General features: G+C 65.4%; 55 protein-coding genes, 1 pseudogene and 1 riboswitch (2 of these 57 cut by a window edge). Of the genes and pseudogenes, 30 read left to right on the forward strand and 26 right to left on the reverse strand.

The window, feature by feature from the left end; translation table 11 throughout:
* On the reverse strand, window positions 1-434 hold the 5' portion of the coding sequence (locus tag ACK4FK_RS06045) for an RluA family pseudouridine synthase (protein WP_409742541.1). 586 nt of this gene lie to the left of the window's left edge; the window shows 434 of its 1,020 coding nt (coding positions 1-434); the start codon lies at window positions 432-434; the stop codon falls past the left edge of the window.
* 20 nt (window positions 435-454) lie between these two features.
* On the opposite strand from ACK4FK_RS06045, the gene ACK4FK_RS06050 reads away from it, so the two are divergent.
* From ACK4FK_RS06050 to ACK4FK_RS06060, 3 genes are read left to right on the forward strand one after another with little or no spacing between them, the layout of a single operon-like run.
* Window positions 455-799 carry a hypothetical protein gene (locus tag ACK4FK_RS06050; protein WP_409742544.1) on the forward strand — a complete coding sequence of 115 codons (345 nt, stop codon included), beginning with the start codon at window positions 455-457 and terminating at the stop codon, window positions 797-799.
* A complete protein-coding gene (locus ACK4FK_RS06055) occupies window positions 799-1,230 on the forward strand; it encodes a M67 family metallopeptidase (RefSeq protein ID WP_409742546.1) in 432 nt (143 codons plus the stop codon). Before ACK4FK_RS06050 ends, ACK4FK_RS06055 begins: the two co-directional genes overlap by 1 nt.
* A gap of 13 nt (window positions 1,231-1,243) precedes the next feature.
* Window positions 1,244-2,275, forward strand: coding sequence for a threonine aldolase family protein (locus ACK4FK_RS06060; protein ID WP_409742549.1), 1,032 nt, complete (start codon window positions 1,244-1,246; stop codon window positions 2,273-2,275).
* On the opposite strand, the gene ACK4FK_RS06065 is transcribed toward ACK4FK_RS06060, so the two are convergent.
* Complete coding sequence (locus ACK4FK_RS06065; protein ID WP_409742552.1) at window positions 2,206-3,198, reverse strand: LysR family transcriptional regulator; 993 nt, start codon at window positions 3,196-3,198, stop codon at window positions 2,206-2,208. The two genes, ACK4FK_RS06060 and ACK4FK_RS06065, sit on opposite strands and share 70 nt — an antisense overlap.
* 111 nt (window positions 3,199-3,309) lie before the next feature.
* On the opposite strand from ACK4FK_RS06065, the gene ACK4FK_RS06070 reads away from it, so the two are divergent.
* The gene (locus ACK4FK_RS06070; RefSeq protein WP_409742555.1) at window positions 3,310-3,483 is read left to right on the forward strand and encodes a hypothetical protein; all 174 of its coding nucleotides are present in this window, start codon (window positions 3,310-3,312) and stop codon (window positions 3,481-3,483) included.
* Window positions 3,484-3,562: 79 nt separating this feature from the next.
* Window positions 3,563-4,345 carry a DODA-type extradiol aromatic ring-opening family dioxygenase gene (locus ACK4FK_RS06075; protein ID WP_409742557.1) on the forward strand — a complete coding sequence of 261 codons (783 nt, stop codon included), beginning with the start codon at window positions 3,563-3,565 and terminating at the stop codon, window positions 4,343-4,345.
* A gap of 10 nt (window positions 4,346-4,355) precedes the next feature.
* On the opposite strand, the gene ACK4FK_RS06080 is transcribed toward ACK4FK_RS06075, so the two are convergent.
* Entirely contained in the window at window positions 4,356-4,919 is a 564-nt protein-coding gene (locus ACK4FK_RS06080; protein WP_409742560.1) for a hypothetical protein, read from the reverse strand.
* A 70-nt stretch (window positions 4,920-4,989) separates the two neighbouring features.
* Window positions 4,990-6,714: a tetratricopeptide repeat protein gene (locus ACK4FK_RS06085; RefSeq protein WP_409742563.1), complete on the reverse strand. Its 1,725-nt coding sequence runs from the start codon at window positions 6,712-6,714 to the stop codon at window positions 4,990-4,992.
* 225 nt (window positions 6,715-6,939) lie between these two features.
* Between ACK4FK_RS06085 and ACK4FK_RS06090 the strand changes: the two genes are divergently transcribed.
* From ACK4FK_RS06090 to ACK4FK_RS06150, 13 genes are all read left to right on the forward strand, one after another.
* Complete coding sequence (locus ACK4FK_RS06090; protein WP_409742565.1) at window positions 6,940-8,868, forward strand: flagellar hook-length control protein FliK; 1,929 nt, start codon at window positions 6,940-6,942, stop codon at window positions 8,866-8,868.
* Window positions 8,869-8,892: 24 nt separating this feature from the next.
* Window positions 8,893-9,633: a flagellar hook assembly protein FlgD gene (locus ACK4FK_RS06095; RefSeq protein ID WP_409742568.1), complete on the forward strand. Its 741-nt coding sequence runs from the start codon at window positions 8,893-8,895 to the stop codon at window positions 9,631-9,633.
* Between the two features lie 112 nt (window positions 9,634-9,745).
* Window positions 9,746-10,063: a DUF1153 domain-containing protein gene (locus ACK4FK_RS06100; protein ID WP_409743086.1), complete on the forward strand. Its 318-nt coding sequence runs from the start codon at window positions 9,746-9,748 to the stop codon at window positions 10,061-10,063.
* Between the two features lie 174 nt (window positions 10,064-10,237).
* Window positions 10,238-11,890, forward strand: coding sequence for a flagellar basal-body MS-ring/collar protein FliF (fliF, locus tag ACK4FK_RS06105; RefSeq protein ID WP_409742571.1), 1,653 nt, complete (start codon window positions 10,238-10,240; stop codon window positions 11,888-11,890).
* A 15-nt stretch (window positions 11,891-11,905) separates the two neighbouring features.
* On the forward strand, window positions 11,906-12,922 hold the full coding sequence (fliG, locus tag ACK4FK_RS06110; RefSeq protein WP_374301019.1) for a flagellar motor switch protein FliG: 1,017 nt from the start codon (window positions 11,906-11,908) through the stop codon (window positions 12,920-12,922).
* A gap of 20 nt (window positions 12,923-12,942) precedes the next feature.
* Window positions 12,943-13,599: a hypothetical protein gene (locus tag ACK4FK_RS06115; RefSeq protein WP_409742573.1), complete on the forward strand. Its 657-nt coding sequence runs from the start codon at window positions 12,943-12,945 to the stop codon at window positions 13,597-13,599.
* A 23-nt stretch (window positions 13,600-13,622) separates the two neighbouring features.
* A complete protein-coding gene (gene fliN, locus ACK4FK_RS06120) occupies window positions 13,623-13,958 on the forward strand; it encodes a flagellar motor switch protein FliN (RefSeq protein ID WP_409742576.1) in 336 nt (111 codons plus the stop codon).
* 52 nt (window positions 13,959-14,010) lie between these two features.
* Complete coding sequence (locus tag ACK4FK_RS06125; protein WP_409742579.1) at window positions 14,011-15,381, forward strand: sigma-54 interaction domain-containing protein; 1,371 nt, start codon at window positions 14,011-14,013, stop codon at window positions 15,379-15,381.
* A gap of 31 nt (window positions 15,382-15,412) precedes the next feature.
* A complete protein-coding gene (flhA, locus tag ACK4FK_RS06130) occupies window positions 15,413-17,545 on the forward strand; it encodes a flagellar biosynthesis protein FlhA (RefSeq protein WP_409742581.1) in 2,133 nt (710 codons plus the stop codon).
* A 29-nt stretch (window positions 17,546-17,574) separates the two neighbouring features.
* A complete protein-coding gene (locus ACK4FK_RS06135) occupies window positions 17,575-18,645 on the forward strand; it encodes a hypothetical protein (protein WP_409742584.1) in 1,071 nt (356 codons plus the stop codon).
* Entirely contained in the window at window positions 18,642-19,478 is an 837-nt protein-coding gene (locus ACK4FK_RS06140; RefSeq protein WP_409742587.1) for a MinD/ParA family protein, read from the forward strand. Before ACK4FK_RS06135 ends, ACK4FK_RS06140 begins: the two co-directional genes overlap by 4 nt.
* A gap of 28 nt (window positions 19,479-19,506) precedes the next feature.
* Window positions 19,507-21,579 carry a hypothetical protein gene (locus ACK4FK_RS06145; RefSeq protein ID WP_409742590.1) on the forward strand — a complete coding sequence of 691 codons (2,073 nt, stop codon included), beginning with the start codon at window positions 19,507-19,509 and terminating at the stop codon, window positions 21,577-21,579.
* Window positions 21,580-21,689: 110 nt separating this feature from the next.
* Window positions 21,690-22,586: a DMT family transporter gene (locus ACK4FK_RS06150; protein ID WP_409742593.1), complete on the forward strand. Its 897-nt coding sequence runs from the start codon at window positions 21,690-21,692 to the stop codon at window positions 22,584-22,586.
* On the opposite strand, the gene ACK4FK_RS06155 is transcribed toward ACK4FK_RS06150, so the two are convergent.
* Both ACK4FK_RS06155 and fliI read right to left on the reverse strand, forming a co-directional pair.
* A complete protein-coding gene (locus ACK4FK_RS06155; RefSeq protein WP_409742596.1) occupies window positions 22,583-23,020 on the reverse strand; it encodes a hypothetical protein in 438 nt (145 codons plus the stop codon). The two genes, ACK4FK_RS06150 and ACK4FK_RS06155, sit on opposite strands and share 4 nt — an antisense overlap.
* Window positions 23,021-23,037: 17 nt before the next feature.
* The gene (gene fliI, locus ACK4FK_RS06160) at window positions 23,038-24,375 is read right to left on the reverse strand and encodes a flagellar protein export ATPase FliI (RefSeq protein ID WP_409742599.1); all 1,338 of its coding nucleotides are present in this window, start codon (window positions 24,373-24,375) and stop codon (window positions 23,038-23,040) included.
* Between the two features lie 273 nt (window positions 24,376-24,648).
* Here fliI and ctrA point away from each other — a divergent pair, with 273 nt between their 5' ends.
* Window positions 24,649-25,368 (forward strand): response regulator transcription factor CtrA, encoded by a 720-nt coding sequence (gene ctrA / locus ACK4FK_RS06165; RefSeq protein ID WP_409742602.1) that lies wholly within the window; start codon window positions 24,649-24,651, stop codon window positions 25,366-25,368.
* An 86-nt stretch (window positions 25,369-25,454) separates the two neighbouring features.
* On the opposite strand, the gene ACK4FK_RS06170 is transcribed toward ctrA, so the two are convergent.
* The 3 genes from ACK4FK_RS06170 to ACK4FK_RS06180 form a co-directional block, all read right to left on the reverse strand.
* The gene (locus ACK4FK_RS06170; protein ID WP_409742605.1) at window positions 25,455-26,180 is read right to left on the reverse strand and encodes a DUF4198 domain-containing protein; all 726 of its coding nucleotides are present in this window, start codon (window positions 26,178-26,180) and stop codon (window positions 25,455-25,457) included.
* 31 nt (window positions 26,181-26,211) lie between these two features.
* A complete protein-coding gene (locus tag ACK4FK_RS06175; RefSeq protein ID WP_409742608.1) occupies window positions 26,212-28,341 on the reverse strand; it encodes a TonB-dependent siderophore receptor in 2,130 nt (709 codons plus the stop codon).
* A gap of 236 nt (window positions 28,342-28,577) precedes the next feature.
* A riboswitch (cobalamin riboswitch) is annotated at window positions 28,578-28,780 on the reverse strand.
* Between the two features lie 50 nt (window positions 28,781-28,830).
* The gene (locus ACK4FK_RS06180; protein ID WP_409742611.1) at window positions 28,831-29,448 is read right to left on the reverse strand and encodes a histidine phosphotransferase family protein; all 618 of its coding nucleotides are present in this window, start codon (window positions 29,446-29,448) and stop codon (window positions 28,831-28,833) included.
* An 89-nt stretch (window positions 29,449-29,537) separates the two neighbouring features.
* Here ACK4FK_RS06180 and ACK4FK_RS06185 point away from each other — a divergent pair, with 89 nt between their 5' ends.
* Together ACK4FK_RS06185 and cysQ are read left to right on the forward strand one after the other, a co-directional pair.
* A complete protein-coding gene (locus ACK4FK_RS06185) occupies window positions 29,538-29,717 on the forward strand; it encodes a DUF3553 domain-containing protein (RefSeq protein WP_409742614.1) in 180 nt (59 codons plus the stop codon).
* Between the two features lie 9 nt (window positions 29,718-29,726).
* Window positions 29,727-30,491 (forward strand): 3'(2'),5'-bisphosphate nucleotidase CysQ, encoded by a 765-nt coding sequence (gene cysQ, locus ACK4FK_RS06190; RefSeq protein ID WP_409742616.1) that lies wholly within the window; start codon window positions 29,727-29,729, stop codon window positions 30,489-30,491.
* Here the strand turns inward: cysQ and trhA are convergent.
* The 5 genes from trhA to ACK4FK_RS06215 form a co-directional block, all read right to left on the reverse strand.
* On the reverse strand, window positions 30,488-31,126 hold the full coding sequence (gene trhA / locus ACK4FK_RS06195) for a PAQR family membrane homeostasis protein TrhA (protein WP_409742618.1): 639 nt from the start codon (window positions 31,124-31,126) through the stop codon (window positions 30,488-30,490). The two genes, cysQ and trhA, sit on opposite strands and share 4 nt — an antisense overlap.
* Window positions 31,127-31,191: 65 nt before the next feature.
* A complete protein-coding gene (locus ACK4FK_RS06200) occupies window positions 31,192-31,755 on the reverse strand; it encodes a periplasmic heavy metal sensor (protein ID WP_409742621.1) in 564 nt (187 codons plus the stop codon).
* A gap of 94 nt (window positions 31,756-31,849) precedes the next feature.
* Entirely contained in the window at window positions 31,850-33,658 is a 1,809-nt protein-coding gene (locus ACK4FK_RS06205) for a feruloyl-CoA synthase (protein ID WP_409742624.1), read from the reverse strand.
* Between the two features lie 156 nt (window positions 33,659-33,814).
* Complete coding sequence (locus tag ACK4FK_RS06210) at window positions 33,815-34,804, reverse strand: MDR family oxidoreductase (protein WP_409742627.1); 990 nt, start codon at window positions 34,802-34,804, stop codon at window positions 33,815-33,817.
* A gap of 75 nt (window positions 34,805-34,879) precedes the next feature.
* Window positions 34,880-36,046 (reverse strand): acetyl-CoA acetyltransferase, encoded by a 1,167-nt coding sequence (locus ACK4FK_RS06215; RefSeq protein WP_409742630.1) that lies wholly within the window; start codon window positions 36,044-36,046, stop codon window positions 34,880-34,882.
* 291 nt (window positions 36,047-36,337) lie between these two features.
* Between ACK4FK_RS06215 and ACK4FK_RS06220 the strand changes: the two genes are divergently transcribed.
* The 4 genes from ACK4FK_RS06220 to ACK4FK_RS06235 all read left to right on the forward strand — a co-directional run bounded on the left by ACK4FK_RS06220 (window position 36,338) and on the right by ACK4FK_RS06235 (window position 38,918).
* Window positions 36,338-37,504 carry a peptidoglycan-binding protein gene (locus tag ACK4FK_RS06220; protein ID WP_409742633.1) on the forward strand — a complete coding sequence of 389 codons (1,167 nt, stop codon included), beginning with the start codon at window positions 36,338-36,340 and terminating at the stop codon, window positions 37,502-37,504.
* The gene (locus ACK4FK_RS06225) at window positions 37,492-37,806 is read left to right on the forward strand and encodes a hypothetical protein (protein WP_409742635.1); all 315 of its coding nucleotides are present in this window, start codon (window positions 37,492-37,494) and stop codon (window positions 37,804-37,806) included. The genes ACK4FK_RS06220 and ACK4FK_RS06225 overlap by 13 nt, the downstream gene beginning before the upstream one ends.
* Window positions 37,807-37,964: 158 nt before the next feature.
* Entirely contained in the window at window positions 37,965-38,261 is a 297-nt protein-coding gene (locus tag ACK4FK_RS06230) for an usg protein (RefSeq protein WP_409742638.1), read from the forward strand.
* Between the two features lie 90 nt (window positions 38,262-38,351).
* Window positions 38,352-38,918, forward strand: a complete 567-nt coding sequence (locus tag ACK4FK_RS06235) for an SIS domain-containing protein (protein WP_409742641.1) — start codon at window positions 38,352-38,354, stop codon at window positions 38,916-38,918.
* On the opposite strand, the gene ACK4FK_RS06240 is transcribed toward ACK4FK_RS06235, so the two are convergent.
* From ACK4FK_RS06240 to ACK4FK_RS06250, 3 genes are read right to left on the reverse strand one after another with little or no spacing between them, the layout of a single operon-like run.
* A complete protein-coding gene (locus ACK4FK_RS06240; protein ID WP_409742644.1) occupies window positions 38,919-40,256 on the reverse strand; it encodes a dihydroorotase in 1,338 nt (445 codons plus the stop codon). It lies immediately after the preceding gene.
* A 4-nt stretch (window positions 40,257-40,260) separates the two neighbouring features.
* Window positions 40,261-41,028: a glycosyltransferase family 2 protein gene (locus tag ACK4FK_RS06245; RefSeq protein ID WP_409742647.1), complete on the reverse strand. Its 768-nt coding sequence runs from the start codon at window positions 41,026-41,028 to the stop codon at window positions 40,261-40,263.
* A gap of 1 nt (window position 41,029) precedes the next feature.
* Complete coding sequence (locus ACK4FK_RS06250) at window positions 41,030-41,986, reverse strand: glycosyltransferase family 9 protein (protein ID WP_409742649.1); 957 nt, start codon at window positions 41,984-41,986, stop codon at window positions 41,030-41,032.
* A gap of 103 nt (window positions 41,987-42,089) precedes the next feature.
* Between ACK4FK_RS06250 and ACK4FK_RS06255 the strand changes: the two genes are divergently transcribed.
* Entirely contained in the window at window positions 42,090-42,962 is an 873-nt protein-coding gene (locus ACK4FK_RS06255; protein ID WP_409742652.1) for a YgfZ/GcvT domain-containing protein, read from the forward strand.
* A 28-nt stretch (window positions 42,963-42,990) separates the two neighbouring features.
* On the forward strand, window positions 42,991-43,599 hold the full coding sequence (locus ACK4FK_RS06260; RefSeq protein WP_409742655.1) for a DNA-3-methyladenine glycosylase I: 609 nt from the start codon (window positions 42,991-42,993) through the stop codon (window positions 43,597-43,599).
* 20 nt (window positions 43,600-43,619) lie between these two features.
* Here ACK4FK_RS06260 and ACK4FK_RS06265 read toward each other — a convergent pair whose 3' ends face one another.
* Window positions 43,620-45,740, reverse strand: a complete 2,121-nt coding sequence (locus ACK4FK_RS06265) for an alpha/beta fold hydrolase (protein WP_409742658.1) — start codon at window positions 45,738-45,740, stop codon at window positions 43,620-43,622.
* 103 nt (window positions 45,741-45,843) lie between these two features.
* On the opposite strand from ACK4FK_RS06265, the pseudogene ACK4FK_RS06270 reads away from it, so the two are divergent.
* A pseudogene (locus ACK4FK_RS06270) lies at window positions 45,844-46,137 on the forward strand (winged helix-turn-helix transcriptional regulator); the annotation flags it as partial.
* A 426-nt stretch (window positions 46,138-46,563) separates the two neighbouring features.
* Here the strand turns inward: ACK4FK_RS06270 and ACK4FK_RS06275 are convergent.
* On the reverse strand, window positions 46,564-47,163 hold the full coding sequence (locus ACK4FK_RS06275) for a DUF924 family protein (RefSeq protein ID WP_409742661.1): 600 nt from the start codon (window positions 47,161-47,163) through the stop codon (window positions 46,564-46,566).
* Window positions 47,135-47,650 carry a PAS domain-containing protein gene (locus ACK4FK_RS06280; RefSeq protein WP_409742664.1) on the reverse strand — a complete coding sequence of 172 codons (516 nt, stop codon included), beginning with the start codon at window positions 47,648-47,650 and terminating at the stop codon, window positions 47,135-47,137. Before ACK4FK_RS06280 ends, ACK4FK_RS06275 begins: the two co-directional genes overlap by 29 nt.
* A 103-nt stretch (window positions 47,651-47,753) precedes the next feature.
* Here ACK4FK_RS06280 and ACK4FK_RS06285 point away from each other — a divergent pair, with 103 nt between their 5' ends.
* Together ACK4FK_RS06285 and hspQ are read left to right on the forward strand one after the other, a co-directional pair.
* Window positions 47,754-48,506 carry an SDR family NAD(P)-dependent oxidoreductase gene (locus ACK4FK_RS06285; RefSeq protein ID WP_409742666.1) on the forward strand — a complete coding sequence of 251 codons (753 nt, stop codon included), beginning with the start codon at window positions 47,754-47,756 and terminating at the stop codon, window positions 48,504-48,506.
* 41 nt (window positions 48,507-48,547) lie between these two features.
* Window positions 48,548-48,880: a heat shock protein HspQ gene (gene hspQ, locus ACK4FK_RS06290; RefSeq protein WP_409742669.1), complete on the forward strand. Its 333-nt coding sequence runs from the start codon at window positions 48,548-48,550 to the stop codon at window positions 48,878-48,880.
* A 27-nt stretch (window positions 48,881-48,907) separates the two neighbouring features.
* Here hspQ and ACK4FK_RS06295 read toward each other — a convergent pair whose 3' ends face one another.
* The 6 genes in view from ACK4FK_RS06295 to ACK4FK_RS06320 are tightly spaced (at most 41 nt apart) and all read right to left on the reverse strand, a layout consistent with a single transcriptional unit that may run on beyond the window.
* Entirely contained in the window at window positions 48,908-49,678 is a 771-nt protein-coding gene (locus ACK4FK_RS06295; RefSeq protein WP_409742672.1) for a sulfite exporter TauE/SafE family protein, read from the reverse strand.
* Window positions 49,679-49,719: 41 nt separating this feature from the next.
* Window positions 49,720-51,606, reverse strand: coding sequence for an adenylyl-sulfate kinase (cysC, locus tag ACK4FK_RS06300; protein ID WP_409742674.1), 1,887 nt, complete (start codon window positions 51,604-51,606; stop codon window positions 49,720-49,722).
* Between the two features lie 10 nt (window positions 51,607-51,616).
* Window positions 51,617-52,417: a sulfate adenylyltransferase subunit CysD gene (cysD, locus tag ACK4FK_RS06305; protein WP_409742677.1), complete on the reverse strand. Its 801-nt coding sequence runs from the start codon at window positions 52,415-52,417 to the stop codon at window positions 51,617-51,619.
* Window positions 52,418-52,422: 5 nt separating this feature from the next.
* A complete protein-coding gene (locus ACK4FK_RS06310) occupies window positions 52,423-53,151 on the reverse strand; it encodes a phosphoadenylyl-sulfate reductase (RefSeq protein ID WP_409742678.1) in 729 nt (242 codons plus the stop codon).
* Complete coding sequence (locus ACK4FK_RS06315; RefSeq protein ID WP_409742681.1) at window positions 53,148-53,666, reverse strand: DUF934 domain-containing protein; 519 nt, start codon at window positions 53,664-53,666, stop codon at window positions 53,148-53,150. The genes ACK4FK_RS06310 and ACK4FK_RS06315 overlap by 4 nt, the downstream gene beginning before the upstream one ends.
* Window positions 53,653-55,014, reverse strand: the 3' portion of a protein-coding gene (locus ACK4FK_RS06320; RefSeq protein WP_409742684.1) for a nitrite/sulfite reductase. 300 nt of this gene lie beyond the right edge of the window; 1,362 of the gene's 1,662 nt are visible here — the last part of the coding sequence; its start codon lies off the right edge, out of view; the stop codon is at window positions 53,653-53,655. Before ACK4FK_RS06320 ends, ACK4FK_RS06315 begins: the two co-directional genes overlap by 14 nt.

Consider the following 55,014-nt stretch of genomic DNA (forward strand, 5'->3'; position numbering starts at 1 on the left):
ACGATGCCGGGCCGCTTCACGCCGCCGATGCCCGACAGGCTGTCGCCGCAATGATGCAGCAGGGCGTTCACCAGCGTGCGTTCGGGATTGCCGGGCGCGGGATGCACCACCAGGCCGGCGGGTTTGTCCACCACGATCAGCTGGTCGTCCTCGTAGACGATGGTGAGCGGAATAGCCTGGGCCTGCGGTTCGGCGGCCACCGCCGCCGGCTGCGTCACGGCATAAACCTCGCCCGGTTTGATCTTGCGCGAGGGGTCGGTTATCGTCACGCCGCCCTCGCGGACATGGCCGTCGAGGATCAGGTTTTTCAGGCGCGAGCGGGAAAAATCCTCCGCGCCGCCGGCCAGCGCCGTGGCCAGGTAACGGTCCAGCCGTTCGCCGGCGGCCTCGGGCGGCACCGGCGGCAGAATCTGCGGGCTGGATGGATCGGGCATCGAAGTCAGGACCAGACGGAATGACGGACAGGACGGCGGAAGAGGCGACAAGGATACGGTGGCTGAAGGCCGTCGTCATCGGTCTGGGCATCATCTTCGTCGGGCTGGCGGTGCTGCTGCTGGTACTGATCATGACCGGCGGACCCAAGCGGACGACACCTGCGGCGGCATCCCCGCCACGCGCCGTCGCCGTCGAAGACCTGACCATGACTCTGCCGAAAAACAGCCGCATTGCCGATGTACTGGCCACCGGCAACCGCATCGTGCTGCGCGTGCGGCTGATGGATGGCACCGAGCGGTTTTATGCGCTGGATGGCGAAACGCTGAAACCGCTGGGCAGCGTGACCGTGCTAGTCGAGAAGTGATGTCACTGCGGCTGACCATTGCGCAACAGGCCGAGTTTGCCGCGCTGGCGGTGGAAGCCTTCCCGCGCGAGGCCTGCGCGTTGCTGGTCGGCCGCGAAGAGGGTGGCGCGCTGGTCGTCGAGCGTATCGTGCCGGCCGCCAACCTGGCTGTCTCGCCCGAGCGCGAATTCGAACTCGATCCCGCCGTGCATGTGGCCGAACTGCGCCGCCTGCGCGATGTCGGCGGGTCGCAGACAATCCTTGGCCACTGGCACAGCCATCCCAATGGCCGTGCCGAACCCTCGGCGCAGGATGTCGCGATGATCTTCGATCCGGCCATGCTGTGGCTGATCAGCGCGGTGGATGCCGCCGGTGCCGCGCCGCCGCGTGCTTTCCGCCCGCGAAGCGACGCCTCCGGGTTCGATCCCTTTCCCCTCCAGACCGAAGCATAAAAAAGGATTCCCCATGGCCGCTCCCAGCCTGGATTTCAGAAGCGACAACGTGGCCGGCGCCGCGCCCGAGATCATGGCCGCGCTCAACGAGGCCAATCGCGGCGATGCCACGGCCTATGGCGGCGATATCCACAGCAGCGAGCTGGATGCCGCCTTCTCGCGCGTCTTCGACACCGATTGCCGCGTGTTTCCCGTCGCCACCGGTACGGCCGCCAACGTGCTGTCGCTGGCCTGCATCGCGCCGCCCTATGGCGCGGTCTACTGCCACCAGGACAGCCACATCATGGTGGATGAATGCAACGCGCCGGAATTCTATACCGGCGGTGCCAAGCTGGTCGGCCTGCCGGGCGAGCAGGGCAAGATCGCGGCCACGGCGCTGGAACAGGCGCTTGGCCAGGGCTGGAGCGGCGTGCAGCATCATCCCCAGCCCGCCGCCGTCAGCCTGACCCAGGCCACCGAATCCGGCACGGTCTATTCACCCGACGAAGTGGCGGCCATCGCGCATCTGTGTCGCGCCCATGGCCTGCGCTTGCATATGGATGGCGCGCGCTTTGCCAATGCCGTGGCGGGTCTGAACTGCTCGGCGGCGGATCTGACCTGGCGTGCCGGCGTCGAGGTGTTGAGTTTCGGCGCCACCAAGAACGGTGCCATGGCGGCGGAAGCCGTGGTGTTCTTCAAGCCCGAACTGGCGGAAAGCTTCCTGTATCGCCGCAAGCGCGGCGGCCATCTGTTTTCCAAGTCGCGTTTCCTGTCGGTGCAGCTGCTCGCCATGCTGCAGGATGGCCTGTGGCTGAAGCTGGCCCGGCAGGCCAATGCGCGGGCGCGCGAGCTGGCAGACGGTTTCGGCCGCATGGGCGCGGAGGTGGTCTGGCTGGTGCAGGCCAACGAGGTTTTCGTCAAGCTGCCGGCCGACAGGGTGGCGGCGATGCGCGCCAAGGGCGCGCTGTTCCATACCTGGAGCGAGGCCGACGGGCTCTACCGTTTCGTCTGCGCCTTCGACAAGACACCCGATGACGTCGCCGCCCTGCTGCGCGCCGCCGGCTGATCTGTTGCGGGCGGTACCGTCATCCATGGCGGTTGCGGCGTGAAGCGCTCGACCAGGAAGTCGACGAAGGCACGCACCTTCGCGGCCAGATGCTTGCGCGCCGGATAGACGGCATAGATCGGCCAGGATGAATCGACCAGGTAATCGTCCAGCACGGTGCGGATGCGGCCGGCGGCGATATCCTTGTGGCAAAGGAAATCGGCGGTGAAGCCCAGGCCCATGCCATCCAGCAACAGGCGATAGAGCGCATCGCCAGAATTGGACGCGGCTATGCCACGCATTGCCACGCGCTCCACGCGGCCATCGGGGAAGCGCATCGGCCAGTGGTTCAGCAAGGCCACGTTGGTGCTGAGCACGGCACGGTGATGCTCAAGATCAGCCGGCGTCTGCGGTACGCCGAAGCGTTCGAAGTAGCTGACCGCGCCGCAGATCATGCGGCGATAATCGCCCAGCTTGCGGGCGATCAGGGTGTCGTCGCCGGGTAGGCCCAACCGGATGCCGACATCTTCGCCGGCCGAGACAAGGTCGACGATATGGTCGTCGAAGCTGATCTGCATCTGCACCTGCGGATATCGTGCGATGAAATCGGGCACCAGTGGCACGATCTGGCTCATGCCGAATCCATGCGCCACGTTCACGCGCAGCAGGCCGCGCGGCTCGGCCTCGGCGCCGCCGATACTGGCCTCCACGGCGTCGATCTCGGCCAGAATGCCGCGCAGTTCGTCGAAATAGGCGCGGCCCTCGGCGGTCAGGCTCACCCGCCGCGTGGTCCGGTGCAGCAGCCGTGCCCCCAGGCGGTCCTCCAGCCGGGAGATCAGCTTGCTCACCGCAGACGGGCTCAGGCGCAGCTTGCGGGCCGCTTCGGTGAAGCCGCCGGCCTCCACCACCTGCACGAAGGCCTCCATTTCGCCATACCGGTTCATGGGCTGCTCATTAATGAATTTCAGTCAATAAATACTGCCATAAATCGGTATTAATGAATATGCCTTGGAACCCTATCCTCCCATCAGCCACCCAGCAGAGGAGGGCCTCCCATGACGAATTTCCAGATCCGCTATGTTTCCGCCGAAGAGATGGCGTTCCATGCCGCCCGTGCCCGCGAGTTGCGGGCCGAGGCCATGCAGGCCTTTTTTGCCGGCCTGTTCAGATTCTTCCGGCCCGTGCCGGCGGCGCGCATACGCGCTACTGCGTTGGTGACCGCCAAGTAACGTCTTGCGGCGCTGCCGCATGCGTCATAGGTGATGCTTCATTGGCGCCGCTGAGGCGCCGCGCCGAAGGAGCATCCCGATGACCCGTCTGCCATCCGTGTTCGTCAGCCATGGTTCGCCCATGCTGACGCTGGAGCCCGAGCGGCCGGCGCATCAGTTCCTGCGTCAGGCCTCGCAGCATTGGCCGCGGCCCAAAGCGATCCTGGCCGTCTCGGCCCATTGGGAAACCGAGACGCCGGAAGTCGGCGCCACGGTGCGGCCCGAGACCATCCACGATTTTTACGGCTTCCCGCCGGCGTTGTATCGCCAGCTATATCCCGCACCCGGGGCGCCCGCGCTGGCCACCCGCATTAAGGCATTGCTGGATGCAGCCGGCATTCCGGCAAAACTCGATTCCGAACGCGGCCTCGATCACGGCGCCTGGTCGCCGCTGAAGCTGATCTATCCGGAAGCCGGGATTCCGGTGTTGCAGCTTTCGATCCAGCCGCAGCGCGATCCGGCCTATCATTTTGCGCTGGGCCGCGCGCTAGCGCCGCTGCGCGACGAAGGCGTGCTGATCTTCGCCACCGGCTCGCTGACCCACAATCTGCGTCTGCTCGACCGGGCCGATAGCGGGCCTATTGCGCCATGGGCTCAGGCTTTCGCCGGATGGATGGCCGAGAAGCTGCAAGCGCGCGACGATGCGGCCCTTCTGGATTATCGCCGCCAGGCGCCGCATGCGGCGATCAATCACCCCACTGACGAGCATCTGCTGCCGCTCTACGTCGCGCTGGGCGCGGCCACGCCCGATACGCCAGCCGAACGCCTGCATGCCAGCTTCACGCTGGGCGCATTGGCGATGGACAGCTATAGATTCGCTTGAAGAGCCGTCGTCAGCGGCCGATATCGCCGAGCAGGCGGAAGATCACCACATCCAGTACGACGATGTAGAGCAGCATCACCGCGAGGATGAAATAGCGGTGCAGATCGCTCGCCAGCTTCGGTTTGCGACGCAGCGCACTGCGCGCCAGGTTGGAGAAATCGCCAACCAGGTAGGCCATCTTGGCATGCTCGTTGCCCTGCCAGGATTGCAGCATCAGGATGACGGCGACGCTGACGGCACCGACGAAAACCAGAAAGCCGGAAATGAAGCGCGCCACATCCGGGGCAAACGGAATCGTCGCGCCGATCGCCACCAGCGCCAGGCCCAGCAGGGTGAAATATTCCACCACACGCCATTGCTGGCGTTTGGCGAACAGCACGTTCTGGGCGGCGATATCGTAAAGCATGCGGAATTCCGCATGGGTGGCGTCGTCCAGTTCGCTCGGGATCAGCTTTTCCTGCTCCGGCGCATCGTCATCGGCCGGTGCGGCCTTGGGAGCCAGCGGGCGCGGCGGCGCGCCGGCCGGCGGCCGGGCCGAGGCTTGTCCGGGAGTCTGTTTCGGTGGCAAAGCCATGCCGCCACCCTAGCCCGGCTGCGTTAAGGAAGCCTTGCTCTATATCAAGCCGGCGCGCTTTCGGACGGCCTCAGGCCGGTACGAATTCGAAATAGCTGTCGGCCTGTATCACGCGGAAATCCAGCGTCTGTCCGGCCTTAACCGGCTGGTCCTCCGGCAGCCAGCACACCGCCTGGCCCCAGTGGCGCATGGCCCCGTCCGGCCCGGTCGATAGCATGATCTGGTCGTCCAGCCACAGTTCGAACCAGAAAACCAGGGCCTGCGCCGGGCCATCGTGCAGGATTGGCGCCGACCAGGCGATGGTCTGCGGCTGTACCCAGTCGGGCGGGTTGGCGAAATCGATGCGGCAGACCGGCAGAACGGCGCTTAAGGCTTCGTGCGGTTCATGATCCAGCCGCACCACGCCATGGGCCGACTGGTTGCGGAATCGGTCGAAGGGCGAAAGGTCGAAACCGCAGATTTCACGCAACGGGTTCACGGCGCGCAGGGCCGGCAGGCGCATCACCTGGGCCACGACCTGGGCCGCTGCCGGAATCACCGTAGCGCCTGGCCTGGCCAGGCGGCGCAAGGCATCGCGGATGGTTGGCAGCATGCCTTCGCCGGTCAGGCCGGCATCCAGCACCTCCGCCACCACAAGGTCGGCCGGGTGAGGCAGGTCGCGGGTGGGATCGAGTTCGGTGGAGCGCTTGGCGATCACGGTGATGCGTTCGGCAAAGCCGTTTTTGGCCACGATCTCCCGGGCCGTTTCGGCGATCAGTCCATGCGCCTCGCAGGCGACCACATGTCGTGCCCCCGCCCGCGCAGCCAGCATCGCCAGCAGGCCCGAGCCGGTGCCGATATCCAGAACGGTCATGTCGGATCGTATGGCCTTTTGCAGCGCGGCCGCGAAAGCCTCGTTGCGTGCCGCATCGGCCAGCATGGGGAAATGCCAGCCGGGAATCTGCGCGCTCAGCAGGCCGGACAATGCCGCCCTGATCTGCGCATCCTCCGGCGCCAGTTCGGCCGCCCGACGAAAGGCGGCCAGCGCCATCGCGCTGTCATTCAGCTCGCGGGCGCACTGGCCGATGGCGAAATGCGCTGACACCAGCGTGTCGTCATGCTTCAGCGTCTCGCGCAGAACGCCAATCGCTTCGCGGAAGCGATGCAGCTTCTGCAATGCCAGTCCGGCATTCAGGCGTGCCACGACAAGCCCGGGCTGCAGGCGAAATGCGGCACGATAAGCCTCCAGCGCAGCCTCCAGGTCGCCGGCCAGTTCGCAGGCGACGCCAAGGTTGACATGGGCGGCGACGTAATCGGGATGTTGCAGCAGCAGGGCGCGGTATTCCGCCTGGCTGGCGGCGAGATCGCCCTGCTCGCGCAGCAGGTTCGCCAGGTTGAACCTGGCCTCGGGAAAGTCCGCTCTCAGGGCCAGGGCCTTGCGGCAGGCCGCTTCCGCCTCGGCCGTGCGGCCCAGCATGCCCAGCGCAAGGGCCAGGTTGTTGGCGGCTTCGGGATAATCGGGCTGCAGCCGCAAGGCCTGCTCGGCCGCCTGCGCAGCCTCGCAGGCCTCGCCAAGGGCGATATGCATCAGCGCCGCGTTGCAGAAACAGCCGGCATCGGGCTGCAGGGCCAGGGCCCGTTTCAGATATTTGAGGCCCTCGGCCGGATGGCCGGCACGGTAATGCAGCAGGCCGTAATCATGCAGCAGGTCCGGCCGCTGCGGCTCGACCCGCAGAAGGCTCTGATAGATCGCGGCGGCCTCGGCCAGGCGGCCGTCCCGCTGGTGCTGCCGGGCGGTCTGAAGCGAATCGGACATGGGGGCGGACCATAGCCGCAGCGGCGGCGAAAGGCGACCGCCGATGGCTCCGGCGGCATCGTCCCGCCGCCAGACCAGGTATCGGCAGAATTTGCCGGCCGGCAAGACCGGCGCAGGCCGCTGGCCGGCTGGGCCGATATATAATCCATATAAAACAATATCTTATTTGAATTTTCGCAATTGGCCCGCCGCTTGCTTCTACTCCGGCGAAGAATGAGGCATTCCATGCAGGTCGCACCGGTTAACAATTCTGCCGCTTCCGCTTCCGGGTCCGCTGCCGTCGAGGAAACCGACAGCCGCGCCCGTGAATTTTCGCGGCTGCTCCAGACCGCGTTCTTCACCCAGGGCGCCAAGGCGGTGACGCGCGGGTCCGAGCCCGCCGCCCCCGAAGGCGCCGTCCGCAGCGAAGTCCGTCCCGATACCCGCAACGATGATCGCGGCGAGACCCGTGTTCAGATCCGTTCGGAGCGTGCGCCCAGCGAGTCGCGCCCGGCATCCCCCGCAGTTTCGTCTTCCTCCTCCTCTTCTTCTGCTTCTCCGCCCTCCTCCGATCCGTCGCCCAAGCCGGCATCCGACAGGCCGGTGCCGGCGTGCGATGATGGCGCAACAGCCAAGGACGGCAAACCTGTTGCCGACAACGAGGGCAAGCCAGCGGCGTCCGATGCCGGCCAGCAGCCGGGCGATGCCGAAACCAAGCAGGCGGTGGAACAGGCGGCCGGTGGTGATGAAACCGCCGATGGCGAGATACCCGGGATCGAAGAGGGCGCCGATCAGGTGCAGCCGGCCCTGGTGGCCGATGCCGCGCTGATCCTCGGTCTGCTGCAAATGCAGGCGCAGCCGCAGGTGCAGCCGCAGACACAAGTTCAGCAGCCGCCCGCCGCCGTTGTCGTGCCGGTGGCCGATGCGGCAGCCGAGGCTCAGCTCCACGCGCAACTGCTGGCGGCCTCGGCGGCCGAGGCTTCCGTCGCCAATCCGCTCGCGGCGGATGACGCTGTTCCGCCGCCGCCCGCCTTGCCGGCTGCAGCGAATGCTGCGGCCGACCCGGCGCCGCTGCCTCAGGCCGCGCCGACGCTGCCGCAGATGGCCAAGCCGGCTGAAACGTCGCTTCTGCCGCAGGCTGCGGCCTTGCCGGCCGAACTGATGGCGATGTCCAAGAATGGCACTGAAACCAGCGCTGCCGCCCTGATGGCCCAGCAGCCGGCGACCGTGACGGCAGAACAACTGGCCGCCCTGCAGCAGGCGTTGCAGGCAGAGGGTGAAATGCCGGTTGCGCCGCAGGATCAGACGCGCAGCCAGATACAGGATGGCGTTCAGCCGTCCGCTGCCAAGGTGCCGAAATCGACCGAGCGGAGCCTGCTGCTCGATATCCAGCCCGCGATGGTGTCGGCGTCGAAACCGGCCGTCGATCAGGCCGTGATCCTCGCCGCGCAGGGCGACGCGGCGGCCGCTGCCGAGCAGGCCACATTGCAGCAGCAACTCACCACCGCCCAACACCATCAGTCCGTTGCGGATGCGAAACTGGTCGCCAACCTGCATGCGCAGATGACGGCGGAAATCCCGGCCCAGGCCGCTACTGCAACGGCCGCATCAGGCACCGGTTCCGCCGCACAACACACCCTGCATTCTGCACCGGTGAGCAATCCGGGCGCCAGCCTGCCCCAGGCGGTGCAGCATGCCGCCACGCATACGCTGGCGCGTCAGCTTGGCGCCTATATTCCGGCCGGGGAACAGGTCGCCGTGCAGATCAAGAAGGGCGCGGCAGAGGGCCTGGACAAGATCTCGATCAAGCTCGATCCCGGCAATCTCGGCAAGGTCGAGGTCAAGCTCGAGGTCGGCCATGATGGCAAGCTGATGGCGGTGATTGCCGCCGACAAGCCGGAAACCCTGGCCATGCTTCAGCGCGAGGCCCAGCAACTCGAACAGTCGCTGCGCGATGCCGGTCTCAAGACCGATGCGAATTCGCTGAGCTTCAGCCTGCGCGAGCAGGGCCAGAATGCCGAAGGTCGCGACGGCCGCGACGGTGGTGATCGCCAGCGTGGCCGCGGCCATATGGAATATGCCGAAACCGGCCACGTCGTCGACGCGGCGGCGGTGGCCGCCAGCAACGCCCAGCGCGCCGCCGCCGCGCGCGGCGGTCTCGATATCCGAATCTAAGCCGCGCCGCGCAGGAGCATCATCATGGTCAGCAGTGTCACCGATACCTCCAGCACTTCGAGCAGCGTCGCCAATAACGCGGCCAGCAAGCTGGCCAGCGATTTCGACACCTTCCTCAAGCTGCTGACCACGCAGCTCAAGAACCAGGATCCCACTTCGCCGATGGATCCGAACGAGTTCACCCAGCAGCTGGTGCAGTTCAGCCAGGTGGAACAGCAGATCAACATGAACAAGAATCTCGAGAAGATGATTGCCATGCTGCAGGCCGGCCAGAACAGCAACAACCTGAACTTCATCGGCAAGATCGTCGACGTGAATGACAACCAGCTCAAGCTGGCTCAGGGCGGCAGCGCCTTCTGGGCTTACGAGCTGCCGGCGAACGTGATGAATGTTCAATACAAGATATTGAACTCCAAGGGCGAGACCGTGCGTACGGTCACTGTCGGTTCCGATCAGTCCAGCGGCTTCAAGCCGGGCCGCGTCGAGGTGGCGTGGGACGGCAAGGACAGCTTGGGCAATGCCGTGCCTGCGGGCACCTACAAGCTCGAAGTGGTTGCCAAGGATGCCAGCGGCAAGTCCGTCGACGGCGTCAAGGTCTATGCGCGTGGCTATGTCGAAGCGCTCGAGACCGTCGATGGCCAGCAGTATCTGGTCGTGTCGGGCAGCAAGTACCTGCCCGAGAAGGTGGTCTCGGTCTTTGCGCCACCGCAGGACACGGGTGACGACAATAACGGCGAAGACGAGCAAGAGCAGGACGCCGCCTGATCGGGCGGCGGCGCGGCATCGGGTATTCAGCCATCAAGACTCATTCAGCACAGTGTTCCAATAACGGGTGATTGACATGGAAAACCTTCACAGCCTCGAACAGACAGCCCGCATGCTGCCGCTTCCTGCCAAGCCGCTCAGCGTGATTGGCCCGGAAGGCCAGCGCATCACCCGCGATACGCTGCCGCCGGCCAACACCAAGCGCTGGGTGATTCGCCGCAAGGCGGAAGTCGTGGCGGCCGTGCGTGGCGGCCTGCTCAGCCTGGAGGAAGCCTGCGACCGCTATGCCCTGACGGCTGAGGAATTTCAGTCCTGGCAGCGCGCCATAGAGCAGCACGGCCTGCCCGGCCTGCGCACCACCCGGCTGCAGGATTACCGTCCCGGCACCCTCCGGGCGCCGGCGGGCCGGCTGTCCGGTGTGGCGGGCTGAGAGCCCGCCGCTAACACACTGATTTTCCTGATTCTGTAGGGTTAACAAACCGCTAGGCAAATTTTGCCGGGGTGTTAACCTCTTCTTCATCCCGCGTTCCTACCTTGCAAGCGTGGCAGGAGGTGCCTGCCGTAACGCGTGCCTGGTGCATGGGGTGAAGCCGTGAACGGAATCATGAACATGATGCGGAACATCGGTCCCGCGCGGTTGGCGATGCTGGCGGCGACGGCGGCGGTTCTGCTCGGCTTTTTTGTCTTCCTCGGGATGAAGGTCACGCAGCCCAAGATGGCGCTGCTGTATGGCAATCTCGACCTGGAAACCTCGGCCGATATCGTCACCCGGCTGGAGGCGCAGAAGATTCCCTATCAGATCGCCGCCAACGGTGCGCAGATCCTTGTGCCGGAAGACCGCGTGCTGCGCGTGCGCATGCAGTTGGCCGAAGGCGGCTTCACTGGCGGCGGGGGCGGCGGCTACGAGATCTTCGACAAGGCCAACGCCCTGTCGGCCACCAACTTCATGCAGAACATCAACCATCTGCGTGCATTGGAAGGCGAACTGGCGCGCACCATCCGCTCGATCGACCAGGTGCAGCAGGCACGCGTGCATCTGGTGTTGCCGCGCCGCGAGGTGTTCAGCCGCGAGCAGCGCGAACCCTCGGCCTCCATCGTCATCAAGACGCGCGGCAGCCGGCTCGATCAGCCGCAGGTGCGCGCGATCCAGAACCTGGTCGCCTCCGCCGTTCCCGACCTGAAGCCTACCCGCATCTCGGTGGTGGATGATCGCGGCAACCTGCTGGCCGGCACCCAGGAAGAGACAGATCCGGCCACCGCCACGGTCAACCGGCTCTCCGACATGCGGCGGCAGATCGAGGATCGTCTGCGCAAGAATGTCGAGGCGCTGATCGAGCGTTCAGTCGGCGTGGGCAATGTGCGCGCCGAGATTTCAGTCGACATGGATTTCGACCGCGTCACCACGAACCAGGAATTGTTCAATCCCGACCAGCAGGTGGTGCGCTCGACCCAGACCATTACCGAAAACAGCCAGAGCCAGGAAGGTCAGCAGAACGTCACGGTGGCCAATAACCTGCCGGAAGCCCAGGGCCAGGGCGGCAGTCAGGCCACCTCGACGGCGAACCGCACCGAGGAACTGATCAACTACGAGATTTCCAAGACGATCCGCACCCAGGTGCGCGAGGCCGGTGTGGTGCGTCGCGTCTCGGCCGCTGTGCTGGTCAACAACATCATCCAGGTGGATGGACAGGGCCAGCGCTCGTATCTGGCGCGCTCGCCGGAAGAGCTGCAGCAGCTCGGCACACTGGTGCGCAACGCCATCGGCTTCGACCAGGCCCGCGGCGACACCGTGGAAGTCGTGTCGATGCGGTTCGCCGAGCCGGGCGACATCCCCGAGGAGGTCGATCCCGCCACGCTGCCGGTCTTTCTCGGCCTGACCAAGGCCGAACTGTTCCGCATTGGCGAGATCGCCGGCTATGTCCTGCTCGGCCTGCTGGCCATGCTGCTGGTCGTGCGGCCGCTGATCCGCCGCGTGCTGGAGGCCTCGCGCGAAAGCGAGGACATTCCGCCCGGCATGCTGACTCCGGCCGCGCCCGGCCTGCCCATGGTGGTGGGCGGCGCGCCGGTGGCCGAATTGCCGGCCGCGCCCGATGCCGGCATGGCGCCGCCCACGCCCGGCATCGAATCGATGATCGACATCGCCCGCATCGAAGGACAGGTGAAGGCGTCGTCGCTGAAGAAGATCGGCGAGATCGTCGACAAGCATCCGGAAGAAGCGGTCTCGATTATCCGCAACTGGCTCTACCAGGCGGCCTGAGGCTAGGAGTGCGTCATGGCAGGTGAAAAGGACTTCCGCCAGCTCAAAGGCCCCGACAAGGCCGCCATTCTGATGCTGGCGCTGGGCGAGGAACACTCGTCCAAGATCTGGCCGCTGCTTGACGACGAGGAGATCAAGGAAATCTCCCAGAACATGGCCAATCTCGGTGCGGTCAATTCCGAGGTGGTCGAAAAGCTGTTCCTCGAGTTCGTCAACAACTTCTCCTCCACCGGCTCTCTCACCGGCACCTTCGACAGCACGGAACGCCTGCTGATGAAGGCGCTGCCCAGTGAGCGCGTCAACCAGATCATGGAGGAAATCCGCGGTCCGGCCGGCCGTACCATGTGGGACAAGCTCGCCAACGTGAACGAAAACGTGCTGGCGAACTACCTGAAGAACGAGTATCCGCAGACCGTGGCGGTGGTGCTTTCCAAGATCCGTCCGGAACATGCCGCCCGCGTGCTGGCCGCGCTGCCCGAGGAATTCTCGATGGAAGTCGTCATGCGCATGCTGCGCATGGAGGCGGTGCAGAAGGAAGTGCTGGACAAGGTCGAGCAGACCCTGCGCACGGAATTCATGTCGAACCTCGCGCGCACCAACCGCCGCGACGCCCACGAGATGATGGCGGAAATCTTCAACAGCCTCGATCGCAATACCGAGGCCCGCTTCCTGGCCGCGCTGGAAGAGCGCAGCCGCGACGCCGCCGAGCGCATCAAGGCCCTGATGTTCACCTTCGAGGATCTGATCAAGCTGGATCCGTCCGGCGTGCAGACCCTGCTGAAGAGCGTGGAGAAGGAAAAGCTCAGCCTGGCGCTCAAGGGCGCCTCGGAAACCCTGCGCGACCTGTTCTTCTCCAACATGTCCGAACGCGCCTCCAAACTGCTGCGCGAGGAAATGGAATCGCTCGGTCCGGTTCGCCTGAAGGATGTCGACGAAGCGCAGATGATGATGGTCAACACGGCCAAGGAACTGGCGGCCAAGGGCGAGATCATGCTGGCCGACAACAAGGGCGAAGACGAGCTTATTTACTGATGCGGAAAGCGGCGTAGGCGATGGTCAGCAAGGCCAAATTTCTGTTCGATCTGCCCTTCGACGGCTCCAAGCCGAAGGTCGAACGTTCCTACGCGCCCAAACCCCCGCCGGCGAAATTCTCGACCGAGGAACTCGAGGCCGCGAAGGCGGCGGCCTTCGCCGAAGGCGAGCAGGCCGGCCACGCCGCGGCCTATGGCGAACACCAGCGCAATATCGAACAGGCCTTGCATGCGGTGGGGGGGCAACTCGCCGCCATCGCCGCCGGCGATGAACGCGCTCGCATCGCCGCCCGCGCCGAGGCCACGGAACTTGCTGTGGCGATCGCGCGCAAGCTGGCCGGCCGGCTGATCGAGCGCCAGCCGCTGGATCAGATCGAATCGCTGGTGCTGCGCTGCATGGACGACATGCGCGAGGAGCCGCGTTTGGTGATACGCGCCAATGAAGCGGTGGTGCAGTTGCTGGATCAGCGGATCGACCAATTGGTGGCGCAGTCGGGGTTCGGTGGCAAGGTCGCGCTGGTGCCCGACGAGACGATGGCGCCCACCGATTGCCGCATCAACTGGGCCGATGGTTCGGCCGAACGGCGCCAGACGGCGCTGGAACAGGAAGTCGAACAGGCGGTCGAGCGTTATCTGACCGGGCTGCAGGCGCAGCTCGGCGAGCCCGGCGCAGCATAGCCGAGGCGAGGGAGTGAACCGGCATGGCTGAGAATGAAGATCTTGAACTGAAGGACCTCGGACAATCCCCCGACATGATGGAGGAAGATGATCCGAATGCTGCCCGCACGGCGGCCGACCTTCAGGCTGTCTTCGATATTCCCGTGCATGTATCGGCCGTGCTGGGCAAGGCCAACATGCAGGTCAGTCAGTTGCTCAAGCTGGGCCGCGGTGCGGTGGTCGAGCTAGACCGCAAGGTCGGCGAGGCGATTGACATCTATGTGAACAACCGGCTGGTGGCGCGCGGCGAGGTGGTGGTGGTGGAAGACCGCCTCGGCGTGACCATGACGGAAATCATCAAGGGTGGCCGCGGCGGCTGATGCTGCCGGGCGGGAATACTAGGCGTATCGGGCAGGGGCTCTGGGGCGGATAATGCGACTGATCATCATCGGCACGCTCAACGGACAGATCGGCGCGGCAACCCGCATCGCACTGCAGCGCGGCGCCAAGGTGGCGCAGGTCGAGGATATCGATCAGGCGCTGAACACCCTGCGCAACGGCCGTGGCGCCGACCTGGCGATGATCGACGTCAGTCTCGACGTGAAGCGCCTGGTGGACAGCCTCAAGAACGAACGGATCAGCCTGCCGGTGGTGGCCTGCGGCATTGGCAATGATGCGCGCGCCGCCGTGGCGGCGATTCGCGCTGGCGCCAAGGAATACCTGCCTCTGCCGCCCGAGGCCGACCTGATTGCCGCGGTGCTGGAGGCGGTGGCCGAGGAAAGCCACCAGATGCTGTTCCGCGACCCCGCCATGGGACAGGTGGTCAAGCTGGCCGAGCAGATCGCGCCGAGTTCCGCCTCGGTGATGATCACCGGCGAAAGCGGCACCGGCAAGGAAGTGATGGCGCATTTCATCCACGCGCGCTCGCCGCGTGCCGAGCGCCCCTTTGTTTCGGTGAACTGCGCCGCCATTCCCGACACGCTGCTGGAATCGGAATTGTTCGGCCACGAAAAGGGCGCCTTTACCGGCGCGGTGGCACGCCGCCTGGGCAAGTTCGAGGAAGCCAATGGCAGCACCCTGCTGTTGGACGAAATCAGCGAGATGGATATCCGCCTGCAGGCCAAGCTGCTGCGCGCCATTCAGGAGCGCGAGATCGACCGCATCGGCGGCTCCAAGCCGGTCAAGGTCGATATCCGCGTGATCGCCACCTCAAACCGCAATCTTGCCGAGGAAGTGGCGAAGGGCAATTTCCGCGAAGATCTGCTGTTCCGGCTCAATGTCGTCAATCTCAAGCTGCCGCCGCTGCGTCAGCGTCCGGCCGACATCGAACTGCTGGCTGCGCATTTCGTGAAGAAATATGCCGAGGCCAACGGCGTGCCTGAGCGTCCCTTGAGTGCGGCTACCGTCGAAGCGCTGAAACAGGCGCCCTGGCGCGGCAATGTGCGCGAACTGGAAAACACCATGCATCGCGCCGTGCTGCTGGCGATGGGGCCGCAGATCGAAATTGCCGATATCCGCCTGCCGGACGGCAGCGCCCTGACCGATGCCCTGGGGCGCGCCCCGGCCGGCGATGGTGCTGCGGCAACGGCCGAGGGCGCCAGTCCCAATCTGGTCGGCCGCACCGTCGCCGACGTGGAGCGCGACCTGATCATCGACACGTTGAAGCATTGCCTGGGCAACCGCACCCATGCGGCGAATATTCTTGGCATTTCGATCCGCACGCTGCGCAACAAGCTGAAGCAGTATTCCGACGAGGGCGTGGCCGTTCCGGCCGCCAATGAAGGCACGCGGGCGACGGCGTAAAGCCGCCGCGCGGGGTTGAGGAGAGGCAAGGATGGCGGAGAACGTACCGGCCGATGGCCAGGTTGGTGCTCCCGGCGCAGCAGGCGTCGGTGGCCCCGGCCTGTTCGACCGGATGCGCAATGTCGGGCGGCATGGCGACATCATGCTGGCCATCGGCATCATGGCCATCCTGTCGGTACTCATCCTGCCGATGCCGACCTGGCTGCTGGACGTGGCGCTGGCGCTCTCCATCACGGCTTCCGTGCTGGTGATGATGACCTGCCTGTTCATCACCAAGCCGCTGGAATTCTCCAGCTTCCCGACCGTGCTGCTGATCACCACCATGCTGCGGCTGGCACTGAATCTGGCCTCCACGCGCCTGATTCTGGCCCACGGCCACGAGGGTACCGACGCCGCCGGCCATGTGATCGAGGCTTTCGGCCAGTTCATCATGAGCGGCAACCTGGTGATCGGCATCATCGTGTTCGCCATCCTGGTGATCGTCAATTTCGTCGTCATCACCAAGGGTTCCGGCCGCATCGCCGAAGTGTCGGCGCGCTTCACCCTGGATGCCATGCCCGGCAAGCAGATGGCGATCGACGCCGATCTGTCGTCAGGCCTGATCGACGAGGCCACCGCGCGTATCCGCCGCAAGGAACTGGAAGACGAATCGAGCTTCTTCGGCTCGATGGACGGTGCCTCGAAATTCGTGCGCGGCGATGCTGTCGCCGGTTTGCTGATCACCTTCATCAACCTGATCGGCGGCATCATGATCGGCGTGATCCAGAACGGGATGCCGTTCTCCGCCGCGCTCAACACCTATTCGATCCTCAGCGTTGGCGATGGCCTGGTGGCGCAGATTCCGGCGCTGATCATCTCGGTCGCCGCCGGTATCATGGTGTCGAAGGGCGGTGTCACCGGCTCCACCGACAAGGCGCTGTCGCGGCAGCTCTCCTCCGTCAAGGCGCTGGGCATGTCGGCCGTGCTGTCGGCCTGCTTCGCCATCATCCCGGGCATGCCGTTCATTCCGTTCCTGCTGCTGGCGCTGGTTTCCGGTGGCCTGGCCTATCTCGCCTGGCAGCATGAGAAGAAAGCGCAGCTTGCCGCCTATGTGCCGCCGCCGCCACCACCGGCCCCGGTCAGTCCGCTGGATGAGCCGGTCACCAATGCCCTGTCGATCGACGACCTGCGTCTCGAACTGGGCTTCAGCCTGCTGCCGCTGATCAACGATGCGCGCGGATATCGGCTCACCGACCAGATCAAGGCGCTGCGCCGCCAGATCGCCATCGACATGGGCTTCATCATGCCCAGCGTGCGCATCCTCGACAACATGCAGCTGCCCGGCACCACCTATGTGATCCGCGTCAAGGAGGTGGAAGCTGCGCGCGGCATGGTCAAGCCCAATGCGCTGTTGGTCATGGATCCGCGCGGCGAGCGCATTGCGCTGGCCGGCGAGGAAACCATCGAACCCACTTTCGGCCTGCCGGCCATGTGGGTGGACGAGTCTCTGCGGGACGAGGCGATGTTCCGCGGCTATACCGTGGTCGATCCCGGCACGGTGATCACCACCCACCTCACCGAGGTGGTGAAGGACAACATGTCCGACCTGCTCAGCTATGCCGAGACGCAGAAGCTGATCGAGGAACTCAAGAAGGCCAACGACAAGCTGGTCAGCGAGGTGATTCCGGGCCGCATCACCGTGAACGGCGTGCAGCGCGTGCTGCAGAACCTGCTGGCCGAGCGCGTCTCGATCCGCGATCTCGCCACGGTCCTGGAAGCCATCGCAGAAGCTACCGGCTATACCCAGAGCGTGACGCAGATTACCGAACATGCCCGCTCGCGTCTGGCGCGGCAGATTTCCAATGCCAATGTCAGCCCCGACGGCTATATTCCGCTGGTGACTCTGTCCCCGCAATGGGAGCAGAACTTTGCCGAGGCGCTGATCGGCCAGGGCGAGGAGCGCCAGCTCAGCATGCAGCCTTCGCGGTTGCAGGATTTCATTGCCCAGGTACGTCAGACCTTCGAGCGCCTGGCCGCCGAGGGTCACACGCCGGTGCTGCTGACCAGCCCGGGCATCCGGCCTTATGTGCGTTCGATCGTGGAGCGGTTCCGTCCGGCCACGGTGGTGATGTCGCAGCAGGAAATCCATCCGAAGGCCAAGCTTCGGACGGTGGCTCAGATATGATCGCGGCGCGGTTCCAGGGATACTGAACGATGCGGCTGAAGACCTTCCAGGCAGTGACGATGACCGAGGCGATGGACCTCGTGCGCCGCAGCCTGGGCGAGGATGCCATCATTGTCTCGACCAACAGCCACCGCAACGGCGGCGGGGTCGAGATCACGGCAGCCGTCGAGCAGCATAACGAGGATGATTTTGCCACGCCCGAGGCGCAGGCCCTGCGTTACGGCCAGGGCAATGGCCGCCTGTTCGTACCCGATGAGGATTTCGCCGATGGCTCAACGCGGCAGACCGGCGAACTGATCGCCGGCGCTCTCGCCTGGCATGGCGTGCCGCAGCGGGTGGCGGACCGCCTGACCGAGGCTGCCATGCGCGTCGGTCTCGACGATGCCCTGGGCGCCCTGGCCGAGGCGCTGGACGAGGTCTATCGCTTTCCCGGCCTGAGCAGCGACAACCGTCCGCTCATCCTGATCGGCCCGCCGGGCAGCGGCAAGACCATCGCCGCCGCCAAGATCGCGGCGCGTTGCGTGATGGACCGCCGCAGCGTGCATGTGGTGTCCTGTGATGTCAGTCGCGCCGCCGCCGGCGAGCAGCTAGCCGCACTCTGCCGGGTCATGAGCGCGCCGTTCGACGAAGCGGCCGATGCACGCGAACTTGGCCGGATCGTTGATGCCGCGCCGGCCGAGGCCAAGCTGGTGATCGATACGGCCGGCATCAATCTGTTCGACGCCACCGAGCGCAAGGCGCTGAAAGCGCTGATCGATGCCAGCGGCGCCGAGCCGGTCGCCGTATTTGCCGCCGGTACCGACGCGATGGAGGTCGGCGAACTGGCCGGCCAGGCGGTGGCGCTGGGCGCACGCCGCTACATTGCAACCCGGCTTGATGCTGCCCGCCGCCTCGGTGCCGTGATCATGGCTGCCGATCTCGGGGGGCTTGCCTTCGCCGATGCCGGTGCCTCGCCATTCGTCGGGCAGGGCTTCCTGCGTCTCGATCCACTCGGCCTGGCGCACCGCCTGCTGGCCGATCCCGATGCGCTGGCCGCCGATGCGGCCAATGCTGCTTCCGCCAATATCCCGAAACCCGCCGTCTTCAAGGCTGCCGAATGACCGTGACGACCATGACGCCGACGACACCGCCTCCCTCCGCCGCCCGTCCGGCCCGCCATCCGGCTGCCGCGCTGCGCCAGCCCAACATCGTGGCCGTCGCTTCCGGCAAGGGCGGCGTGGGCAAGACCTGGCTCTCGGTTACGCTGGCGCACAGCTTCGCCCGCCAGGGCCAGCGCGTGCTGCTGTTCGACGGCGATATCGGTCTGGCCAACGTCGATATCCAGCTCGGCCTGATGCCCGATCGCGACCTGGGTAGCGTGATTGCTGGCCGTTTCAGCTTGGCCGACGCCGTCATGTCGTCGGAAGCGGGATTCGACATCATTGCGGGCAAGTCGGGTTCGGCGTCGCTGGCCACTTTGGACCAGGCCGCGCTCACTGCCCTGCGCGATGAACTGGCGCAGCTCGCCAAGAATTACGACCGCGTGGTGATTGACCTGGGCGCTGGCGTCGATGCCGTCGTGCGCACCTTCTCGGCGGTTGCCGGGATCACCCTGGTGGTGACCAACGACGAGCCGACGGCGCTGACCGATGCCTATGCCTATATCAAGCTGGCGCGCATGGCCGACCGCAACGCTGATGTCCGTGTGGTTATCAATATCGCGCCGACCACGCGGGAGGGCGAGCGCACCTATGCCAAGCTGAACAAGGCGGCCGAGAATTTCCTGAAATATTCGCCGCCGCTGGCCGGCGTGATCCGTCGCGACGACAAGGTGCGCGATGCGATCCGCAACCAGGTGCCGCTGCTAACCCGCCACCCGATGTGCGAGGCCGCCGAGGATGTCGACGCGCTGATGCACGGTCTGATGCGCGCGTCGCAGACGGCGCCGCTCTGAACCACACTGCCGCCGACGGAGCGGACCCGTGAGCGAACTCGGTCCGCTGCTGCCCAAGCCGCCCACGCCGCCCGCCGGCAACAGCGGCACGGCCGCGCCGCCGGCCCAGGCCACTCCGGCCAGCACCACGCCGACGGCGGCAGAGGGTGCCGCGGTGCAGACCGCGGCGGCCGTCACCCAGACGGGCAGTACCGCGCCGGCCCAGACGCAGTCGCCGGCCCAATCCCCAGCCCAGCCGCAGGCGCCGGCGCAGAATCCCGGATCGCCGGCGCAGCAGCCTCCCGCGCAGGGATCGCCGTCATCGCCATCCACGGTGCTGCAGCGGGATGCGGCAGCGGAAATCTCGGCCTCGCTGCGCGAACTGGCACGTGGCGGCCAGGTGGATGCCACGGTGATTGCCCGCGACGGGCAGGCATTGCTGGTGCGCACCGCCGCAGGCAGCACGCTCAGCCTCCCAAACCTGGCCAGCATGCTGCAGCAGGCGAATATCGCCGTGCTGAACGCCGCGCTGAAGCTCCAGCTCAATCCGGAAAATCCCCAGCAGGCGACTCTGCTGGCCGCCAACGGCAAACCGCTGGCCCTGCCGATACCCGTTCAGGTGCAACCGCCGACCGCAGCCCAGCTAGCCTTGGCCGCAGCGCCGCCGCAGCCTGTGGCCGCCACCGCCACCGCTGCCGCATTGCCGCAGCCGGGACAGGCGCTGGCCGCGACCGTGCAGTCCCTGCCGCTGCCGGCCGCTGCCGCCGCCCAGGCGGCGTTGCCGCCCGGCAGTCAGGTGCAGGTGATCGTGCAGGCAGCCAGCTTGCCGACGACGGTGCCGCCATCGACGACATCGTCGCCTGCCGCCGCCCCGCCGCTGCCGTCTGCCCCGTTGACGCCCACCGCATCGCCGCCAACGCCGCCCATACCCGCGCAGCCCGCGCCTGTCGCCGCCGCACCACCGGGTGGCGGCGCGCTTGCCCCCGCGACACCGGCTTTGCCGCCCAGCGGCTTGCCTGCCGCAGTCGCGGTGCAGGTGGCAGCACAGTCTGCCGCATCGCCAATGTCGCCCTCGCCGCCAACGCCGCCGCCCGCGCCTGTCGCCGCCCAACTGCCGCTGCAGGCCGCGACGGTTCAGACTCCCGTTCCCCAGCCGGCGCCGCAGCCCGCGCCACAACCCTTGCCCGCAGCGGGTTTGCCGCTGCCGGCTCACGTCGCCGCGCAGGCAGCCCATGCCGGCGCCAGCCCCGCCGCCCTGATTGGACAGACGCTCACCGGCGTGGTGACCGGTCAGACGCAGACCGGCCAGGTGCTGGTCACCACCGCGCAGGGCGTGCTGGCCGTCAGCCTGCCGCAGCCATTGCCGCCAGGCACCCAGCTTTCGCTTGAACTCGCCGCCATCACCCGGCCGCCCAGTCCGACGCCAACCATCCTCAGCCCCGCCCCGCTGGCCACGGTGCTCACGCGGCTGCAAGGCGAATGGCCGGTACTGCAGCAGACCCTGGATGCCATCCGCGCCGCCGATCCGGCTCTGGCGCAGCGCCTTCAGGCCGAGCTGCTGCCGCAGCCCAATGCACGGCTGGCTGCCACCGCGCTGCAATTTATGGCCGCGGCCGCGGCCGGCAATGCCCAGGCCTGGCTTGGCTCGGAGGCGGTGCGCAAGCTGGAACAGCAGGGCCGGCAAGATCTGCTGCGCCGACTGGACGATGATTTCCGCGAACTCGGGCGGCTCAACCAACGCAGCGGCGACAATGACTGGCAAGCTCTCGTCCTGCCGATGCTGATCGGCGGCAAGGTGGAGCCGATCCAGATCTTCATGCGCCGGCGCCGCAATCGCAAACAGCAGCAGGAACAGACCCGCTTCATCATCGACTTCAATCTGGAAAGCACCGGACCGATCCAGTTCGACGGCCTGGTCAGCGTCAAGCAGCTCGATCTGATTCTGCGCAGCGACAGCGAATTCGGCCCGGCCTTCCGCATGGATGTCAGTGCGATCTTCGAAGAGGCGCTGGCCATCACCGGCATGACCGGCAGCCTGCGCTTTCACGACCACGAGACGCCGCTGCCCTGGCCCAGCCCGGAACTGGAAGCCAGGGGCCCCAGTACCGAGCTCAAGGCCTGACGATCCGGCCGAAACAAAGTCGCAAGAAACGGATGGCCTTCGCCTTGGCGCCGCGTTACATGCCTGCATGACCGGAATGAAGAATCACTCATCCTGCGGGCGCTGCTGATATGACTGGACGCGTTTGGTTGCTGATCGGCATGCTGTCGCTGCTCTGGGGCGGATCGTTCTTTTTCGTCGGCGTTGCCGTGCGCGAGCTGCCGCCACTGACCATCGTGGCGTCGCGTGTGGCGCTAGCCGCACTGGTTCTGCTGCCGGCATTGCATCTGATGGGCCAGCATCTGCCGCGCGAGCGGAAAATCTGGCTGGCCTTCTTCGGCATGGGCCTGCTCAACAACGCGATTCCATTCACCCTGATCGTCTGGGGTCAGGGCCAGATTCCGAGCGGGCTGGCGGCGATTCTGAACGCCACCACGCCGATCTCCACGGCGATCGCGGCGCATGTCTTCACGCACGACGAGAAGCTCACGCCCAACCGCATCCTCGGCGTGCTGCTGGGCGTGGCCGGCGTGGCGGTCATGCTAGGGGCCGACCTGCTTTCGGGCCTGGGTCAGAATCTGCCCGCACAGGGCGCCTGTCTGCTGGCGACATTGTCCTATGCCTGTGCCGGCGTGTTCGGCCGCCGCTTTCGCCGCATGGCCGTGCCGCCGCCGGTCACCGCCGCCGGCCAGTTGCTGGCCTCCACGCTGCTGCTGCTGCCGCTGGCGCTGCTGGTCGACAAACCCTGGAACATGGCTCTGCCGGGCTGGCCGGTGATCGCCGCGTTGCTGGCGCTGGCGGTGCTGTCCACCGCGCTCGCCTATGTGATTTTCTTCCGCGTCATGGCGGCTGCGGGCAGCAACGTCAATCTCGTCACCCTGCTGGTGCCGGTCAGCGCCATCCTGCTCGGTGTTCTGGTGCTGGATGAGTCCCTGTTGCCGCGCCATCTGCTCGGCTTCGGCATCATCGCGCTGGGCCTGCTCGCGATCGACGGGCGCGTGCTGCGCCGGCTGAAGGCCCAGGCCTAGCCCGGCAGGTCGCCCGGCTGTTCCTGGCGGCGGCGGAAGCCCTGCAGTCCGGCCTCGTCCATCTCGGCCTGTTCGCGGCGCTCCTGCTTCTGGCGTTCGCGGCGTTCCCAGTTCTCGAGCACCAGTTCGTATTTCTTCAGCTCGCGGAAGGCGGCATTCACCTCTTCCTGGGCGGCGGCGATGCGGTCGATGATCTCGTCGCGCGAGACCTCCACATTGGCGCGGCGTTCGCGGTTCGCCTTACGGTAATTGGTGAAGCCGAAACTGGAATCGTAATGCAGCGTGGCGACGTGGCGCTCATGCTCCAGTTCCTCGTCCAGCTTCTGCATCTGCCGCTCGAATCCTGCCCGCAGGATTTCCAGGTCCACGACAATGCGCCGCCGCTCGTCGAGACGCCATTTCCACAGCCGGATCAGTCCATCCACGCCACGCATGATCTAGGCCGTCGCTCCTACTGGGCTGCCTGCTGGCCGCCTTCGCCCTCGATGAAGATCTCGGCGAGGCGGGCATACCCCGAAGACAGGTCGGCGCGCTCGGTTTTCTGTTGCTTGAGGAAGGCTTCCAGCAGCGGCTGGTAGCGAATCGCCTCGTCCACCTTGGGATCCGATCCCATGCGATAGGCTCCCAGCCGGATCAGCTCGGCCATGTCGTCATAGGTGGCCATCAGTTGCCGCGCGCGGGTCACCAGCAGATTCTCGTCGTCGGTGTTGCAGCCCGGCATGGTTCGCGAGATCGAACGCAGGATATTGATGGCGGGATAGCGACCGCGCTCGGCGATGGCGCGTTCCATCACGATATGCCCGTCGAGAATGCCGCGCGTGGCATCGGCGATCGGCTCGTTGTGGTCGTCGCCGTCCACCAGCACGGTGAACAGGCCGGTGATACTGCCTTCCTCGGTGCCGGGGCCGGCGCGTTCCAGCAGGCGCGGCAATTCGGCGAAGGTGGTGGGCGGATAGCCTTTGGTGGTGGGCGGTTCGCCGCCCGAGAGGCCGATCTCGCGCTGCGCCATGGCGAAGCGGGTGACGGAGTCCATCAGACACAGCACCTGCTTGCCCTGGTCGCGGAAGAATTCCGCCACCGCCAGCGTCATGTAGGCGGCCTGACGGCGCACCAGCGCCGGCTCATCCGATGTCGCAACCACGATCACGGTGCGGGCCAGGCCCGACTTGCCCAGGTCGTCCTCGATGAATTCCTGCACCTCGCGGCCGCGCTCGCCGATCAGGCCCACCACGTTCACGTCTGCCTCGGTATAGCGTGCCATCATCGACAGCAGCACCGACTTGCCCACGCCTGAACCGGCGAAGATGCCCATGCGCTGGCCGCGGCAGCAGGAGATGAAGGTGTTGATCGCGCGCACGCCCAGATCGATCTTGGCGCCGACCCTCTTGCGGGAATTGGCCGGCGGCGGATTGGCGCGCAGGGGATAGGGGCGGGTACCGTTGGTCAGCGGCGGCCCGCCATCCAGCGGGCGGCCCAGTCCGTCGATCACGCGGCCGGCCCAGCTAATGTCGGGGTACACCACCGGCTGGTCTTCGCCCACCACGGCGCGGCAGCCCAGGCCGACGCCGTCCAGCGAGCCGTAAGGCATCAGCAGGGCGCGGTTCTGGCGAAAGCCGACCACCTCGCATTCCACATTGCGGTTGTCGCGGGCCTGCACATGCACCCGCGAGCCGATCGAGAGGTGCCGCTCCACGCCGGCCACCTCCACCAGCAGGCCCTGGATCGACGTCACCCGGCCGGTGAAGCTGACATCCTTGATACGGTCGAGATCCATCAGCAGGCTGTGCATGGCGTGCCCATAGGGGGAGACTAGGCCCGCAGCTTAACGGGCCAGGCTTAACCGGCGGTAAAGCCCGCGCCGGCAGGCAGGTCGATATTTCCTTGTATTTTGAGAGTTTAGCAGGATTTTCAAGACCGGGCAGGTCTTGTTTTCCCGCGCGCGCCCTGTGGACAAATCCGTTAACTTTAATAGTTAACAATGGTAAACTGCAGCGAATCGGGCGGAAAAACGCCAAACCTGGGCGGACCAGTGGGGTCCGGCCTGTGAAAGCGTGGGGGTGCCATGCGGGTGCTGCTGATCGAAGACGACGCCGCGATGGCCAAGAGCATCGAACTGATGCTCGGCGCCGAGGGCTTCAATGTCTACAAGACCGAGTTCGGGGAAGAAGGCCTCGATCTCGGCAAGCTGTATGACTACGACATCATCGTACTCGACTTGAACCTGCCCGACATGCACGGCTACGACGTGCTGAAAAAACTGCGTGCGGCCAAGGTCAATACTCCGATCCTGATCCTGTCGGGCATGGGCGAGCCGGACAAGAAGGTGAAGGGGCTGGGTTTCGGCGCCGACGACTACATCACCAAGCCGTTCAACAAGGACGAACTGGTTGCCCGCATCAATGCCATCGTGCGGCGGGCCAAGGGCCATTCCCAGTCGGTGATCCAGACCGGCAAGCTGACCGTGAACCTCGACGCCAAGTCGGTGGAGGTCGAGGGCGGCCGCCTGCATCTCACCGGCAAGGAATACGCCATGCTGGAGTTGCTTTCGCTCCGCAAGGGCACCACGCTGACCAAGGAGATGTTCCTCAACCATCTCTATGGCGGCATGGACGAGCCGGAACTGAAGATCATCGACGTCTTCATCTGCAAGCTGCGCAAGAAGATCGCCTCCGCCACCGGCGGCGAAAACTATATCGAGACCGTCTGGGGCCGCGGCTATGTGCTGCGCGATCAGGTCGAACCGGTTGCCGCCGGCGCCAAGCGGGCGGCCAATGCCCGCTGACCGGGCACGATAAACCGATTGCGCATACGCAATGAAAAAAGCCGGCCTTGATGGCCGGCTTTTTGTTGTGGGCGGATCCGGATTTGTTACGGCTTCACCTTGAAGACCAGCGAGGCATTGTAGAAGGTGCCTTCCACTTCGCTGCCGGCATCCTTGGCGAAATGGCTCACCTCCACGCCGGCGAAGCCGCGCCTGGGCACGGTCACGGTCGCTTTGCCATCCTTGCCGGTCTTGATCTTCTCGGCCTTGACGTCGTGGCCGAGGAAGATGTCGGCCACCAGGCTGGCATCGGCCAGCGGCTGGCCTTTCAGCAGCACCAGCACGGTCAGCTTGTCGCCGGCTTTCAATGTGGCCGGATCGGCCTGCGGCACGATCTCCAGGTCCAGGCCCAGCGGCGTGGCGAAGGTCGCCATTGGCGCCAGATAGGCCTTGGGCATCTTGAACGAGGGGCCGGCGATGGTTGGATTGGCCACGCTGCCCTTCGGGCCGTTGTTCCATTTGCCGTCCGGGCCCTTGGACCAGTATTTGTTGTCGAAGAAGGCCGCCACCAGCGCGGCATTGCCGGCCGGCTTCACGGCAGCCGATTTCTCCATGCGCTCGACCTCCGCCGTCACCGGCCTGCCGGCTGAATCGAAAGCCCATGCCTTGGTCACGCGGGCCGGGTCATAGGTATCCAGTTCGCCCGGGTCGCCATTGTTGATCATCAGCCGGCCGGCCTTGTCGGGCTCGATCCATACCGAATGGGCGGCAGCGGGCTGCGCGAGGCCGAAGACCAGCAGGCTGGCGGCCAGAAGCAGGCGTTTCATCATCATATGTCCTTTCATCGGTGAGGCAGGGGGGTGATCAGAACCGGACCGACAGCGAGGCCATGGCGCTGAGCGGTTCGCCCGGCACCACGCGCAAGGGGCCCAGCGCGCGTTCGTAATATTCGGTGTCGAACAGGTTGGTGATGTTGAGCGAGAGCCTGGCCGCCTCGGTGATCCTGTAGAAGGCCAGCAGATCCACCTTGGCATAACCGGGCAGCAGGAAACCGTCATTGCTGCTGCTGCCGGCGCGATCGGCCACGGCATTCACGCCGCCGCCAAAGCCGAAGCCCTTCATCGGCCCGTGCAGGAATTCATACACGCTCCACAGGCCGAAGCTGTGCATGGGGATATTCTGCAGGCGGGTTCCTGGTGCGATGGTGGTGTCCTGCGTGACTTCCGCATCGACATAGGCATAACCCGCAACCACCCGCCATTCCGGCAGCAGGTTGGCGGTCAGATTCAGGTCAAAGCCCTTGCTGCGCACTTCGCCGGTCTGGACATAGGTATCGGCAATGGTCGGGTGACTGGCCAGCACGTTCTTCTTGGTCAGATGGAACAGTGCAGCCGTGGCGCTGAGCCTTCTGTCCAGCAGATCTGTCTTCACGCCGGCCTCGTAGCCCAGCCCGGTTTCGGGTTCGAATGGTTGGTCGCCGGCCGCGGTATAGAATCCGGTGTGCGAATCCATCACCGGGCGGAAGGATTTCGCCACGCTGGTATACAGCGCCACATCGGGCACGACCTTGTAGGTCAGGCCGGCGCGCGGGCTGAATCCCTTGCGCGACTGCGGGATGGTCTTGCCGATTCTCTGGTTGGCGAAATCCTGCTCGAACCAGTCGGCGCGGAAACCGACCTGCGCTTCCAGCTGTTCGGTCAGGCTGATCTGGTCCTGCATGTACAGGGCATAATTGTCCGATGTGTCCTTCAGATCAGTGACGGGGTTCATGACTGCCGAGGTCTGGCTGTAGACCGGATTGTAGATATTGATGGAATTCGTACTGGCGGCGCGGGCAAACAATTCGCTCGATACCGCACGTTCGTATTCCAGCCCGGCCAGCAGCGTATGGCTGATGCTGCCCGTTTCGACATGGCCCACGGCCTCGAATTGCGTGGTGGCGCTGTGCCAGGTGTAATCGCGCAGCTGGCGTCGGCGGCTCAATATGCCCGTGGATGCGTTCAGCGCGCTGGCCTCGGTGGCAAAGCCGTACATAGAACCGTTCTTGGCCTGCAATGCGGCACGCAGGCTCCAGTCGTCGCTGAGCTCATGCTCCAGCCGGGCCGAGGCCATATAGTTCTTGTTTTCGATCTTGCCGTCGCTCGGTTCACCCAGGAAGCGGCTGATCGGAATCACGCCGAGCTGGCCATTCACGGCCACCACACCGCGGTCGAACACGCGCTCGTCGTTGATTGCCTCTGCCTCGATGGTCAGCCGGTTGCTGCTGTTCGGCTGCCAGGTCAGGACGGGCGCGAAGAACTGTCGCTCGGACGAGACGTGATCGCGGAAGCTGTCGCGGCTTTCCACGGCCAGGTTGGCGCGACCCAGCAGTGACTTGTCGTCGTTCAGAATCGCATTGGTATCCACCGTGCCGCGATACAGGCCATAACTGCCGATGCTGCCCTGCAGGATGGTGAAATTCTCGGTCAGCGGCTTCTTGGTCACGATGTTGACGAAGCCGCCGGGATCGCCGCGACCATAAAGCGAGGCCGAGGGGCCGAGCAGCACATCCACCTGCTCGATATTGGCGGAGTCGGAGGTGGCGTCGTAGCGCCGTCCGGTCGTGAAGCCATTCTTGGCCGAGTTCGTCGTCTTCAGGCCGCGCAGGTTCATCTCATAGAGATTGAGGCCGCCGAAATTGTTGCCTTTCGATATGCCGCCGACATAGTCCAGCGCCTTTTCCACGTTGGCGGCGCCGGTGTCTTCCAGCAGCTGCCTGGGCATCGCCACCACGGTCTGTGGCACGTCGATCAGCAGCGTGTCGGTTTTCGTGGCGCTGGAACTGCGCGGGGCGCGGTAGCCCTCGGACTCGTCGGCCGGCACCGCGCCCTGAACCGTGAGCGGCGGCAGGCTGACGGCGTCGTTTGATGCAGCCTGCGCCAGTGCCAGTCCTGGCAGCAGCGCGATGGTCAGGCCGAGCAGGGCCGGCCGGTTAAGGCTTTGTGATTTGGTCATTTTCCCCTCAGGTCTTTTTGTGCAATTCAGTCTGGGTCGCAATTTATGCCCGTAATGTTATAATATAACAATCCTCGGGACATAAAAGGCGCGGTATTCAGGAGGGGCGGATAGGCAGGATCGTCGTCATGGCGGTCTCGCGGCAACGCAGTGGCACGTCACCGCAGGCGCATGTCTGGCCGGGGCTGGTCGGCCCGGCCTTACATCTATCGGAATCACCCCGTCCGACATGCCCGCGTGTGACCACGGCTGACGGCAGGTCTCCTGGCTTGCGGGTCGTCGCGTTCCGTCGGCCTTCCCGGTGCGAGACGCGCCAGTGGCCATGATGACGGAAAACTCGCCGCTTACAGTTGCGGGGGCAGCCGCGGCATGGGGCGATCGTCGCCCGTACCGCGTTCCCTGTTAGGCCCGAAAGGGCACCGTCGGCGGGGATGCTATGCGAAGCCTGACGTAAACGTCAATGCCGGCAGAGCCATCCAGTCAACAGACTCAGGCGACAAAACGGAGCGTCAGCGCCGAGTCGCTCAGCGCTGCTTCCACGCTCAGATCGCTGGCAAATGCCAGCAGGCGGGCATAGCGGGCCATGGCGGGCGCCGGCTCCAGCGGCCAGTCGGCCTCGCCGGTGAAGGCGGCGGCCACGCCATCCTGCCAGCGCAGCATGCTGCCCTCGGCACGGATCGCCCAGCCGCCGCCATCGCGGCTGAGGCTGAGCGTGCCGCCGCGCGGCAGGGCCTGCCCGGCCAGCGCCAGCCCCAGTAACAGCGCCTTGCCCAGCGGCTTGGGCAGATCGATCTGGTCCTGCGGCAGGCCGAGATCCAGTCTGCCGCCGGCGAAATAGCTCTGTGCCACACGGGTCAGTTCGCCCAGCGGCATTGCATCCTGCACGCCGCCCGAGGCGCCCAGGGCCAGGCGGAAGAAGGCCAGCCGCCGCGCGGCATCGGCAGCCGATTGTGCGATCAAGCCGATCGCCTCCTCGCGCATGGCGGGATCGGTTTCCTCGGCCAGCAGCTCCACGCCGTTATTCACCGCGCCGATGCTGCCGGCCAGATCGTGGCACAGCCGCGAGCAGATCAGAGCGACCAGGTCGAGTGTTTCGGTGGTGGCCATGGCTGAACTCTCCGGCGACAGGCGGTGGCGATGGAACACCGTCCTGTCTAAGATGTCTGTCGCAGGCAATCAACCGCAAGCGAGTTTTCATGCTGGCTCCATTCGTGCCCGGGGATTGGGTGGAGAATCCGCTGGAACCCGAATGGGGTCCGGGCCAGGTGCAGTCGGCCATCGGGAACCGCGTGACGGTGAATTTCCTGCATGCCGGTAAGCGCCTGATCAATACCGAGCAGGTGATGCTGCGTCCCGCCGATGCCCCGGAAGACTGATCCCGAGCGATGCCAACCGATCCCACGCAGTTTGCCCCGGCGATTCTCGATCTCGCGCATAAGGCCGGAACCGCCATCATGGCGGTCTACGCCACGTCATTCGAGCAGCGCAGCAAGCAGGACCACAGCCCCGTCACCGACGCAGATGAGAAGGCCGAGGCCATCATCCTGGCCGGCCTTGCGGCGCTCGCACCGGATATCCCGATCGTGGCGGAGGAGCAGGCCGCGCGCGGCGAGACGCCTGTGGTTACCGGCCGGCGTTTCTGGTTGGTCGATCCACTCGATGGCACGCGCGAATTCATCGACCGCAACGGCGAGTTCACGGTCAACATTGCGCTGATCGAGAATGGCGTGCCGGTACTGGGCGTGGTGGTTGCGCCGGCTTTGGGCCAGGCCTGGCTTGGCCATGGCGACCGCGCCTGGCGTCATGAAGGCGATTCGGTTGTGCCGATCCATGTGCGCCGCGTGCCGGAGCGCGGCGCACATGTGCTGATCAGCCGCAACCATGTCGACCGCGAGATCGCCGGCTGGATCGAGCGGCAGCCCGAAGCCACTAGGCAGACGGTGGGCTCGTCGCTGAAATTCTGCCGCATCGCCGAGGGGACGGCGGACCTGTATCCCCGCTTCGCCTCCATCTCGGAATGGGATACGGCCGCCGGCCAGGCGGTGCTGGAGGCGGCCGGCGGCGCGGTGGTCACCTGGCAGGGCGAGCGGCTGCGGTATGGAAAGCCCGGGTTCCGCAATCCGGGGTATCTGGCGCGCGGCGCGGCCTAGGCGATCGCCACGTCAATCAGGATCGCGACATAATGGCAGGCCGCGGCCGCCAGCACGAAGACATGCCAGATCGCGTTCTGGAAGGGCAGCCGCTCCCACAGATGGAACGCCACGCCGATGCTGTACAGCCCGCCACCCGCCAGAAGAAGAACCAGCGCGGCCAGCGATGCGCCATCCAGCAGGGGCTGGAAGGCGGCCAGCACGGTCCAGCCCAGCAACAGATAGGAGGCCACCGATACGCGCTCGAAACGCATGGGGAAGAACAGCTTCGCCGCCACGCCGGCCAGGGCGATGCTCCACACGAAGGCGAGCAGCCCGATGCCCCATAGACCGCCGATCACCATCAGGGCGAAGGGCGTATAAGTGCCGGCGATCATCACGAAGATGGCGGCGTGGTCCAGTCGGCGGAAACGGGCCTTCAGGTCGGCATGGGTGGTCATGTTATACAGCGCGGAACAGCCGATCATGGCCAGCAGGCCAAAACCATACAGCCCCAGACTGACGGCCCGCGGCAGATCCGGGTCGAGAACAACCAGCACCAGCAGCGTGGCGCAGGCTCCCACGGCAAAGGCCAGGCCCAGCAGATGCACGACGGCATCGGCGAAATACTCGGCGCGGCTGATCCGGCGCGGCATGGGGCCTCCTGGTGTAAGGCCGGCAGGATAACCCTGCAAATGCGGCGACAGGATGACGGGCGGCGTTAGCGCTCGAAGTCGTCGCGGCCCAGATCGTCGCGGGGATTGGCCGGGCTGGGCTGGTAACCGCGCAGGCTGGCGAAGCGCAGCACCTGTTCCGGCGTCAGGGTATCGCGCGCCGACAGATGGCCGCGCAGGCGGGCGGCGCGAAGCCGGCCCTGCAGATTCGCGATGCGGGCAGTCTGGCCATCCACCCGTCCGGAATCGACATTGCCCTCGGCAAAGGCGCGTTCCAGCCGGCGCTCCTCGTCCAGGATGCGGCGGCCGATGGCCATGGTTTCGGCCTCCAGGGCGAACTGAATCTGGCGGATCTGCTGGCGCTGCGTCTCGTCCAGACCCAGCGATTCGGCCATCTGCAGCAGGGTCTGCGGTGCGGGGAACAGGTTGCTTTCGGCGCGGGCGTGATCATCGGCCTGCAGCGGCACGATCACGGCGGCCACCGGCGGAATGGTCGGTATGTCGGTCTCAAGGGGTGGCGGCCTGTCAGGCTGGTGCCCGATCGAGCCAAGCGCGAAACCGGCCGCCAGCGTGAGGCCGAACGCCAGGGTGGCGATCAGGTGGCGCGTCATGGGAGTCTCTCCAAGAATTTCTGCGCCGTAGGCGGCGGGACGAATATGCAGTCCCGCCGGAATCGGCAGTAGGCGCAGGATAGAGAGAACGATCCTAGCTGTCGGTGACGGCGATCACGTCGGGGCCCGGTGGGTCGGCATACAGGCGGTTCACATCCGCGAGGCGACGTTCCAGCACGGCACGCTGATTGATGTAGCCTTTGTCGGTGATCTCGTTGGCGTCGATGGAAGGCGGATCGTTCAGCAGCAGCACACGCTGCACCTTCAGCGACGAACCGCCCTGCGTCCTGTTGTGAATGCGCAGCTTTTCGGCGATCTGGCGACGCAGTTCATCCGGCGCCAGGTCCTTGGCTGCCGCCGTCGGCCAGGCCAGCAGACCGACATAGGGCTTGTCCGGCCCGGTCACCACCGCATCCTGCAGCAGCGGCGAACAGGCGGCGATGGCGGCCACGCGCACGCCGCCCACATGCACCCAGGTGCCGGTGGTCAGCTTGAAGTCCTCGGCGATTCGCCCGTCGAACATCACGCCGCGGTTGAGATCGTCGGGGTCGATCAGCTTCGCGGCATCCCCGATGCAGTAGAACCCCTCCTCGTCGAAGGCGGCCGCGGTCTTGTCCGGTTCCCCCAGATAGCCCGGCGTCACGTTTGGACCCTTCACGCGCACTTCCAGCTTGCCGCCTGAAGGCGTGAATTTCAGTTGCACGCCCGGCACCGGCACGCCGATCACGCCGGCGCGCTCGATGGGGAAATGCGCCGCGGTGACCATGGGCGCGGTTTCGGTCGAGCCCCAGCTCGAGGTCATGGTCACGCGCTTGCCCAGCGTGCGGATCGACAGCGTTTCCAGCCGTGCCCACAGATCGGGCGGCAGCGCGGCACCGGCATAGAAGATCAGGCGCAGATCGCCGAAGAAGCGACGGCAGAGATCCTCGTCCTGTTCCAGATACGGCAGCAGCATGGCGTAGCCGGCCGGCACGTTGAAATAGACGCTGGGCGACACGTCGCGCAGATTGGCGATGGTTTTCTCCACCAGCCCCGGCGCCGGCTTGCCCTCGTCGATATGCAGCGTGCCGCCCTGGCGCAGCACCATGTTGAAATTATGGTTGCCGCCGAAGGTGTGGTTCCACGGCAGCCAGTCCAGCAGCACCGGCGGCTTTTCCTGCAGGAAAGGCCATATCTGTGCGATGGCCTGCTGGTTGCTGCTCATCATGCGATGTGTGTTGATCACGCCCTTGGGCAGGCCGGTTGAACCGGATGTAAACAGGTATTTCGCAACCCAGTCCGGGCCGATCTGCGCCAGCCGCGCGTCGACGGCGGATGTCGCACTGGTGTTCAGCAGGTCTTTCATCGCGGTGCCGCCGGCGCCGTCGGAACTCACCACTTCCACGCCATTCAGGTTCAGGCTTGCCAGCGCCTTTGCAAACAGCGCGCCCTGCTCGGCGAAGATCATCTTCGGGCGCACCAGATTGAAGATGTGGTGCACCTTGGCGAAATCGCCGCTCATCAGCGAATAGGCCACCGAAATCGGCGCCACCGGCACGCCGGCGACAAAGCCGCCCAGCATCAGCAGGGCATGGTCGATGCTGTTGGCCGACAGGATCATCACCGGCGCGGTCTGGCCCAGACCACGGTCCAGCAGCGCCTGGGCGACGTTTCGCGCGGCCTGCCAGGCCTGGGCATAGGTCACGCGACGCCAGCCGCCATCCGCCTGGCGCTGGGCGATGAACACCGCGTCGGGCCGTGCCGAGGCCTGGGCTTGCAGCACCAGGCCCATGTGTTCGGGATAGTCGTCCAGGCGCTCTTCGGACTGCAGGATGAAGCTGCCATCCGACCGGTCGGTACGGCGGATGCGCGGCGTGGCCAGTGCAAGCGGCAGAAAAGGCGGTTTTTCGCCCTGCTGGATCATCGGGTTTCCTCCCAGAAACCGTTTTATGTTGCCGCCATATTTGTAAGGCAGCGTTACAATATTGGGGCCATCATAGCGTCTCGCGACCGCCTTACAAGAGGGAAAAGAAAAGGCCCGGGCAAGCCGGGCCTTTCACCTTCGCCGAAGGGCTGTGGTTCAGGCGTTCACGTCGATCACGACGCGGCCGCGGATTTTCCCGGCGATGATCTTCGGCGCCAGGTCGAAGATATCCGACAGCGGATGTATTTCGGTCATCGCCGCCAGCTTGTCCTTGGGCAGGTCTTTCGCCAGTTGCCACCAGGCGCGTTTGCGCTTGTGCATCGGCGCCATCACGGAATCGACACCCAGCAGGCTGACATTGCGCAGGATGAAGGGGAACACGCTGGCTGGCAGGTCGGTGCCGCCCGCCAGGCCGCAGGCCGCGACCCAGCCGCCGTATTTAATCTGGCTCAGCACGGTCGCCAGCGTCTGGCTGCCGACTGAATCCACGGCGGCTGCCCAGCGCTCCTTGGCCATCGGCGGGCCTTTCTGGTTCAGCTCCTCGCGGGGAATGAAGCCGCTGGCCCCGAGCGACGTCAGATACGCATGGGTGTCCGGCCGGCCTGTGGCCGCGATCACGCGATAGCCTTTCTGCGCCAGCAGCGCGACGGCCACCGAGCCGACGCCGCCGGCCGCGCCCGTCACCAGCACTTCACCGTCATCCTTGGTCAGGCCGGCATCCTCCAGAGCCTGCATGCACAGCATGGCGGTGTAACCGGCTGTTCCGATGGCCATCGCCTCCTGCATGGAGAAGGCATCGGGCAGGCGCACCAGCCATTCGCTTTTCATCCGGGCGAAGCGGCCATAGGCACCCCACTGGGTTTCCGACAGGCCATAGCCGTTCACGATCACCTTCTCGCCCGGCTTAAAGTCGGAATTGGCGGATTCGATCACCGTGCCGGCCAGGTCGATGCCCGCCACCAGCGGCATCTTGCGCGCGATGCGTCCGCCGGTCAGCGCCAGGCCATCCTTGTAGTTCAGCGTCGAATAGGCCACCTCTACCAGCACGTCATGCGGCGGCAGGTCGGCGGTGCTGATGGTCTTGAAAGCGGCTTTCGGCTTGCCGTCGACCTCTTCGATCATCACGGCGCGGAAGGTCTCGGACATTCATTCCTCCTGAAATACAAATGCCCGGGCCAGAAAATTGCATCTGGGCCCGGGCATTCTGTTCGTGTTTGCAGTTTAGCGCAGCGGCTCGAGGATCGAGACGTAGTTGGCCACGGCCACGCCGCCCATGTTGAACACGCCGCCCAGCTTAGGATTCTTCACCTGGATGTCGCCTGCGGTACCTGAAAGCTGCATCGCCGCCATCACATGCATCGACACACCGGTGGCGCCGATCGGATGGCCCTTCGACTTCAGGCCGCCCGAGGGATTGACCGGCAGTTTGCCATCCATCTGGGTCCAGCCTTCCATGATCGCCTTGGCGCCCTGGCCCGGTGCGGTCAGGCCCATTGCCTCGTATTCGATCAGTTCGGCGATGGTGAAGCAGTCATGGCTTTCAGCAAACGACAGGTCCCAGATGCTCAGGCCAGCATCATTCAGCGCATCGGCCCAGGCCTTGGCCGGACCTTCGAAGGCAATCACGTCGCGCTTGGCCATCGGCAGGAAATCCTGCACATGCTTGGACGCGCGGAAGGCGATCGCCTTCTTCATGCCCAAAGCCGTCTGCACGTCGCTCAGCACCAGCGCGGCGGCGCCGTCTGACACCATCGAGCAGTCGGTGCGGCGCATGCCGCCCACCACCAGCGGATTCTTGTCCGACACGGTCTTGCAGAACTCGTAGCCGAAATCCTTCTGCATGTGGGCCAGCGGGTTCTTGCTGCCGTTCTTGTGATTCTTGGCGGCGATCATCGCGGTGGCATCCGACTGGTCGCCATAACGCTGGAAATACTGCTTCTGGATCGAATCGAACACGCCGGCGAAACCGCCTTCGTTGAAGACCTCCGCCTTGCGATAGCTGGCCTTCAGCAGCACGTTGCCGACCACGTCGTTGGGCGAGGAGGTCATCTTCTCCACGCCGACGCACAGCACGAAGCGCGCCTTTTTGGCCGCAATGGCGTTCAGGCCCTGGAAGATCGCAGCCGAGCCGGTCGAGCAGGCATTCTCCACGCGCGTGGCCGGTTTGAAGCGCAGGCCCGGATCAGCCTGCAGCACCAGCGAGGCCGAGAAATCCTGGTCCACCAGGCCGCCGTTGAAATGGCCCAGATAAATGGCGTCAATGTCCTTCGGCTCCAGGCCCGCGTCGCGGATCGCGCCGACCGCGACCTCCACGATCAGGTCTTCGGCATCCCTGCCGTCCAGTTTGCCGAATTTGCTGTGACTCCAGCCGACGATGCAGGCGGTCATGGCTCTGGTCCCTTTCTCTAGCCGTGCTTGCTTCGGGTCTCGCTCCCAACGCTCCATCCGCCCCAGGTAATGCCCAGGGGCGGATTCGAACGCTCGGTCGGAAATAAGAGGGTGGCCGCCCGGTGGAAGTCAAGACGGGCCCGTGAGCCTCCTCCGTTGCCCCAGCGGTCGTCCGGCCGGGAATGGCTGATTTCCGCGCGGAAACAGCATAGTGAGAACATAAGATGAAAATAGACTTGAAAACAGGAAATTCAAGTATAAATTCATGTTATGTTCTTAAAGGAGGCGCCCATGCCGGCCTATCAGCGTCTGTTCGACCCACCCAGGCAGGACGATCTCGAATACCTGCCCGACCCGCTCGGCCGGCTGGACATGGGCAGCTATGTCGAGAAGCCGGCCGACATCCCCGATCCGGGCTGGGACGCGGCGCGCGGCGACTGGATGGACGGCGCGCCGCTTGGCCGGATCTTCGGCGACAGGCTGTTCGATCTGCAATCCGGCGTCGGCGCGGGACAGACGAACCGGCGCGCCGACGTATTCAAGCTGCAGGCCCTGCTGCACCGGGAAGGCGTGCTGGATGCCGCCGCCACCGAGGGACCGACGGGCTACTGGGGTGGTCGCGACGATTACGCCCTGCGCAAGTTCCAGAAGGAGAACGGCCTCACCATCGACGGCTATGCATTGCCGGACGGCGAGACCATAGAGACGATCAAGGGCTTCTACACGCCGCCAGCTGAGCTACGTATCCGCACCATGGAAAAGCGCGGAGGTTATCCCGAGCCGCAATTGCGGCCCATTGGCCTGGGTTCCGACCGGCCGATAAAACCGACGCTGCTGTCAAGTGATCGAAGCACCCAGCAGGAGGCGCAGGCCGATACCGGCATGACAGGCAATCTGCCGGCTGTCCCGGACATGGCCGTCGCGGAAACGCCACTACTATATCGCGGGCAGGACCGTGAGCGATCGATCCTGCAGAACACGCCTGGTCGCATACGAATTCAAACCAATCCTAAAGCGGATAGCAAAGACCCCTGGTATCTGGTTAATGGTGCCGGGCGGTCGGCGGTGATGCTGCACGACGACATTATCCGCCGTGAGGCGGCGAAGCAGAAGGTCGATCCTGATCTCATTCGTGCCATAATCTATGCGGAGAATGCACGCGGGCATTACTTTGGCGCCGCGCGGGCGGCCGAGGGACTTGGCAAGGCCGGATCCATATTTCCGATGAACATCAACCCAGAGAAATGGCGTGATCTTGGTTTTGCGGGGCGGAATCCCAGCAATCCCGAAGACAACATCCGTGTCGGCGTAACTTTGGTCAAACGCATTATCGATCGCCTTGAGAATCCAACCCCTGAGGCAATCGGTACGCTGTATAACAGCCTGCCGCAGGACCGGGTCACGGATTACGGCGCCTATATCGGCCGCTTGCTGCAGGAAAAGCCATGGCGGGATTGATGCCTGCAGCGAAGGGTTTGTCGTGGCCGTTCCGCCTGCTTGTCAGCATGCTGCTCGGCTTATTGCCGCCGGTGGCATTCTTCGGTTCGATCCTGCTTCAGACCGATGGTACCGAACCGCGCGACTTCTGCATTCCGACTGAAAGAGAATCCGGATTGCTGGTGTTGCAGATGAACTCCGGGGGGCAGGTTCCTTATGCCTGCGAACTGAACTGGAGCCTTGCGATGATTTATATCCTTCCGTCAGCGATCTTGTTCGGCTTGCTCGTCTTTGCGACCTGGACTTTGGTGCGCCGCCGCTAGCAGCCGCAATCACCGAGTGCCAATATGCGTGCCGTTTACAGAAAGTTATTGTCATCGGACCGACACTTTCGGCAGGTTTTGACTGAAGGTGTGCCGGCCCGCGAGTCGGTTGTCGTCGAGACGTCGGGTGCGGCTCCCGCAGAAGGCAGGAGGCGAGAATGTCCGATTTGTCCCGTTCCTCTCATACCGCTTCGACTGAGTGGCTGGAAAAGCTGCTCACCTACCACCTGACCACGGCCGAAATCCTCTACCACATGCCCGACCATCCGCGGCTGCTGCAGAGTTACGTCTGGCAGGATTACGATCTCGCGCCGAAATTCCCGGGCCTGCGCAAATTCCTCGATTTCTGGGAGGCCAGCCTGGACGGCAAGCTGCATTCCGTGCGCGTGGTTTCGGCCCGGATCGTCAGCGCGCAGGATTATCGCGCGGCAATAGCCAGCTACGACCTGCATTAAGGACGTTGCCCGGCGGGCCCGGAGGCTGGTACCGGGCGGCGTCTATGCTAGTCTGCGCGCGGTTTTGCCGCCCATCCGCGCAGGAAATGCATGTCGCTCAATCAGTATCTGGATGAGTCCGCCGCCCTGATCCGCCAGGCCGCCACGCCCGAGACGGCGGCGGCCATGGATGCCGCCATTGATAGAATCGTGACGGCGCTGGGCGCCGATCTGCCGCTGCTGGTCTGCGGCAATGGCGGCTCGGCCGCGGATGCCATGCACATCGCCGGCGAACTGGTCGGCCGTTTCCTCAAGGAACGCCGCGCCCTGAACTGTATTGCGCTGGGCACCGATGCCGCCGTCGCCACGGCCTGGAGCAACGACTATGATTATGCCAGCCTGTTCGCTCGCCAGGTCGAGGCCTATGGCCGCGCCGGCGGCGTGCTGCTGGGCATCTCCACCTCGGGCAATTCGGCCAACGTGATACGGGCTGCCGAGGCGGCGCGGGCAAAGGGCATGACGGTGATCGGCCTGACGGGCAGAGGTGGCGGCAGGCTGAAGCCGCATTGCGACATCCTGCTCGAGGCGCCGTCGAATTTCACGCCGCAAATCCAGCAGGTTCACGCCTGCCTGTATCACTATCTCTGCGACAAGGTCGAGGCGCGGCTGGCAGGCTGATCAGCCCTCGGGCTGCAGCGTATCCAGGAAACGCACGGGGCGACCGATCGGCTGGCCCAGTTCGCCGTCGCGCATGGCGAACTGGCCGCGCACGATAGTCGCCATCGGCCAGCCGGTCACGGTCATTCCGGTAAACGGTGACCAGCCGCATTTCGATTTCAGCCAGCTTTCTTCGATGATCCGCTTCGCCTTCAGGTCGACGACGGTGAAATCGGCGTCGTAGCCCAGCGCGATGCGGCCCTTGCCGGACAGGTTGAACAGCCGCTGCGCCCCGGCCGAGGTCAGGTCAATCAGGCGCTGCAGCGTCAGTTTGCCCTGGTTCATGTGATCCAGCAGCAGCGGCAGCAATGTCTGCACGCCGGGCATGCCGCTTGGGCTCTGCGGATAGGGCTTGGCCTTCTCTTCCTTCGTATGCGGCGCGTGATCCGAGCCGATCACGTCGACCACGCCGCTGCGCACGGCCTCCCACAAAGCCGCGCGGTGCTCGGCCGAGCGGATCGGCGGATTCATCTGCGCATACGTGCCCAGCCGGTCGTAGCAGTCGGGGGCGGCCAGGGTCAGGTGCTGCGGCGTGGTCTCCACCGTGGCAATGTCCTTGTGGCCGGCCAGCCAGGCCATTTCCTGCGCGGTGGTGACATGCAGCACATGCACGCGCCGCCCCACCTTGCGCGCCAGCCGCACCAGCCGCTGTGTCGCCAGCAGGGCGCTTTCGGCATCGCGCCATTCCGGATGCAGATGCGCCGTGGCGCCGGGCACCTCGGTCAGGTGCTTGCGGTCGCGCATGCGGTATTCGTCTTCGCAATGCACGGCCATGCGGCGTTTGCCATGGCGCAGTACTCGTTCCAGCGTGGCATCGTCGGCCACCAGCAGGTCGCCGGTCGAGGCGCCCATGAACAGCTTCACGCCGGCGCAGCCGGGCAGTTTCTCCAGCTCGGGCAGGGTTTCGACATTCTCGGCCGTGGCGCCGACATAGAAGGCGAAATCGCAATGGGTGCGGCCCAGGCCACGCTGCACCTTGTCGGCCAGCTCGGCCGCGGTGGCGGTGCTGGGCTTGGTGTTGGGCATTTCGAACACGGCGGTCACGCCGCCCATGGCCGCCGCCGCCGTGCCGGTGGCAAGGTCTTCCTTGTGCTCCAGGCCGGGTTCGCGGAAATGGACCTGCGTGTCGATCACGCCGGGCAGCACGGTCAGGCCGTTGGCGTCAAATATGGCTGCGCTATCGGCCTGGCCGAGGCTGCCTAGGGCGACGATGCGGCCGTCCTTCACGCCGATATCCAGCGCCTCCATGCCGTTGGGGGTCGCCACATTGCCGTTGCGGATCACCAGATCGTAGCGCATCGCCTCATTCCTTCTCCAGCGTGGCCTTCAGATAGCTGAGCAGCGGATAAAGGCCAGCCATCAAGGCGATCAGGAAGCCGTATTGTCCCTCGCGGTAACCCTTGCGGGTGACATAGCATTTATAAAAGCGCGTGAAGACGCGCCTCACATTGGCGCGAAATGTGCCAATATCCTCGCCCGCCTCGGCCCGGGCGCGCAGATCGGCGGCGCGTGCCGAGGTATAGCGGTTCAGTCGCGCGATCATGTCGGTGATGTCGCGGTCCACGTAGTGGATCATGCGCGATTTCAGGAACCGCTTCTCGCCTTTCAGCTCCAGCGCCGGATGCACGCGCTGCTCGCCCCAGCGCTTGGCGCCTTTCGCGAACAGGCGCGGCGCCATCATCACGCCGAAGGCGCCGCCCCAGCCCCAGCGCACCAGTCGCCTGCCCACGTAATTGTCGAACGGGATCAGAACATGGCCAAACGGGGCGTCGGCGATCATGTCGCGGATTTCGCGCGCCATTTCGGCCGGCACGCGCTCGTCGGCATCGACTTCCAGCACCCAGTCGCCGGTGCAGGCGTCGATGCCGGTGTTGCGGCGCGGGCCTTCCAGCGGCCAGGCCCCTTCGATGATGCGGGCCTTGAAACGCGCGGCGATCTCGACCGAACGGTCGGTGCAGCGGTCCAGCACCACCACGATCTCGTCGGCGAAGGCCAGGCGCTCGAGGCAATCGGCCAGCTGCGCCTCCTCGTTATGCGCCACCACCAGTGCCGATAGTCTCGGTGCGTTCATCTCAGTCCCGCGAATAGCGCCACAGATGCTCGGCGGCGCGCTGCGCCTTGTCTACACTCAAACTTAACATATGGCTGTCGTGGCTGCGGTGGTCGTAACCCGGCTGCTTGACGATTTCCTCGAAACTCAGGTCGGTGCGTACGGCCGCCGTCTTCTCGCCCCAGGGGCCGTAGGTTTCCTCGCGGCTGGGCCCGAACAGGCCCAGCGTGGGCACGCCACTGGCGGCCGCCAGATGCATCAGGCCACTGTCGTTGCCGATATAGAAGGCGCAGCGGCGCATGGCCGCGGACACGGTCGGCAGGTCCAGCCGACCCACCAGGTCGATGCTGCGTTCAGGTGGCAGATGCCGCAGCGTATCGGCGGCCAGCGCCTCCTCCCCGGGTCCGCCGAACACGGCGATGCGGGCATCGGGCAGGATACCGTCGGGCGCGGTCAGGCGCCGGGCCAGTTCGGCGAAACGCTCGCCCGGCCAGATCTTGCCGCCCCAGTTGGCAGTGGGGCCGAGCGCCAGCACCGGCCGGCCATCATTGGGCCACAGCTTTGCGGCCGCCTGCTTGTGCTCCTCGCCGATCCACATCCTGGGGGCCGCAGGCTGCTTCAGCTTCAGGATCTGCGACAGCACGATGACCTTGTGCATGCGCGAGCCCGAACCATGGAAGGTGCGGCGCCGCCGCGCCAGCAGGAACTGGCCGATCCCCGAGCCGCGCAGATCCAGCACCAGCGACCAGCGCGTGGTGGCCACCTGCTTCCAAAGCTCCCACCAGTGGGCTGCCCAGGGCTTCTTCTCCATCACGATCACGCGGTCCAGGTTGGGCAGGGCGGCGAACACTCCGGCAGCGGCCGGGCCGCAGGCGATGGTGAAACGCGCCTTGGGGAGCTGGCTATGCAGGGAATCGAGCAGACCGGTCGACAGGATGGCGTCGCCAAGCCGGTTGGAGGTGATGAACAGGATGCGCATGGGCCCGTGGATCTTTGGGTTTGGCCGGTTATAGGGGGGTGGCCTGCCCTTGCCAAGCCGCCGGCTCTCCCATACCTCAGAGGGGCTGAAAACCGGAGCTTTCATGGCTGAATTCACCTGTGTCGCCCTGCCAGAGCGGGCCCTGCTGTCCCTGCAGGGGGAGGACGCGGCCGGCTTCCTCAACGCGCTGGTGTCCAACGACGTCACCGGGCTGCAGCCCGGCCAGGCCGCCTACACCGCGCTGCTCACGCCGCAGGGCAAGTTCCTGCACGATTTCTTCGTCACGCCCGATCCGCATTGGCCGGGCCTGCTGCTGGACGTGGTCGCCGACCGCCTGCCCGACCTGCAGCGCCGTCTGACGCTGTATCGCCTGCGGGCCAAGGTCGGAATCCAGCCTGTCGAGCATGTCCGCTGTTTTGCGGTCTTCGGGGATGTGCCATCGGGACTGAACGGATCGCCCGCTTTCGCCGACCCGCGGCTTCCCGCATTGGGATGGCGGATATGGGCGCCAGGCAATGCCCCTCCGCTGGACCCGTTATCCGATCACGCCGCCTATGAAGCGCATCGCCTTGCGCTGGGCGTGCCCGACGGCGCCCGCGACATCGAGGTCGAAAAGGGCATTCTGCTGGAAAACCATTTCGAGGCCCTGCACGGCGTCGATTTCAGAAAGGGCTGCTATATCGGGCAGGAACTGACCGCGCGCACCAAGTATCGCGGCCTGGTGAAAAAGCAGTTGCATGTGGTACAGGCCGAGGCCGGCGCGGTTCTGCCACCGGCCGGCACAGCGATCACGTTGGACGGCGCGGATGTCGGCGAGATGCGCTCCTCGCTGAACGGCACAGGCCTCGCCCTGCTGCGACTGGAGGCCGTGGCCAAAGCCGAATCGGATGGCAAGAAACTGGAAGCCGGCGGCCTTGCGCTGCGCGTGCGCCGCCCCGATTATGCCGGTCCGCCGCCGGACGGCGGCAAGGCATAACGCGGAACGGAATCGGCGGGGGCGCGGCATGGTGAAATCTCTTCCTCTCGGCGAGGATGGCCTGTGCCGTTGCGGCTGGTGCGGCAACGATCCGCTCTACATGCGCTATCACGACACCGAATGGGGCGTGCCGGAATACGACGACCGCGCGCTGTTCGAGAAGCTGATCCTCGACGGCTTCCAGGCCGGCCTGTCCTGGATCACCATCCTGCGCAAGCGCGACAATTTCCGCAAAGCCTTTGACGGCTTCCAGCCAGAGAAGATCGCGCGCTACACGCCCAGGAAGCTGGATGCCCTGATGCAGGATGCCGGCATTGTGCGCAACAGGGCCAAGATCGAGGGCAGCGTGCTGAACGCACGCGGCTGGCTGCAGATCATGGAAAAGGAAGACGGCTTTTCCAACTATCTGTGGAATTACGTGGGCGGCAAACCGAAGCAGAATGCCTGGGCCAGCCTGAAGCAGGTTCCTGCGGAAACGCCGGTCAGCCAGGCGATCTCAAAGGATCTGCGCAAGCGCGGCTTCACCTTCGTCGGGCCCACCATTGTCTATGCCTTCATGCAGGCGGTGGGCATGGTCAACGACCACATCGTCGATTGTCACCGCCATCAGGCGGTGAAGAAGCTGAAGCGCCGCTAGGCGCTTCAGCCCATTCCGCGTCAGGCCGCGCGGCCGTCGGCATCCAGTCCCAGCGCCAGCCGTCCGGCCAGCCGCTGCTGCGGCAGAGCGGTCAGCGGGTGATAACGGGCCGCCTGCAGGTCGCGGAACAGGCGCTCCACGCTGTTCACGCGATAGAAGGCGCTGCCCCCGGCGGCATCGAGCGCCGCATTGCCCAGTGCCAGCAGGCTGTCGGTCATGGCGCGTTTCAGCGTCATCACCCGGGCCGATGTTTCCGCGCCGGGCGTGGCGTGGTCAGCGATGTCCACCATCTTTTCATGCGCCGCCACGGCCGCCGCCAGGGCGGCCTCCATCTGGCCAACCAGCAGCTGCGTGTCGCCATCCGACCTGCGCTTGGCAGCCAGTGCCACGGCTTCGTCGCGCAGGCGCTCGCCGACACCGCGATAGACGCTGTAGATCAGCGGGAAGGCGACCATCGACACCAGGTGGAAGAAGGGATGCCACAGGCCGGCGGGACGCTTCACCGCCACCGCCGCCTCCGGCACGAACACCTTGTCCAGCACCACATCCTGCGAACCGCTGGCGCGCATGCCCAGCGTGCGCCAGGTTTTCTCGATGCGCACGCCTTCGCTTTTCATCGGAACGCCGGCATGAAGCACGGTATCGCCATGGATCGCCATGGTCATCAGCAGATCGCCGGCCTCGGCGCCGCTGACGAAGCGCTTGCGCGCCGAGATGCGATAGCCGCCATCCACGGCCTCGGCTTTGCCCGAGCCCGCCAGCCAGTCGTTGCCGCCGGTGGACAGCAGCATCAGCTTTTCTCCCGCCACGCGCTTGAGCAGGCCTTCCACCGGGGCCTTCTCGCGGCGCCAGCGCCACACATTGGCCATCAATGGATGCGTATGCATCGCCAGGGCCAGCGCCGTGCCGCTGCAATGGTGTGCCGTCTCGCGCAGCATCTCGCAAAGGTCGCGATACGAGGCATCGGCGCCGCCGAACTCGGCGGGTACGCCGGCCGCCAGCAGGCCGGCGGCCTTGATCTCGGCGAAATTCTCGGCAGCGAAGGTATCATGGGCGTCGTAATCAGCGGCGCGCCGGGCGAAACCCGGGGCCAGCGCGCGCATGCGCTCGAGCGGGCTGCCCCCGGCAGCGGCGGTCATGCGCTGTTCGGTCAGTGGTGCATTCATGGGACGAACTTCTCCTGAGGATTTGATTGGCGGCGGCACCATGTGCGCGTTCAGCGCCGACCTAAAGTTCCAATTCGGAACCACCCGTTTGCCATTGGCGGCATGCATGGCATCGAGCAGGGCGGCTAATTCCCCAGCATGCGTAAGTGGAATCATGTGCGCGGCATCGTCCAGGCAGACGCGGATGGCGCCGGGGATGACGGCCTCCAGCCGGCGCACGATGTGATTGACCGGCCCGGGCGAGCGGCCGCCGCTGATCAGCAATGTCGGAATCGCCAGCTCTGCATATTCGTGCAGGCGCGTCGGTTCGGCGAAGACGGCATGGATATCCCGGGCGATCGTGCCGGTCATTTCGGCCATGGCCGTCTGCATCGGCGGGGGCAACGCGGCCCATCTGCCGGCGCCGTTCCAGTAATCCATGAAAAAGGCCATCGTATCGTGCCGGGCCTGTTCGGTGTCGGCCATGGCACCGCGGCGCACGATCTGGGCCAGCTTCGCCGCCTCGGCGAACAGACGATCCGCTTCCGGACCGTCGTCCCGCAGCAGGAAAAACGCGGATGGCTCGATCAGGGTCAGTGTGCGGACGCGTTCCGGCATCAGCGCGGCAAACCGCAGGGCGACGGCGCCGCCGAAGGAATGGCCCACCAGGTCGACCGGCTCGCCCGCGCGGGTCAGGGCAAGGGCGACAAGGTCGACGTAATCGCGCAACGAAGCGGGGCGGCGGTGTGGCCATGCGCCGGTCTGGCCGCAGCCGAACAACTCCGGGCACAGCACGCGGCGCTGCAGTTTGGCGCCGACGGACCAGGCTTTGCCCAGCTTGTCCCAGTGGCTGCGATTGGCGCCCGAGCAATGCAGCAAGGCGACCGTGCGCCCGCGGCCTGCATCGGCGCAGCCTATGGAAAAGCCAGCGGGAAGAACATAATTGTTCTGTGATTCTCTGGACGCTTCCAACTGCTCCGTACCCGTCTTCATCATATGCGCCCCCGTGATGCCGTGCGCAAGATGACGTCTGCGTGAGAGACGCTGAAGTATCAAATTGGAACTTTGAGTCCGCGCCACGCCGCTATAAGAATCCGGGATGGCCAATCGATATGGTTCCTTCTGCCCCGTTGCCAAAGCCGCGGAGGTGATCACTGGGCGCTGGACGCCCTTGATCCTCTATGAACTCATGCGTGGCAGCGAACGCTTCAGCGATATCCAGAATGGTGTGCCGCTGATGGCGCGCAGCCTGCTGGCGCGGCGTCTGCGCGAGATGGAACAGGATGGATTGATTTTCCGCATCCGCGCCGAGGGCCAGCGCGGCCATGTCTATCGCCTCACGCCGGCCGGCGAGGCCCTGCGCCCGCTGATCGACCTGCTGGGCTATTGGGGCACCGACTGGCGTGTGCCGTATGTCGATGCGGAAGACCGTAATGTCACGCATCTGATGTGGTCGATGCGCAATGCTCTGCTGGGCGAAGCGTCGCGTGGCCAGAACATGGTGTTCCATTTCCGCTTCCGCAATGTGCCGAGTCGCGACCACAAGCTGCGGCAATGGTGGATGATCCTGCGCGATGGCGAGGTCGATCTCTGCTACACCGACATGGGCTTCGACGTGGATCTCGCCATCGAGGCGGACTTGCTGGATTTTTTCGCGTCCTGCATGGCAGCAAAAGCCTGCGCCAGGCGCGCCGTGCCGGCGAGGTGGAGATCAGCGGCGGCGCCGATGCCCTCGATTACTTCATGGAGCGGTTCGGCATCACCGAGCCGCCCCAGCCGCATTTCGTCACGGTCTCAGATATCGTGCCGCCGCCCTCGATCAGAACGACGATCCGGGCTGCCTGAGGAATTCGACTTCTTCCGGCGTGCTGGCGCGCCCCAGTGCCGCATTGCGATGGGGAAAGCGGCCGAAACGCGCGATGATGGCGCGGTGCCGCTCGGCGTAATCCAGGATGTCGTGGCCCGGCAGATCCTTCTCCAGCGCGGCGAATAAAAGACAACTGAAATCCTGGTCTGCAATGTCTTCGCTGTGTTCGAACGGCATGTAGACGAATTGCCGCATCGTGGGCGGCAACGTGATGTCCATGCCGCGGTCGGTCATCCGGCGCGCAACGCCGCGGGCGCGCGGATCGCCGGCAAAGGCCTTGGCTGTGTTGCGGAACAGATTGCGCGGAAACTGGTCGAGCAGGATGAGCAGCGCCAGCGCGCTCTTGGCTTGGGCGGTCCAGTCCTCATAGCCGCCGTCCAGGGCATGCTCTACTGCCGGGGCGAACAGCCGGCGGATTTGATCGTCGAAAGCCGGGTCCTTCTCCCACCAGGCCTTGCGCGGCAGCAGCGCTTCCGGGCCGTTGCGGTCGAACCAGAAGTCCAGAACGGTATCGGCGGTGATGTCAGATCGCTGAGCGGTATCGCGGTTCATTGTCCAGGTTTTCCCATAGCCAGTAGCCGATCAGATGGCGCGGCTGGTCCTGATCGTCCAGCAGGGGGGCAATGATGCGTTGAAATACGGCGAATTCATGATTTGGCAGGGGCGTGGCGCGCCGCACATAGGCCGGTTCGCCGCTGGCCAGGATGCCGGCATATTCCGCCAGCAGGGCGGCGACCGTGTCGGGCGCATGCACATCATCGAAATAGCAGCCGCTCAGGTTCCGCTGGATCGCCCGCGTGTGGTTGTCGCCCAGCAGGCGGTAGCGGATGCGAATCGCCCCGCCGGTCTGCGGCAGCCAGTCGAAGATGCCGATCCCGGGCAGCAGGCCGCGCGGGATCTCCAGTGGGTCGATTTCGCGACGGCGTGGCAGGCGCCCGGCCTGCTGCCGCAGGCCCTGCCAGTAGGCGAGAAAACGTTCCAGCGGCACTGGCAGCGTTTCCGGCCATTCCGTGTCGACGGTGCGCTCCGCGATCTGCATCCCTGCCCCCCAACCCAGATTAGGCATACGGCACGGGCCTGCAAAGCCTGTCGTGGTGACAGTTTGGTCTGCTAGCCTAGGGTAGAAAGAAGGGGAGAGAATGATGAATGCCATCGATCTGAAAGGCCGGCGCGGCGTGGTCACCGGCGGGGCCCAGGGCATCGGCCGCGCGGTGGCCGAGCGGCTGCTGCGCTCGGGCGCCAGCGTGGCGATCTGGGACCGCGATGCCGCACTGTCCGCCGGCACCGCGCAGGCCCTGTCGGGGCTCGGCCGGATCGAGGCCGTGGCGGTCGACGTGACCGACTGGAACAGCGTCGAACGGGCGACCGCGCAGACCGGCGCGCTGCTGGGCGGCATCGACCTGCTGATCAACAATGCCGGCATTGCCGGGCCGAATGCGCCGCTGGACCAGTATCCGCTGGCCGACTGGAACCAGGTGATCGCCATCGACCTGACCGGCGTGTTCCACTGCTGCCGCGCCGTGGTGCCGCTGATGAAGGCGGCCGGCTATGGCCGCATCGTCAATGTCGCATCCATCGCCGGCAAGGAGGGCAATCCCAATGCCGGCGCCTATTCGGCGGCCAAGGCCGGCGTGATCGCGCTGACCAAGTCGCTGGGCAAGGAACTGGCCGGCCTGGACATCGCGGTCAACTGCATCACGCCGGCAGCGGCGAAAACCGCGATTTTCGACCAGATGACGCAGACGCATATCGACTATATGCTGTCTAGGATACCGCGCGGCCGCTTCGTGGCGGTGGATGAGATCGCGGCGATGGTGGCCTGGCTGCTGTCGGCGGAGAATTCCTTCACCACCGGCGCCGTATTCGACCTCAGCGGCGGCCGCGCGACCTATTGAGATGAGTGCCTGTCCTACTGAGTGAGCGTGCGGGGAAAAGAATGCCCGAGACCCGGGTTGCCAAATTCGCCATCGGAGATGTGGTCCGCCACCGGCTATTTCCGTTTCGCGGCGTGATCTTCGATGTTGATCCGGTGTTCAACAACACCGAGGAATGGTGGCTGTCGATCCCACCCGACCTGCGGCCGCGCAAGGACCAGCCGTTCTACCACCTGCTGGCCGAGAATGCGCAGTCTTCCTACGTGGCCTATGTATCGGAGCAGAATCTGCTGCCCGATCCGGAAGCCGGGCCGGTGAACCATCCCGATATCGGCAAATATTTCGCCGGCTTCCGCGATGGCCGCTATCACTGGCGCGCCGCGCCCCGGATGTAATTCCTCCGGACACAATCCTGCCGGCCGCTAAAGAAGCTTTCCGATCAGCGCGATCAGGGCCGGCATGTTGATTCCGATCAGCACCAGTCCGACCGCGCCGGCGATCAGCCGCCCGGGCAGGCGGTTGACCAGGAAGGCCGCCACCGGCGCCGCCAGCAGCGCGCCCACCATGATGGCAAGCGCGGTGCTGCCGATGGTGGTCAGCGTTGCCGCGCCCAGCCAGAAGGAAAACACCGCCGCCTGTACGGCAGCCACGATGGGTTCCGCCGTATTGGCCGAACCCACCGCCTTGCGCGGTTCGCGCCCCTGCATGATCAGGCTGGTGGTGACGATCGGGCCCCAGCCGCCGCCGAAGGAATCGAACAGGCCGCCCAGCAGGCCGACAATGCCGGGCCGGCCCTTCGGCGTTTCCGCGACGGCGAAACCGCGCCGCCATCTCAGGGCGCGCAGAATCACCACGATGCCCATCAGGCCCAGATACAGCGCGGCGAGCGGACGGATGATATTGAGCGGCAGCAATGCAATCACGCTGGCGCCGACGATGCCGCCAAGCACGCCGGGCAGGATCAGCCGGCGGCAGATCGACCAGTCGATATTGCCGAACTTCCAGTGTGACAGGGCCGAGGCGATGCCGGTGGGAATCTTGGTCACATGCACAGCGGCGCTGGCCACTGCCGGCGGCATGCCGCTGGCCACCAGCACGCTGCTGGCGATCACGCCATAACCCATGCCGATGGCGCCATCGATCAGCTGCGCGGCAAAGCCGATGGCGGCAAAAAGCGCCAGATCGAAATCCACGCGGCCTCCTGGTTGCGGTGACGCCTGAACCCGGGGAGAAGTTACGCGGCAAGACCGCGCAGGGCGTAGTCTACCAGAGTCTCGACCGAATCCGACAGTGCGCGCTGTGTGGTGTCGAGTGTCAACTGTGCCGCCTGCGGCGCCTCATAGGGCGCCGAGATGCCCGTGAAACCGGCAATTTCACCGGCCCGCGCGCGTTTATACAAGCCCTTGGGGTCGCGCGCCTCGCAGGTCGCAAGATCGGCTCGCACGAAAACCTCGTGGAAATCCGGCCCGATGATGGCGCGCGCAGCATCGCGCTGCCGCTGCAGGGGGCTGATCGCCGAGACCAGCACGATCAGGCCGGCATCGGCCATCAGCTTGGCCACTTCGGCGATGCGGCGGATATTCTCGGCGCGGTCGGCATCGGAGAATCCGAGATCGCGGTTGAGGCCTTGGCGCAGATTGTCGCCATCCAGCACCACGACCTGGCGGCCGCGCGCAAACAGCGCCGCCTGCGCTGCCATCGCCAGCGTCGACTTGCCGGCACCCGACAGGCCGGTCAGCCACAGCACGCCGCCGCGATGGCCGTTTACGGCGGCGCGGTCTTGCGCCGTGACGCTGGAATCCACCGCCACGACGGCATGTGCCGCCTGCTGCAAAACCTCTTCTACCACCAGGCCGCCGGCAATCTGCGGCCCGCGGATCAGCACGCCGCGGCCGGTGCGGGGCAGGGCGTCGTAGGTATCGAGCGCCAGTGGCCGTCGGCTACGCAGGATCGCCCGCGCCACTCCGTTGCGCTCGATCTGTGCCGCATCCGCGCTGCTTAAGGATTCCACGTCCAGCGCCTCGGTGATCGCCTCGATCTGCACCTCGCGCTCGGTGGTGCCCAGCTTCAGCGTCAGGCGCTCGCCCGGTTTCAGCGGCGCCTTGTCCAGCCAGAACAGCCGCACGGCGATGCGACTGGCCTCGCGCGGCGCCTGATCGGGGTGGCTGGCAAGCACGCCGCGCTCGATGAACACATCCTCGTCCAGCGTGAAGGCGACACTGTCGCCGGCAATGGCTTCCTCGCGCGGCTGGTGATGGGCGGCATTGCCGCGCCAGCTTTCCAGGCTGGCCACCACGGCCTCGCGGCCCAGTGGTGCAAAGCGGATGCGTTCACCCACCTTCAGCCGGCCGCTTTCGATGCGGCCCACCACCACGCGGCGGTCGTCCAGGCGATAAAGATCCTGTATCGGCAGCCTCAGCGGCTGTTCGACCGGCAGGGCGCGCGGCGTGAAGGCATCCAGTGCGCCGATCAGGGTGGGGCCGCGATACCACGCGGTCTGCGGACTGTGCGCGGCGATATTGTCGCCGGTACGCGCCGAAACCGGCACCAGGGCGGCGGCCTCGATGCCGATATCGGCCAGGTAATTGCGCACGGCCTCGGCCACGGCCTGGAAGCGGTCTCGGTCATGGCCGATCAGGTCGATCTTGTTGATCGCCACCGCCACCTGCCGGATGCCCAGCAGCTGCAGCAGATAGGCATGGCGGCGCGTCTGCTCGGCCAGGCCCTGGGCGGCATCCACCACCAGGATGGCGGCATCGGCCTGGGCCGCGCCGGTCACCATGTTCTTCAGGAATTCCTTGTGTCCGGGTGCGTCGATGATCACATAGCGCCGGCGCTGGGTGGTAAACCAGATCTGCGTGGTATCCACCGTGATGCCCTGGTCGCGTTCCACCTGCAGGGCATCCAGCAGGAATGACCATTCGAAATCCAGGCCGCGCTTTTCCGACACGGCCTTGAGCTGTTCCAGCTTGCCCGCGGGCAGGCTGTCCGTGTCGTGCAGCAGGCGGCCGACCAGGGTGGATTTGCCATGGTCGACATGGCCGACGATCACGATGGGAAAGGCGCGTCCCTTCTGCAGCCCGGCAGCCTTCGGGTGGATGGCAAGATCGATAACGCTCATGGCGCGCTCCTCACATATAACCGGCGACGCGCAGCCGCTCGAAGGCATCTTCCGAATCATGGTCCATGGCGCGGCCGGCGCGCTCCGGCTCGCGCGTCACTTCTAGTTCGGCGATGATCTGCTCGATGGTGGCGGCGCGGCTGTCGATCGGGAAGGTGATGCCGATCTCGCCCAGCGAGCGGAACCGCTTGCCCTCATCATTGGCGAAATACAGCGGTACCACCGGGATTTCCTCGCGCTGGATGTAGCGCCAGATGTCCAGTTCGGTCCAGTGCAGCAGCGGATGGATGCGCATATGCACCCCCGTCGGCAGCTCGGAGGCGAAATGATCCCACAACTCGGGCGGCTGGTCCCGGAAATCCCAGGCGCCGTCGTCGCCGCGCGGGCTGAAATACCGCTCCTTGGCGCGCGTCGCCTGTTCGTCGCGGCGGATGCCGGCGATCACGCCCTTCCACTGGTATCTGGCGATGGCTTCCTTAAGGCCCAGCGTCTTGCGCGCGGCGATGCGCGAATTGTGCGGCAGGGTCGGATCGGTGGCTTCCAGCGGCGGGCAGGAATCCTTGATCAGTTCCAGTTCCCATTCCCGGGCATAGCGGTCGCGGAAGGCATAGGTCTCGGGGAATTCCAGCCCGGTATCCAGATGCGCCACCGGAAACGGTACGCGGCCCAGGAAGGCCTTCTTGGCCAGCCAGATCATCACGTTGGAATCCTTGCCCAGCGACCACAGCATGGCCAGCGGGCGGATGCGGCTATAGGCCTCGCGCAGGATGTAGATGCTCTGGGCTTCGAGTTGATCGAGATCGTCGTGCATGACTGTCACTTCAGGGAGGAATAAGGGCGGTTATGGATGCCGCATTCGGTCTTGTCGCTGTCGCGCCAGCGGCCGGCGCGGGCATCCTCGCCGGCCTGCACCGGCTGGGTGCAGGGTGCGCAGCCGATAGAGGGATAACCCTGTGCCACCAGCGGATGGCGTGGCAGGTCGTGGCGGATGAAATAAGCTTCGATCTCCGCCGGGCCCCATGCGGCCAGCGGGTTGAATTTCAGCCGCGCGCCATCGGCCTCCACCAGCGGGATGGCGCTGCGGGTCGCGGCCTGGAAACGTTTGCGACCGTTGATCGAGGCGGCAAAGGGCTTCAGTCCGAGTTCCAGCGGCTCCACCTTGCGGATGCGGCAGCAGGCATCGGCATCGCGGAACCACAGCGTGCCGCCTTCGTCATGAACGGCCAGCGCGCGGGGATCGGGCCGCAGATTGCGCACATCGCTCAGGCCCAGCCTGTCGGCAAGACGATTGCGATAGGCCAGCGTCTCGTCGAACAGCTTGCCGGTCTCCAGGAACAGCACCGGCGTGGCGCGGTCCACCTGCGCCACCAGATGCAGCAGCACGGCAGCCTCGGCGCCGAATGAGGAAACCAGCGCGATCTGACCGGGAAACAGCTCGGTGATGGCGACACGCAGGATGTCTTCCGCCGGTTTGCCCTGCAGACGCGCATCCAGCGAGCGGGCGTAATCGTCGATATCCAGCGAGGCGAAAGCAAGCACGCTCATTCGGCAGCCTCCTGCTTGCGGGCAGTCGCCAGCCGCTGCTTCAGCGCGCTGGGTCGGCCATCGCCCGTGGGCTGGTAGACATGGCTGAAGCTGCGCATCGCGGCGGCAAAGACCTCGGCGGCGTCTTCGCGGGCGATCTCGAAGGTATCGAAGCCGCAACGCTGCATGTGCCAGAGCTGGTCCTGCAGCACGTGGCCGGTGGCGCGCAGCTCGCCCGTGAAACCGAACCGCTCGCGCAGCAGCCGTGCCTGGCTGTAGGCGCGACCGTCGCTGAATTTTGGAAACTCCAGCACGATCAGGCCAAAGCGACCGGCTTCGGGGCCGAAATCCAATACGTCCACCGTGTTGGGCAGACGAATGCCCAGCGGGGCGTTGCGGCTGGCCAGATGCTGCTGCTCGGCCTGCCAGCGGGCATGGGAAATCAGCGCCGGCCTGTCATGTGGCAGCGGCGCATCGTCGGCGACGCTTATCCAGGCATCCTCGCCGATCTGGCGACCGTGTTTAAGCAGCGGCATAGACGGCCTCCTTGAAGGGCTGGAGGCCGACACGGCGATAGGTGTCGAGGAAGCGCTCCTCGCCGGATGTGCGCAGGCGCAGGTAGGCATCGACCAGCGCATCGATGGCATCCACCGTCTGCGCCGTATTCAGCGCCGGGCCGAGGATGTCGCCCAGCGCGGCATCCTGGTCGGCCGAGCCGCCAAGGGTGAGCTGGTAGAATTCCTCGCCGTTCTTGTCGACGCCCAGGATGCCGATATGGCCCACATGGTGATGCCCGCAGGCGTTGATGCAGCCCGAGATCTTGATCTTCAGTTCGCCGATATCGTGCGCGCGCTCCCAGTTCCTGAATCGCTGCGCGATCTGCTGCGCGATCGGGATCGAACGCGCATTGGCCAGGGCGCAGTAATCCAGGCCGGGGCAGGCGATGATGTCGGAAGCCAGGCCCACATTCGGCGTGGCGAGGTCGTATGCCTTCAGGGCCTTGAACACGGCCGGCAGATCGGACTGCTTCACATGCGGCAGCACCAGGTTCTGCTCGTGCGTCACGCGGATTTCGCCGAAGGAATAGCGGTCGGCCAAGTCGGCCACGGCCAGCATCTGCTCCGCCTTCATGTCGCCCGGCGGCTCGCCCTCTTTTTTCAGCGAAATGGTGACGATGCTGTAACCCGGCCGCTTGTGCTTGAACGTGTTGCGCCGCGCCCAGAGACCGAACTCGAAATCGGTGCGGAAGGCATTGGCATATTCCGGCGCCACGCCGCCCGGCAGGCGCTCGAAGGCGGGCGGGGCGAAGTGCGCCGCGATCTGGTCGATGGCATCCTCCGGCAGTTGCAGCGCGCCATCGCGGATCGCCTGCCATTCGGCCTCGACCTTCTCGCGCATCGCATCAATGCCGATTTCATGGACCATGATCTTGATGCGCGCCTTGTAGATGTTGTCGCGCCGGCCGAACTGGTTGTAGACGCGCAGAATCGCTTCCAGGTAGCTCAGCAAGTGCTGCTTGGGCAGGAAGTCGCGGATCGTCTTGCCGATAAAGGGCGTGCGGCCGAGGCCCCCGCCCACGATCACCTCGAAGCCGGTTTCGCCCTCGGCATTCCTGTGCATGCGCAGCCCGATATCGTGCACCCGCACGGCGGCGCGGTCGTTCGGCGAGCCGGTGACGGCGATCTTGAACTTGCGCGGCAGGAAGCTGAATTCCGGATGGAAGGTCGACCATTGCCGGATGATCTCGCACCACACGCGCGGATCCTCGATCTCGTCATGGGCGGCGCCGGCGAACTGGTCGGTGGTGGTGTTGCGGATGCAGTTGCCGCTGGTCTGGATCGCATGCATCTGCACCTTCGCCAGGTCGGCCAGTGCATCGGCGGC

This window comes from Ferrovibrio sp. (genome assembly GCF_046297895.1).
Taxonomy (GTDB): Bacteria; Pseudomonadota; Alphaproteobacteria; order Ferrovibrionales; family Ferrovibrionaceae; genus Ferrovibrio.

Bases quoted from the DNA above. Each gene is read 5' to 3' on its own strand.
- ACK4FK_RS06050 (WP_409742544.1), top strand. From the start codon at position 455: ATGACGGACAGGACGGCGGAAGAGGCGACAAGGATACGGTGGCTGAAG.
- ACK4FK_RS06055 (WP_409742546.1), top strand. From the start codon at position 799: ATGTCACTGCGGCTGACCATTGCGCAACAGGCCGAGTTTGCCGCGCTG.
- ACK4FK_RS06060 (WP_409742549.1), top strand. From the start codon at position 1,244: ATGGCCGCTCCCAGCCTGGATTTCAGAAGCGACAACGTGGCCGGCGCC.
- ACK4FK_RS06065 (WP_409742552.1), bottom strand. From the start codon at position 3,198: ATGAACCGGTATGGCGAAATGGAGGCCTTCGTGCAGGTGGTGGAGGCC.
- ACK4FK_RS06070 (WP_409742555.1), top strand. From the start codon at position 3,310: ATGACGAATTTCCAGATCCGCTATGTTTCCGCCGAAGAGATGGCGTTC.
- ACK4FK_RS06075 (WP_409742557.1), top strand. From the start codon at position 3,563: ATGACCCGTCTGCCATCCGTGTTCGTCAGCCATGGTTCGCCCATGCTG.
- ACK4FK_RS06080 (WP_409742560.1), bottom strand. From the start codon at position 4,919: ATGGCTTTGCCACCGAAACAGACTCCCGGACAAGCCTCGGCCCGGCCG.
- ACK4FK_RS06085 (WP_409742563.1), bottom strand. From the start codon at position 6,714: ATGTCCGATTCGCTTCAGACCGCCCGGCAGCACCAGCGGGACGGCCGC.
- ACK4FK_RS06090 (WP_409742565.1), top strand. From the start codon at position 6,940: ATGCAGGTCGCACCGGTTAACAATTCTGCCGCTTCCGCTTCCGGGTCC.
- ACK4FK_RS06095 (WP_409742568.1), top strand. From the start codon at position 8,893: ATGGTCAGCAGTGTCACCGATACCTCCAGCACTTCGAGCAGCGTCGCC.
- ACK4FK_RS06100 (WP_409743086.1), top strand. From the start codon at position 9,746: ATGCTGCCGCTTCCTGCCAAGCCGCTCAGCGTGATTGGCCCGGAAGGC.
- fliF (WP_409742571.1), top strand. From the start codon at position 10,238: ATGAACATGATGCGGAACATCGGTCCCGCGCGGTTGGCGATGCTGGCG.
- fliG (WP_374301019.1), top strand. From the start codon at position 11,906: ATGGCAGGTGAAAAGGACTTCCGCCAGCTCAAAGGCCCCGACAAGGCC.
- ACK4FK_RS06115 (WP_409742573.1), top strand. From the start codon at position 12,943: ATGGTCAGCAAGGCCAAATTTCTGTTCGATCTGCCCTTCGACGGCTCC.
- fliN (WP_409742576.1), top strand. From the start codon at position 13,623: ATGGCTGAGAATGAAGATCTTGAACTGAAGGACCTCGGACAATCCCCC.
- ACK4FK_RS06125 (WP_409742579.1), top strand. From the start codon at position 14,011: ATGCGACTGATCATCATCGGCACGCTCAACGGACAGATCGGCGCGGCA.
- flhA (WP_409742581.1), top strand. From the start codon at position 15,413: ATGGCGGAGAACGTACCGGCCGATGGCCAGGTTGGTGCTCCCGGCGCA.
- ACK4FK_RS06135 (WP_409742584.1), top strand. From the start codon at position 17,575: ATGCGGCTGAAGACCTTCCAGGCAGTGACGATGACCGAGGCGATGGAC.
- ACK4FK_RS06140 (WP_409742587.1), top strand. From the start codon at position 18,642: ATGACCGTGACGACCATGACGCCGACGACACCGCCTCCCTCCGCCGCC.
- ACK4FK_RS06150 (WP_409742593.1), top strand. From the start codon at position 21,690: ATGACTGGACGCGTTTGGTTGCTGATCGGCATGCTGTCGCTGCTCTGG.
- ACK4FK_RS06155 (WP_409742596.1), bottom strand. From the start codon at position 23,020: ATGCGTGGCGTGGATGGACTGATCCGGCTGTGGAAATGGCGTCTCGAC.
- fliI (WP_409742599.1), bottom strand. From the start codon at position 24,375: ATGCACAGCCTGCTGATGGATCTCGACCGTATCAAGGATGTCAGCTTC.
- ctrA (WP_409742602.1), top strand. From the start codon at position 24,649: ATGCGGGTGCTGCTGATCGAAGACGACGCCGCGATGGCCAAGAGCATC.
- ACK4FK_RS06170 (WP_409742605.1), bottom strand. From the start codon at position 26,180: ATGATGATGAAACGCCTGCTTCTGGCCGCCAGCCTGCTGGTCTTCGGC.
- ACK4FK_RS06175 (WP_409742608.1), bottom strand. From the start codon at position 28,341: ATGACCAAATCACAAAGCCTTAACCGGCCGGCCCTGCTCGGCCTGACC.
- ACK4FK_RS06180 (WP_409742611.1), bottom strand. From the start codon at position 29,448: ATGGCCACCACCGAAACACTCGACCTGGTCGCTCTGATCTGCTCGCGG.
- ACK4FK_RS06185 (WP_409742614.1), top strand. From the start codon at position 29,538: ATGCTGGCTCCATTCGTGCCCGGGGATTGGGTGGAGAATCCGCTGGAA.
- cysQ (WP_409742616.1), top strand. From the start codon at position 29,727: ATGCCAACCGATCCCACGCAGTTTGCCCCGGCGATTCTCGATCTCGCG.
- trhA (WP_409742618.1), bottom strand. From the start codon at position 31,126: ATGCCGCGCCGGATCAGCCGCGCCGAGTATTTCGCCGATGCCGTCGTG.
- ACK4FK_RS06200 (WP_409742621.1), bottom strand. From the start codon at position 31,755: ATGACGCGCCACCTGATCGCCACCCTGGCGTTCGGCCTCACGCTGGCG.
- ACK4FK_RS06205 (WP_409742624.1), bottom strand. From the start codon at position 33,658: ATGATCCAGCAGGGCGAAAAACCGCCTTTTCTGCCGCTTGCACTGGCC.
- ACK4FK_RS06210 (WP_409742627.1), bottom strand. From the start codon at position 34,804: ATGTCCGAGACCTTCCGCGCCGTGATGATCGAAGAGGTCGACGGCAAG.
- ACK4FK_RS06215 (WP_409742630.1), bottom strand. From the start codon at position 36,046: ATGACCGCCTGCATCGTCGGCTGGAGTCACAGCAAATTCGGCAAACTG.
- ACK4FK_RS06220 (WP_409742633.1), top strand. From the start codon at position 36,338: ATGCCGGCCTATCAGCGTCTGTTCGACCCACCCAGGCAGGACGATCTC.
- ACK4FK_RS06225 (WP_409742635.1), top strand. From the start codon at position 37,492: ATGGCGGGATTGATGCCTGCAGCGAAGGGTTTGTCGTGGCCGTTCCGC.
- ACK4FK_RS06230 (WP_409742638.1), top strand. From the start codon at position 37,965: ATGTCCGATTTGTCCCGTTCCTCTCATACCGCTTCGACTGAGTGGCTG.
- ACK4FK_RS06235 (WP_409742641.1), top strand. From the start codon at position 38,352: ATGTCGCTCAATCAGTATCTGGATGAGTCCGCCGCCCTGATCCGCCAG.
- ACK4FK_RS06240 (WP_409742644.1), bottom strand. From the start codon at position 40,256: ATGCGCTACGATCTGGTGATCCGCAACGGCAATGTGGCGACCCCCAAC.
- ACK4FK_RS06245 (WP_409742647.1), bottom strand. From the start codon at position 41,028: ATGAACGCACCGAGACTATCGGCACTGGTGGTGGCGCATAACGAGGAG.
- ACK4FK_RS06250 (WP_409742649.1), bottom strand. From the start codon at position 41,986: ATGCGCATCCTGTTCATCACCTCCAACCGGCTTGGCGACGCCATCCTG.
- ACK4FK_RS06255 (WP_409742652.1), top strand. From the start codon at position 42,090: ATGGCTGAATTCACCTGTGTCGCCCTGCCAGAGCGGGCCCTGCTGTCC.
- ACK4FK_RS06260 (WP_409742655.1), top strand. From the start codon at position 42,991: ATGGTGAAATCTCTTCCTCTCGGCGAGGATGGCCTGTGCCGTTGCGGC.
- ACK4FK_RS06265 (WP_409742658.1), bottom strand. From the start codon at position 45,740: ATGATGAAGACGGGTACGGAGCAGTTGGAAGCGTCCAGAGAATCACAG.
- ACK4FK_RS06275 (WP_409742661.1), bottom strand. From the start codon at position 47,163: ATGAACCGCGATACCGCTCAGCGATCTGACATCACCGCCGATACCGTT.
- ACK4FK_RS06280 (WP_409742664.1), bottom strand. From the start codon at position 47,650: ATGCAGATCGCGGAGCGCACCGTCGACACGGAATGGCCGGAAACGCTG.
- ACK4FK_RS06285 (WP_409742666.1), top strand. From the start codon at position 47,754: ATGAATGCCATCGATCTGAAAGGCCGGCGCGGCGTGGTCACCGGCGGG.
- hspQ (WP_409742669.1), top strand. From the start codon at position 48,548: ATGCCCGAGACCCGGGTTGCCAAATTCGCCATCGGAGATGTGGTCCGC.
- cysC (WP_409742674.1), bottom strand. From the start codon at position 51,606: ATGAGCGTTATCGATCTTGCCATCCACCCGAAGGCTGCCGGGCTGCAG.
- cysD (WP_409742677.1), bottom strand. From the start codon at position 52,417: ATGCACGACGATCTCGATCAACTCGAAGCCCAGAGCATCTACATCCTG.
- ACK4FK_RS06310 (WP_409742678.1), bottom strand. From the start codon at position 53,151: ATGAGCGTGCTTGCTTTCGCCTCGCTGGATATCGACGATTACGCCCGC.
- ACK4FK_RS06315 (WP_409742681.1), bottom strand. From the start codon at position 53,666: ATGCCGCTGCTTAAACACGGTCGCCAGATCGGCGAGGATGCCTGGATA.